This is a genomic window from Bacillus ectoiniformans (genome assembly GCF_016908875.1).
Lineage (GTDB): Bacteria > Bacillota > Bacilli > Bacillales > Domibacillaceae > Bacillus_BX > Bacillus_BX ectoiniformans.
Genome location: NZ_JAFBES010000019.1, coordinates 1 through 45,963, shown reverse-complemented (window position 1 = coordinate 45,963; position 45,963 = coordinate 1). Strand labels below are relative to the sequence as shown.

The following is a 45,963-nucleotide window of genomic DNA, read 5'->3' as shown; positions in this document are numbered from 1 at the left end:
GGAAACCCTTTCAGCGGGCCTTTAAGGCCGAGGCCGGTAAGAGAGGCTTTCAGCCGCAGAGCAAACCACCAGTTCACACTGGTGGTTTTGATTGTGCGTATTTTTCAGTTTCTGCAGAGCATGATTGAAACATTAAAACACAAATGGATTTATTAAATGTGTATACTGACATTCCACTACTATAAGGCCCGCCGACAAATAAATTTGTGCTCCTATTTAGTGTTTTTAATGCTGGCATAGTAAGACCTGAAAAGGAAGAATCTTATTTGACTTGAATATAAACGTCTTTTCGTTAAAATGACTCACTCCCCCAAAACAAACACTCCCTCTATTTAGTATCCTGCACAATAACTTTGTAAGAGGAAGAACTTAAATCCGCCATGCAGGCATATTATAAATAGAGTGTTAGATATATTTCCCGTAGATTTCTTATAAAATAAAGAGTTCTAAGTACTTTAAATAACTGGAGGATATGTTTTAAATTTCATTCTAGTGGAATATAACTGTTACTCCCTATTTTAATTTCAGAAAAAAGGGTTATTTTCCCGAAGAAACGTCAAGAGTAGAGACATACATATCTTAGAAATTGCCATCCATGAATAGAATAAGGTATAATTAACGTCAAATATAGTCAAAGTCAGAAATGGAGGAGGAATGGTGCGTAATATATCCGATATTATAGAGGATTATTTGAAAAGGGTATTGGAAATGAGCGATAGCGAAATAGTGGAAATCAAACGAAACGAGATCGCGAATAAGTTTCAGTGTGTACCCTCTCAAATTAATTATGTGATTAATACTCGATTTACTATTGAACGGGGCTATATTGTCGAAAGCAAAAGGGGTGGAGGCGGATACATCCGTATTATTAAAGTCAAAATCCATGATCAGTATGATTTGATTGATCAGCTAACTTCTTTAGTTGGAAGCAGGATTACTCAATCGAATGCAGAAATCTTAATTAGCCGGTTAGTTGAGGAAGATGTCATTTCTGAACGTGAAGCTAGAATTATGATTAGTGCCATGGATCGCTCTGTTTTGCACATAGATCTACCTCATCGAGACGAATTAAGAGCAAGAATGATAAAGGCTATGCTATTATCTTTAAAATATAAATAAGCAGGAGGTGGCGTATTTGATTTGTGAAGAGTGTAAAAAAAGACCCGCCACTTTGCATTTTATGAAAACGATTAATGGAGAAAAGACAGAAATTAAGCTTTGCGAAAAATGTGCACATGAAAAGGGAGAGCAGCATTTTTTTAATCAGCACTCCGGGTTCTCGATAAGTAATTTGCTGGGAGGGTTATTAAATATCGATCCTGTGTTTTCCTCCAAGCAGCCGCAATACCCGCAACAGCCGCCATTACAATGTGAAAACTGTCACATGACATTTCAGCAGTTTGTTAATAGAGGTAAATTCGGCTGTTCAGATTGTTATGAGACCTTTAATGAGCAGCTGAAACCAATCCTAAAAAGACTTCACAGCGGAAATTATATACATCAAGGAAAAATACCTGCGAGAATAGGTGGAACGCTTCATCTGAAAAAAGAAATTAACCATCTTAAAAGCGAACTTCAAACATTGATATTAGAAGAAAATTTTGAAGATGCTGCTGGAGTGCGTGACCAAATTCGTTTTCTTGAAAACAAGCTGCTTTCTGAAGGAGGGGAGTCCTGATGTCTTTAGAACATTTTATTAATCAGGCTGTAAGCTCCTGGATGAATGAAGAAGGCCCTGAAATGGAAATTGTGTTAAGTTCACGGGTAAGGTTAGCTCGAAATTTAACCAACTTTAAATTTCCTTCTCTTTTTCAATCAGAGGAAGCAAGGGGCGTCGTAGATGAAATCAGCACGGCGGTAGAAAGCGAGTTTTCTCTAGAGTTACTGAAGATGGAGACTTTAACTCCATTGGAGAAGAGAGTCTTAGTTGAAAAACATTTAATTAGTCCGCTATTGGCGGATGCTTCTCCATATGGTGCGGTTCTGCTTAGTGAGAATGAAGATATCAGTGTGATGGTGAATGAAGAGGATCATATACGTATTCAATGTTTGTCACCCGGGCTGCAGTTAAAGGAGACCCTTGAGAAAGCCAATAAGCTTGATGATGCGATTGAAGCTCATGTAGAGTATGCATTTAACGAACAGTATGGGTACTTGACCAGCTGTCCGACAAATGTTGGAACTGGGTTGCGTGCTTCCGTCATGATGCACCTTCCAGGATTAGTATACACGCAGCAAATTAACCGAATTGTGCCGGCAATTAACCAATTAGGCTTAGTTGTTAGAGGAATTTACGGTGAGGGCAGCGAAGCTTTAGGTAATGTCTTTCAAATTTCAAATCAATTAACACTTGGAAAATCAGAATCCGATATTGTTGAAGACTTGCTGAGTGTGGTCCTGCAAATTATTACACAAGAAAAAGCAGCAAGAGAAACGTTAATAAAAGCTTCAAACATTCAACTAGAGGATCGTATCTTCCGTTCATATGGTGTATTAACAAACAGCCGAATTATTGAATCGAAAGAAGCCGCTCAATGTCTATCTGATGTTCGATTAGGCATAGACATAGGATATATTAAGGGTATTTCTAAAAATATATTAAATGAGCTAATGATTCTGACTCAGCCGGGATTCTTACAGCAATATGCTGGCGGACCGCTTCAAGCAGAGGAACGAGATATACGCAGAGCTGCATTTATTCGCGAAAGATTGAAGATGGAAGAAAATTGTTGATGTAAAGGAGAGAGATGGATATGATGTTTGGTCGTTTTACTGAAAGAGCGCAGAAGGTACTGGCATTGGCACAAGAAGAAGCACTTCGATTAGGTCACGGGAATATTGGAACAGAACATATTTTGTTAGGTTTGGTTCGTGAAGGAGAAGGAATCGCTGCTAAAGCATTGTATGGCCTCGGTTTAGGTTCGGAAAAGATCCAAGAAGAAGTAGAAAGCCTCATTGGCAAAGGGGAAGGCACTTCACAAACTGTCCATTACACTCCTCGTGCGAAAAAGGTCATTGAATTATCCATGGATGAAGCAAGAAAGCTTGGCCACTCGTACGTTGGCACAGAACATATTCTGCTTGGTCTGATTCGTGAAGGAGAAGGTGTAGCTGCCCGTGTTCTTAATAATCTGGGTGTAAGCCTTAATAAGGCCCGCCAGCAAGTTCTTCAGCTTCTTGGCAGCAATGATTCCAATGGCCACCAGGGAAGTAATGCGTCTAACGTGAATACACCTACATTAGACAGCTTGGCTCGCGATTTAACAGTGATTGCCCGTGAAGGAAGCTTAGACCCGGTGATCGGCCGCAGCAAGGAAATTCAGCGTGTCATTGAGGTATTAAGCAGAAGAACGAAGAACAATCCAGTTTTGATCGGTGAACCTGGTGTTGGTAAAACAGCAATTGCGGAAGGGCTAGCCCAGCAAATTATTAATAATGAAGTGCCAGAAACATTGAGAAATAAGCGTGTGATGACACTTGATATGGGAACGGTCGTTGCAGGGACGAAATACCGAGGCGAGTTTGAGGATCGTTTGAAAAAGGTAATGGACGAAATTCGCCAAGCGGGCAACATCATTCTATTCATTGATGAGCTTCACACGCTGATTGGTGCAGGGGGAGCAGAAGGAGCAATTGACGCTTCTAACATTCTGAAACCGTCATTAGCGCGCGGGGAGCTTCAATGTATTGGAGCCACAACTCTTGATGAGTACCGTAAATATATTGAGAAAGATGCAGCTCTTGAGCGCCGTTTCCAGCCAATTCAAGTCGATGAACCAACGATTGATGAATCCATTCAGATTTTAAAAGGTCTTAGAGATCGATATGAAGCTCATCACCGCGTGTCGATAGTAGATGAAGCAATTGAAGCGGCAGTTAAAATGTCCGACCGATATATTTCTGATCGTTTCCTGCCGGATAAAGCCATTGACTTAATTGACGAAGCCGGATCTAAAGTACGTTTAAGATCCTTCACTACACCGCCTAACCTAAAGGAATTGGAAGTGAAGCTTGAAGGGATTCGGAATGAAAAAGATGCCGCTGTTCAAAGCCAGGAATTTGAAAAAGCAGCTTCGCTTCGAGACACAGAACAAAAGCTGCGTGAACAGTTAGAAGAAACAAAGAATGTGTGGAAAGAAAAACAAGGCAAAGAAAATAGCGAAGTGACAGTGGAAGATATTGCAATTGTCGTATCGAGCTGGACCGGTATTCCGGTATCGAAGCTTCAACAAACGGAAACAGACCGCTTATTGAATATGGAGGAGATCCTTCATTCTCGTCTAATCGGTCAAGAAGAGGCTGTTATTGCCGTATCAAAAGCCGTCAGACGTGCAAGAGCAGGGCTGAAAGATCCTAAACGTCCAATCGGTTCTTTCATCTTCTTAGGTCCGACTGGGGTAGGTAAAACAGAATTGGCAAAAGCTCTAGCGGAAACGATGTTTGGCGATGACGATGCCATGATTCGTATTGATATGTCCGAGTACATGGAGAAGCATTCAACTTCTCGTCTAGTAGGTTCACCTCCAGGGTATGTAGGATATGAAGAAGGCGGCCAGTTAACGGAAAAAGTCCGCCGCAAGCCATACTCCGTTATCTTATTGGATGAGATTGAAAAAGCCCATCCGGATGTATTTAATATTTTACTTCAAGTGCTTGAAGATGGCCGTCTAACAGATTCAAAAGGCCGGACAGTTGATTTTAGAAATACCGTCCTTATTATGACATCAAACGTTGGAGCAGAAGCGCTTAAACGTAATAAATATGTAGGATTTAATATTCAAGACGGTGAACAAGACTTTAAAGACATGAAAACAAAAGTGCTTGGAGAGCTGAAGAAAGCCTTCCGCCCGGAATTTATTAACCGAATTGATGAACTGATTGTTTTCCACGCTTTAGAGAAAAAGCACTTGAAAGAAATTGTAACGTTAATGTCTGATCAGCTGACAAAGCGCTTGAAAGAACAAGATATTATTGTTGAGCTGACAGATCAAGCGAAAGAAAAAATTGCTGACGAAGGGTACGATCCGGAATACGGTGCGCGTCCGCTTCGCCGAGCACTTCAAAAACAAGTGGAAGACCGTTTGTCTGAAGAGTTGTTAAAAGGAACAGTATTAACTGGACAGCAAGTTGTAGTAGATGTGGAAGATGGAGAATTCGTTGTAAAAGCGAAAGAACCGACAACTACTGCCTAATTCTTATGAAGGGTACACGAATGAAAGCAGGCGTGTACCCTTTTACTTATTTATAGGATGTAAGAAAACACTTATAATAGGTAAACAAAATCGTTAGTTAGTGAGGGAAATGAATGGCAAAGAAGAAAACGAAATTTATCTGTCAGTCTTGCGGATATGAATCGCCCAAATGGATGGGAAGATGTCCGGGATGTAATGAATGGAATCAGATGGTTGAAGAAGTGGCTATTACCGGAACACCAAAGAGAACGTTTATGCATTCAGATACAACAACTGTATCCAAACCATCCAAGTTAACTGCTGTTGAAACCATTCAGGAGCCGCGTGTCGAAACAAAACTGCAAGAATTTAACCGTGTACTGGGTGGAGGAGTAGTTCCTGGATCACTCGTGTTAATCGGCGGTGACCCCGGGATTGGAAAATCTACGCTATTGCTTCAAGTATCTTCGCAACTTTCCTCGAATGGAAGCAAAGTATTATATATTTCAGGAGAAGAATCCATTAAGCAAACAAAATTGCGTGCGGATCGATTAAATATTAATGAGGATAGTTTATTTATTTATGCAGAAACAAACCTCCAATTCATTCATTCTGCTATTGAAGAAATGTCACCATCTTTTGTGATTATTGATTCCATTCAAACCGTGTATCACCCAGAAGTGACTTCTGCACCGGGCAGCGTTTCACAAGTGCGGGAATGTACAGCAGAATTAATGAGAATAGCTAAAATGAATGGAATAGCTATATTCATTGTCGGACATGTTACAAAGGAAGGATCTATCGCTGGTCCTCGTCTGTTAGAGCATATGGTAGATACGGTGCTTTATTTTGAGGGAGAGCGACATCATACGTATCGAATTTTGCGAGCGGTCAAAAACCGGTTTGGATCCACAAATGAAATGGGTATTTTTGAAATGAAAGAGATGGGATTAGAAGAAGTGGCGAATCCTTCTGAAATCTTTCTAGAAGAGAGGTCTCAAGGCTCTTCGGGATCTACGGTAGTCGCTTCAATGGAAGGAACGAGGCCAGTTTTAGTAGAAATTCAAGCGCTCATTTCACCTACAGTCTTTGGAAACCCGCGCCGTATGGCTACAGGAATAGACCATAACAGAGTCACTCTTTTAATGGCGGTTCTTGAAAAGCGAGTAGGGCTGCTTCTGCAAAATCAAGATGCGTATTTAAAAGTAGCTGGCGGGGTTAAGCTAGATGAACCGGCCATTGATTTAGCGGTCGCAGTCAGTATTGCATCGAGCTTTCGAGATGAACCGACAAGTCCGACAGATTGTATTATCGGAGAGGTAGGGTTAACAGGTGAAGTGCGCAGGGTGTCCAGAATTGAACAGCGTGTGACAGAAGCGGCGAAGCTTGGATTTACCCGTATTATCATACCGGAGAACAACATTGGAGGCTGGAAGGCGCCTGCCGGAGTAAATATTACAGGAGTTTCCACTGTGAATGAAGCCCTAAAAATTGTTTTTAATTCGTAAATAGATTATTTTAAACTTAAGCCTATTTCATAGAGGTCAAGAAATTGTTTTTTGGAAGTTTTTAAAAAAGCGATTGTAAGTAAACAAAACTGTTTATAATGAAAATAAGGAGGTGAAGATGGAATGTTAAAACGTCTTGTGCAGGCAAGTTTTATTATTCTAGGGGGGACGCTCGGCAGTTTTCTTATCCCGGACTTATTGCAATTAATTAATTTAGATCACCTTACGCTTATTAATAACCCTTATGTTACAGCAATTTTAGGAGCTATTCTCTTTTATGTATTAACGTTTTGGGCAGTCGATTATATTATTGAATTTGTGAAGTGGCTGGAAGATCGAATTGTTAATGCCCCTTTGACGGACATTCTGTCTGGAAGCTTAGGTTTAGTTTTAGGATTGATCGTCGCCTTTTTAATGGGGATTCCACTTAATTCCATCGAAATACCAATTATCAATACAGTGGCGCCAATTTTCTTGACGATCTTGCTTGGCTACTTAGGATTCCAAGTAGGATTTAAAAAACGTGATGAGCTTACTGGTTTGTTTATGTTAAATAAAAATAAGAAAAAAGATACGGAAATAGAAGAAACGGGGATAAAAAGGCAATCGTATAAAATTCTCGATACAAGCGTCATCATTGACGGGAGAATTGCGGACATATGCCAAACAGGCTTTTTAGATGGAGTCATTATCATTCCGCATTTTGTTCTAGAAGAATTGCAGCATATCGCTGATTCATCAGACACGTTGAAGCGAACGAAGGGACGCCGCGGTCTTGATATTTTGAACCGTATCCAAAAGGACATCCCAGTGGATGTAGAGATCACCGAAAGAGATTTTGAAGATATTCAAGAAGTGGACAGCAAGCTAGTGAAGCTGGCAAAAGAAATGAACGGCATTGTTGTTACGAACGATTTCAATTTAAATAAAGTCTGTGAGTTCCAGAATGTGCGTGTACTAAATATCAATGATCTGGCAAATGCGGTGAAGCCAGTTGTCATTCCTGGAGAAGAAATGCAAGTGCTTGTCATTAAAGATGGCAAGGAACAGAAACAAGGGATTGCGTATTTAGATGATGGAACAATGATTGTCGTAGAAGAAGGCCGGGATTATATCGGCAAACAGATTGAAGTCATTGTCACAAGTGTTCTTCAAACGTCAGCTGGCCGAATGATTTTTGCCAAGCCAAAGATGATTGAAAAAGCGTTATAAAGGGGAAGTTTTCATGGAGTACCAAGTAGTCATTCCCGCAGCCGGACGGGGTAAGAGAATGAAAGCAGATAGAAACAAATTACTGCTGCCTCTATGCAGCCGGCCGGTGATTGTACACACGCTAGAAGTGTTTCAAAAAGACCCGAACTGCCAAGGGATCATATTAGTCATTCAGCCTGAAGAAGAAGACATATTTTCTGCTTTGCTCCATGAATATCAGCTGACAAAGGTCACAGGATTCGCTCTAGGCGGTGAAGAGAGACAGTATAGTGTATATAATGGGGTAAAGAAGCTCTATCAGGCTGACATCGTGTTAGTTCATGACGGGGCTCGCCCTTTTATTACGGATACGATTATTCATCAGCTGGCTGATACAGCAAATGACAAGGGAGCGGCCATTGCGGCTGTCCGCGTCAAAGATACCATTAAACGTGATGTGGATGGATTAGTAGCTGAAACCGTAGAACGCTCAAGCTTGTGGTCTGTACAAACGCCACAGGCTTTTCGCGTATCTGTTTTAGCAGAGGCTTTTCAAAAAGCGGAAGCTGACGGATTTTTAGGAACGGACGAGTCTTCATTGGTCGAGCGGCTGAACTGGCCTATTCAAATTGTGGAAGGCAGCTATGATAATATTAAATTAACCACGCCGGAAGACCTTTATTTTGCAGAAGCGATTATTAATAAGAGAAAAATGAAAGATAATTAAAGGAGAAGAGAGAATGTTTCGTATTGGACAAGGGTTTGATGTTCATCAATTGACAGAAGGGCGGCCGCTGATTATTGGAGGAATTAATATTCCATATGAAAAAGGCTTGCTTGGACATTCCGATGCCGATGTATTGCTGCACACTGTGGCAGATGCTTGTCTTGGTGCAATTGGCGCAGGGGATATCGGAAAGCATTTTCCAGATACAGATGCGGAATTTAAAGATGCCGATTCAGCAGTGCTGCTTCAGCATGTTTGGCAGCTGGTGAAAGAAAAAGGTTATGAATTAGGAAATATCGATTGTACGATCATTGCTCAAATGCCAAAAATGGCTCCTCATATTGAGAGTATGAGAGCAAGAATTGCGGAATTGTTAGAAGCTGACGTTTCTCAAGTGAATGTGAAGGCGACAACGACTGAAAAGCTTGGTTTTACAGGTAGAGGAGAAGGCATTGCTTCACAAGCCACCGTCCTTTTAATGAAGAAGAACGCGTAATCATCTTCCTTCCGCCTGATAACGGTGGTAAAATGAAAAGATATGACACAAAATGAGTCCAAGCAGCGAAGGAGGAAATGAAAGATGACTACTGATGTTCGCGTGCGTTATGCGCCAAGTCCTACAGGTCACTTACATATTGGAAATGCGCGTACTGCGTTATTTAATTACTTGTTTGCCCGTAATTTAGGCGGGAAATTCATTATACGAATTGAAGATACCGATCAAAAGCGTAATATTGAAGGCGGAGAAGAAAGCCAGCTGAAATATTTAAGATGGCTCGGAATAGATTGGGATGAAAGTGTGGATATGGGCGGAGAGTACGGGCCTTATCGCCAATCAGAGCGTAACGACATTTATCAGACTTACTATAATCAGCTTGTGGAAAATGGAAAGGCCTACAAATGCTATTGCACAGAAGAAGAAATCGCAGCAGAACGCGAAGCACAGCAGGAATGCGGAGAGCTTCCGAAGTATTCAGGTAAATGCCGTCATTTATCTGATGATGAAAAAGCGAAGCTAGAAGCGGAAGGCCGTAAGCCAAGCATTCGCTTTATGGTGCCGGCAGGGGAAGTCATTACATTTAAAGATATGGTTAAAGATGATGTGTCATTTGAATCTGACGGCATCGGCGATTTTGTTATCGTCAAGAAAGACGGCACACCTACTTATAACTTTGCCGTAGCCGTGGACGATTATTTAATGAAAATGTCTCATGTATTGCGCGGAGACGATCATATTTCTAATACACCAAAACAGCTGTTGATTTATCAGGCGTTTGGCTGGGAGCCGCCAGTGTTTGGACATATGACATTAATTGTGAATGAGAGCCGCAGAAAGCTGAGTAAGCGTGATGAGTCCATCATTCAGTTTATCGAACAATATAAAGAGTTAGGATATTTGCCTGAAGCATTATTTAACTTTATTACATTGCTTGGATGGTCTCCAACCGGTGAAGAAGAAATCTTTTCAAAAGAAGAATTCATTAATATTTTCGATGCCAGCCGTCTATCGAAGTCACCAGCCTTATTTGATCAACAAAAACTGCTTTGGATGAATAATCAGTACATGAAGCAGTTAGAATCAGATCGAGCTGTTGAGGTGGCGCTGCCTCATTTAGTTAAAGCAGGTCTTGTGGAAGAGAATTTATCAGATGAACAGAAATCTTGGGTTGAAAACCTAGTGGTCCTTTTGCAAGAAAAAATGAGCTTTGGAGCAGAAATTGTCGGTTTATCGGAAGTCTTCTTTAAAGAAGATGTCGAATTTGAAGAAGATGCGAAAGAGGTGCTTGCAGAAGAACAAGTACCTGAAGTGATGCAGTCTTTCTTAGCTAAGGTGGATCAAATGGATGTCTTAGAAGCGGATGCCGTGAAAAAGGCGATGAAAGAAGTTCAAAAAGAAACAGGTCACAAAGGAAAGAAATTATTTATGCCGATTCGAGCGGCAGTCACTGGACAGACACATGGTCCAGACCTTCCTAAAGCGATTGAATTACTAGGCAAAGAAAAGATTAAAAAACGCATAAGTGCTTTTAGTAGTTAACATTTTATATAAAATGTAATATATTATGTGTATAAGTTTTGAACGAAGACATAAATAAAAGCGATGATGAGGAAAAGTAAACAATTGAAGCTTACCAGAGAGAACCGTCACCGGCTGCAAGCGGTTCAAGCCTCTCAATTGTTGAAGTGCCCCTCTGAGTCTGTCTCTGAAAGGAAACGATTACGAGACAGCGGGAGCTCCCGTTAACAGCTCTAAGTTGGGGAAACAGATGTATTCGTTTCTCAAACAGAGTGGAACCGCGTGAAAAAAACGTCTCTGTCTATGTAGAGGCGTTTTTTATTTTGTCTAAAATTTGAGATAGAGAGGAGAAATCATCTTATGTTCCGTGTGTTAAAAGAAGATATCGATACCATCTTTGAGCAAGATCCAGCTGCCCGCAGCTATCTAGAAGTTATCTTAACTTATTCTGGTCTTCATGCTATATGGGGACACCGTTTGGCTCACGGATTTTACAAAAGAAAATTCTTTTTTCTGGCCCGTCTCATTTCCCAGATTAGCCGCTTCTTTACCGGGATTGAAATCCATCCAGGCGCCCAAATTGGCCGTCGTCTATTCATTGATCACGGAATGGGCGTGGTGATCGGAGAAACCTGTGAAATTGGGGATAATGTTACGTTGTATCAAGGAGTCACACTTGGCGGAACCGGCAAAGAAAAGGGGAAGAGACATCCGACCGTAAAAGACAATGCGCTGATTGCGACGGGAGCGAAAGTACTAGGGTCCATCACTGTAGGGGAAGGCTCCAAGATCGGGGCAGGTTCTGTCGTGCTGAAGGATGTTCCGGCAGACTCTACGGTTGTCGGCATTCCTGGCCGGATTGTGATTCAAGCAGGGAAAAAGGTGCAAAAGGATTTAAACCATTGCGATTTGCCAGATCCAGTTGCTGACCGATTGCTTGGCATGGAAAAAGAAATTCAAAAGTTAAAAAAAGAGCTGGAAGAGACGAAAAAAGGAGAATATCGACATGACCATTCGACTTTATAATACTTTAACAAGAAAAAAAGAGGAGTTCATTCCTCTCGAAGCGGGAAAAGTAAAAATGTATGTGTGCGGTCCAACCGTCTACAATTATATCCACATTGGAAATGCTCGTCCGGCCATTGTCTTTGATACGGTTCGCCGCTATCTGCAGTACAGAGGGTTTGACGTTCAGTACGTATCTAACTTTACGGATGTGGACGATAAATTGATTCGTGCGGCAAATGAGCTGGGTGAAGATGTTCCAACCATTGCGGAACGGTTTATCGAGGCTTATTTTGAAGATACTAGCGCTTTAGGATGCCAAAAAGCAGATGTCCATCCTCGCGTGACAGAAAGCATTGACTTAATTATTGAATTTATTCAAGCACTTATTGATAAAGGAAGCGCCTATGAGTCCAATGGAGATGTCTACTACCGGACGAGAAGCTTCGAAGGGTACGGAAAACTTTCTCATCAATCGATCGATGAATTGAAAGTAGGGGCGCGAATTGATGTAGGGGAAAAGAAAGAAGATGCCCTGGATTTTGTTTTATGGAAAGCGGCTAAAGAAGGAGAGATTTCCTGGAATAGCCCTTGGGGAGAAGGACGTCCAGGCTGGCACATTGAGTGCTCGGCTATGGCGCGCAAATACTTAGGTGACACCATTGATATTCATGCAGGCGGACAGGATTTGGCCTTCCCTCACCACGAAAATGAGATTGCCCAGTCGGAAGCAATGACAGGAAAAACGTTTGCCCGTTACTGGATGCATAATGGATATATCAATATAGATAATGAGAAAATGTCGAAATCACTCGGAAACTTTGTCCTTGTTCACGACATAATTAAACAAATCGATCCGCAAGTTTTGCGCTTTTTCATGCTGTCCGTTCACTATCGCCACCCAATTAATTATAACGATGAATTGCTTGGCAATGCCGAGACAGCATTAGAACGGTTAACGACTTCGTACGACAACCTAAAGCACCGTAAACAATCTAGTACGAACTTAACGGATAGTGACCAAGAGTGGCTGGATAAAGTAAGAGGTCTTCATCAAGCATTCCTTGAAGCGATGGATGATGACTTTAATACAGCCAATGCGATTTCAGTCCTGTTCGATCTTTCAAGACAAGCGAATTACTACCTCATGGAGAAGCATACTTCCGATCAAGTGATTGACGCTTTCTTGAAGGAGTATGAGGATCTATTCTATGTGCTAGGTCTTAGCTTTAAAGCAGAAGGCTTGCTGGATGAAGAAATCGAAGCGTTGATTGCTGAACGTACGCAAGCAAGAAAAGACAGAAACTTTCAATTGGCAGATGAGATCCGTGATAAGCTGAAAGAAATGAATATTATCGTGGAGGACACTCCACAGGGGATACGCTGGAAAAGAGGGTAAGGCAATGATGCAGAATTTTGAACCGCTTAAAGAAGCGAAACAAGTGAATAGCCTGGCTCTTGCTTATATGGGGGATGCTGTATATGAAGTTCATATTCGGCATTTCCTCCTGCAGCTCGGCAAGGTCAAGCCTAACCGTCTTCACCGAGAGGCAACGAAATATGTTTCGGCTAAAGCGCAAGCGAGAATATTGAAGAAATTGACAGATGATGAACTGTTATCTGAAGAGGAACTTGCTGTAGTCCGAAGAGGCCGGAATGCTAAATCAGGCACCATTCCTAAAAACACAGATATGCAAACATACCGCCATAGTACAGCATTTGAAGCGCTGATTGGCTACTTGTTCCTAACTGGTGAGATCGAGCGGATGAATGAAATCATTACGTATTGTCTTGACCAGAAAATTGATGAGAAAGGAGGACAATAAACATGTCGAAAGAATTTATTGCGGGCAGAAATCCAGTGCTAGAAGCCTTGCGATCCGACAGAGAAATTAATAAAGTCTGGATAGCAGAAGGTGCTCAAAAAGGGCCGGTGCAGCAAATTGTTAAATTAGCGAAAGAACAAAACGTGCTTGTGCAATTCGTGCCAAAGCAAAAAATTGATCAAATGAGCTCAGAAAATCATCAGGGGGTTGTGGCATCTGTCGCAGCTTATGAGTACGCCGAGCTAGATGATCTATATGCGATAGCGGAGAAAAGCGGCGAAGCACCGTTCTTCTTGCTATTGGATGAAATAGAAGATCCGCATAACCTTGGTTCTATTATGCGAACGGCTGATGCTGTTGGTGCCCATGGGATCATTATTCCTAAGCGCCGAGCAGTTGGGTTGACAGCGGCAGTGGCGAAAGCATCCACAGGAGCGATTGAATATATCCCGGTTGTACGTGTCACAAACTTGGCTCGGACAATCGATGAGCTAAAAGAGCGGGGTGTATGGATTGCCGGAACGGATGCGAAAGGGGCAGATGATTACCGTCAGTTAGACGGAACAATGCCGCTTGGTCTAGTGATCGGCAGTGAAGGAAAAGGCATTGGGCGTTTAATTAAAGAGAAATGTGATTTTCTCATTAAGCTGCCAATGGCTGGACGGGTCACTTCCCTAAATGCATCTGTTGCTGCAGGACTACTCATGTACGAGGTTTATCGAAGACGTCATCCTGTAGGAGAATAGGCATGAATATTCTGCTCGTGGACGGCTATAACATCATTGGGGCCTGGCCAGAACTTCGTGAACTGAAAAAGCACGATCTGGCGGCTGCCCGTGATCGGCTAGTTGAACTGATGGCTGAATATCAAGGGTTCACAGGCTCTAAAGTCATTATCGTCTTTGATGCCCACTTTGTAAAAGGGACAGAAAAGAAGTTCAGGCATTCGAAGGTCGAAGTTATTTTCACCCGGGAAAATGAATCGGCTGATGAGCGGATAGAAAAATTGGCGATTGAACTAAATCACATAAAAAATCAAATATCCGTCGCAACATCCGACTTTACCGAGCAATGGGTAATCTTTGGACAAGGAGCTTTGAGAGTCTCAGCAAGAGAACTTCTGCAAGAATTAAATGTAACCGAAAAAAGAATTGGCAAGAACCTTAAACACATTCAAGAAAAAAAGCCAAATTCAAAAATAAAATTAAGTGATGAAGTGGCAGAAATTTTCGACAAATGGCGGCGTGGCCAAAAATGAGGCATTGACGTCAAAAAAATTCGTACTGTATAATATTTCTATCTATGTTTTTCGCAGGCGGAGGGGAAGTGTGTGAGCTTGAACCGTTCAAATAGTTTATTGCTAGATACGCTGAATGATGAGCAACTGATAGAACACGTTCATAAGGGGAATAGTGACGCTTTAGATTACTTGATTCATAAGTACAAGAACTTTGTCAGGGCGAAGGCCCGCTCTTATTTTTTAATTGGAGCGGATCGAGAGGATATTGTGCAAGAAGGTATGATTGGTCTGTATAAAGCCATTCGTGATTTTAAAGGGGACAAGCTGGCCTCTTTTAAAGCTTTTGCAGAACTGTGCATTACAAGACAGATTATTACCGCAATTAAAACGGCAACTAGACAAAAACATATTCCTTTGAATTCGTATGTATCGCTGGATAAGCCGATTTATGACGAGGAATCAGACCGGACTTTGATGGATGTTATTACTGGTGCAAAGGTGATGAATCCTGAAGAACTGATCATTAATCGAGAGCAGTTTAGCAATATTGAAGGCAAAATGAATGAATTATTAAGTGATTTAGAACGAAAAGTTCTTGCTCTATATTTGGATGGACAGTCCTATCAGGAAATATCAGAAGAGCTCAACCGCCACGTGAAATCAATTGATAATGCCCTTCAGAGGGTGAAGAGAAAGTTAGAGCGATATTTAGAGTTTAGAGAAATCACCATGTAGGGAATGACTTGACTAGTCCTCTAGACAATGATATTTTTGTAGAATTGACACAAGGTGGGTTTTTGATGACGAAAAAGGTAGTCTTGGCCTGCTCATTTTGCGGATCAAGAAATTATTCTACGCATAAGAATAATGACGGCGGAGAACGCCTGGAAATAAAAAAGTTCTGCAGCACATGCAATAAACACACAGTCCATAAAGAGACCAAGTAAAACCATGTGTTACAGTTGATCTTTGGAGGTTTCATACATGTCGAGCATAACGCAATTTTTCCGTAACGTAGGAACGGAAATGAGAAAAGTCAGCTGGCCAAAGAGAAAAGAGCTGACGAGCTATACTGTAACAGTTATTACAACTGTTGTTCTTCTAGCGATCTTTTTCTTGATCGTGGATGAAGGAATTTCTGCTTTAATTCGCTGGGTAACAGCTAGCTAAAAATGCTGTTTTGTAATTTCTGCTTGAATATACTATGTTTTGACATGGTATAATGAAAAATCATAGAGACATTTCATAAAAGCCCGGTTAACGGGTTTTTTAATTTGGTTTTAAAATGCAAAGGAGGGAAGGACGCTTAAGTCCCTTTCTATGGAAAAAAATTGGTATGTTGTTCACACCTATTCAGGATACGAAAACAAGGTGAAAGCAAACCTTGAGAAACGCGTTGAATCAATGGGTATGTCAGATAAAATCTTCCGAGTCATCGTACCGGAGGAAGAAGAAACAGATATTAAAAACGGCAAGAAAAAAGTGACAAAGCGCAAAGTGTTCCCTGGATACGTGCTAGTAGAAATCGTCATGACCGATGACTCTTGGTATGTAGTAAGAAACACACCAGGTGTTACGGGATTCGTTGGATCTTCAGGACATGGTTCCAAACCAACTCCGTTATTGCCGCATGAAGTGAAGAATATCCTTAAACAAATGGGCATGGATGAAAAACGCAAAGATATCGACTTCGACATGGGTGAGACAGTAACAGTGAACGAAGGGCCATTTGCTAACTTCGAAGGAACAGTAGAAGAAGTGGATTACGATAAAGCGAAATTAAAAGTGCTGGTGAATATGTTTGGCCGAGAAACGCCAGTTGAACTTGATTTTAACCAGGTAGATAAAATATAATGGAAAATGTCTTGAAATATTAAACGAAAAGTGGTAATATTTCTAAGTCAGTACGTCTCGCGAATGAGACTAATTTTAATTGATCATCTTTATTTATGATAATAAAGATATTATTTGAGTGGGAGGGGGAAATCCCCAAATACCACATCACGGACTTAAGGAGGTGTGTCTCGTGGCTAAAAAAGTTACTAAGGTAGTTAAATTGCAAATTCCTGCAGGTAAAGCAAACCCTGCGCCGCCAGTAGGTCCAGCACTTGGACAAGCAGGTGTTAACATCATGGGATTCTGTAAAGAGTTCAATGCGCGTACAGCGGAACAAGCTGGTTTAATCATTCCAGTTGAAATCTCGGTTTTTGAAGACCGTTCATTTACATTTATCACTAAAACTCCACCTGCTGCTGTACTTCTTAAGAAAGCAGCTGGCATCGAGTCTGGTTCTGGTGAACCAAACCGCAACAAAGTTGCTACAGTGAAACGCGATAAAGTTCGCGAAATCGCTGAAACAAAAATGCCTGACCTAAACGCAGCAAGCGTTGAAGCAGCTATGCTTATGGTTGAAGGTACTGCCCGCAGCATGGGTATTGTGATCGAAGACTAATTTTTATTAGTTGATGAAGTTGTTGTTCAAGGGTTGCGAGGTGAACGTATGTCTATTACTTCACTCGCAACCTTTATTCGTGGGAGGTTATTCCGCTAAAACCACATAAGGAGGAAATTTATAATGGCTAAAAAAGGCAAAAAATTCGAAGAAGCTGCAAAGCTGATTGACCGTACAACTGCTTATTCTTTAGAAGAAGCAATTGAATTAGTTAAAAAAACAAACTTCGCTAAATTTGATGCAACTGTAGAAGTTGCTTTTCGTTTAGGTGTAGATCCTAAGAAAGCTGACCAGCAAATCCGTGGCGCAGTAGTGCTTCCAAACGGAACTGGTAAAACTCAAAAAGTTTTAGTTTTCGCTAAAGGTGAAAAAGCTAAAGAAGCTGAAGCAGCTGGCGCTGACTATGTTGGCGATAGCGAATACATCAACAAAATTCAACAAGGTTGGTTCGAGTTTGATGTTATCGTTGCTACTCCAGACATGATGGGTGAAGTTGGTAAACTTGGACGCGTATTAGGCCCTAAAGGTTTAATGCCAAACCCTAAAACTGGAACAGTTACTTTCGATGTAACGAAAGCAGTTGAAGAAATCAAAGCAGGTAAAGTTGAATACCGCGTAGACAAAGCTGGAAACATTCACGTTCCGATTGGTAAAGTTTCTTTCGAAAACAACAAGTTGGCTGAAAACTTTAACACAATCTTCGAAACAATGGTAAAAGCTAAGCCTGCAGCAGCTAAAGGAACATACATGAAGAACGTAACAGTTACTTCTACTATGGGCCCTGGCGTGAAGGTTGATCCTTCTTCCGTAGCTGTTAAAAATTAAGTTGACAAACAGATAAGTAACTGGTAAAGTGAAATCTGTTGTTAAAATAAATTAAACATTTGTACCGTAGACAGCAGGTGCTGAATAAGCATAATTCCTGCCGAGGTGAACGATAGATAATATAGCCGTATGCTATGCTTTCGTCCTCCATGTCTACTAGGCATGGAGGTTTTTGCTTGGTATAAATGTTTGCTAGACCAGGAAAGCATTCGCGTTTTTCTGTATAAAGCTACAGGAGGTGTAAAGATGAGCAGTGTAATTGAACAAAAGAAACAAGCGGTTGAAGAGATCGCTAGTAAATTTAAAAACAGTGCGTCTACAGTAGTGGTTGACTACCGCGGATTAACAGTTGGTCAAGTAACTGAACTGCGTAAGCAACTACGTGAGGCTGGCATCGAGTTTAAAGTATTCAAGAATACATTAACTCGCCGTGCGGCTGAAACAGCTGAAATTTCTGGATTAAACGACTTCCTTACTGGACCAAATGCGATTGCATTCAGTAATGAAGATGTTGTAGCTCCAGCTAAGATTCTTAATGATTTCGCTAAAAAACACGAAGCATTAGAAATCAAAGCAGGTGTATTAGAAGGAAACGTTGTAACGGTAGAAGAAGTGAAAGCTCTTGCTGAACTTCCATCCCGCGATGGCCTACTTTCTATGCTACTCAGCGTACTTCAAGCTCCAATGCGCAACTTCGCTCTTGCTACAAAAGCGGTTGCGGAACAAAAAGAAGAACAAGGCGCGTAAGCTGATCGAATTAGCAGCCGTCTAACACAATAAAACAAAACCATAATATTAGGAGGAACATTAAAATGACTAAAGAACAAATCATTGATGCGATTAAAGAAATGTCCGTTCTTGACTTGAACGATCTAGTAAAAGCAATTGAAGAAGAATTCGGTGTAACTGCTGCTGCTCCTGTAGCTGTAGCTGGTGCTGCTGGTGGCGAAGCTGCTGCTGAGCAAACTGAATTTGAAGTAGTTCTAGCTTCTGCTGGTTCTCAAAAAATCAAAGTTATCAAAGTTGTTCGCGAAATCACAGGCCTTGGTCTTAAAGAAGCGAAAGAACTTGTTGATAACACTCCAAAAGCAGTTAAAGAAGGCGTTTCTAAAGAAGAAGCTGAAGAGCTTAAAGCTAAACTTGAAGAAGTTGGCGCTGGCGTAGAAGTTAAGTAATTTAGCTATAGATTAAAACAACAAAAGCTCGCTGTATCAGCGAGCTTTTGTTTTGTCTGCTAAACTTCCATAGAGGGAGGAATAACTGTGACAAATCATTATTTTTCACACACTCCTGAGAGTGAAAGTGATCCGGTATACTGGGAATACGAATTGAAGTCGAGAACATTTCGATTTAAAACAGATACGGGTGTCTTTTCGAAAAAAGAAGTGGATTTTGGTTCTAAATTATTAATTGAAAGTTTTCAGCCTCCAGAAGTAAATGGCCCCATTTTAGATGCTGGCTGTGGATATGGTCCGATCGGTTTATCCATCGCGACAGTTTGTCCTGAGCGAATGATTCATATGATTGATGTGAATCAGCGCGCTTTATCTCTGGCGAAAGAAAACGCAGTTTTAAACAAAGTTGAAAACGTCAATATTTATGAGAGTGACCGGCTTTTAAGTGTAACCGAGGATTCATTTGCTGCTATATTAACAAACCCGCCGATCCGTGCAGGTAAACAAGTAGTATTTGATTTCTTGCATCAAAGTTATGAGAAGCTGGCTGAAGGCGGAGAACTTTGGGTAGTGATTCAAAAAAAGCAAGGGGCACCTTCCGCTATTAAAGAATTAGACAAACTTTTTGGAGATACAGAAGTTGTATTGAAGAAAAAAGGTTATTATATTCTGAAAGCGCAAAAATGATTGACTGGCTATAGTCTCTATGATAGTATTGGAAAATGCCAATATAATATTTGTGCCCATTTTTCCTAAAAACCTTATAAATGTATATATTTTGGTTAAAATGGAAACAACTATAAAATAATAGTTCATCATGTGAAAAATGAGGTTTTCTTTGAAAAACCCTTTTTCTTTTTGTCTTATAGATTAGACTGGCTGTCTGCTATAGACATAATATACGCAATTAATACGCTTGATTTGAGGGGTGAATCAGTTGACAGGTCAACTAGTTCAGTATGGACGACACCGCCAACGCAGAAGTTATGCACGCATTAGCGAAGTTTTAGAATTACCAAATCTTATTGAAATCCAAACATCCTCCTACCAATGGTTTCTTGATGAGGGCTTAAGAGAGATGTTCCAAGACATTTCTCCAATTGAAGATTTCACTGGTAATCTTGCATTGGAATTTATCGATTATAGTCTTGGAGAACCGAAATATCCGGTCGACGAGTCTAAGGAGCGCGATGTAACCTATTCAGCTCCGCTTCGAGTGAAAGTCCGTCTTTTAAACAAAGAGACTGGTGAAGTAAAAGACCAAGAAGTGTTTATGGGCGATTTTCCGCTTATGACAGAAACAGGAACATTCATTATCAATGGGGCAGAACGTGTTATCGTTTCTCAGCTTGTCCGTTCACCAAGTGTGTATTATAGCGGAAAGCTTGATAAAAACGGTAAGAAGGGCTTTACTGCTACTGTTATTCCAAACCGTGGAGCATGGCTTGAATACGAAACAGATGCAAAAGATATTGTATATGTTCGTATTGACCGCACACGTAAAATGCCAATCTCGGTTCTTTTACGAGCTCTTGGGTTTGGCTCTGATCAAGAAATCATCGATCTAATCGGCGATAATGAATACATTCGCAACACACTTGAAAAAGACAACACAGAGAGCACAGAAAAAGCATTAATCGAAATTTATGAGCGTCTTCGCCCAGGCGAGCCGCCTACAGTTGAGAATGCTAAAAGTCTCTTGATCTCACGTTTCTTCGATCCAAAACGCTATGATTTAGCGAGTGTTGGACGCTACAAAATGAATAAAAAGCTTCATACGAAGAATCGTTTATTCGGTCAGCGTTTAGCTGAAACATTAGCCGATCCTGAAACAGGCGAAATTATCGCTGAAGAAGGTACGCTATTGGACCGCCGTGCTTTAGATAAGATTATTCCTAATCTTGAAAGTGGCGTAGGCTTTAAAACGTACCGTCAAACGGGCGGTGTAGTCGAAGAAGATATCGTAGTTCAATCTATTAAAATTTATGCGCCAAACAGCGAAGAAGAACGAGTAATCAGTGTTATCGGAAACGGATTCCCGGATGTAGATGTAAAGCATATTACACCGGCTGATATTATTTCCTCCATTGGCTACTTCTTTAACCTTCTTTATGGTGTAGGAGATACAGATGATATTGACCACTTAGGAAACAGACGTCTTCGTTCTGTAGGCGAGCTGCTTCAAAACCAATTCCGTATCGGTTTATCCCGTATGGAACGGGTTGTTCGTGAAAGAATGTCTATTCAAGACACTAACACGATCACACCTCAGCAATTGATCAATATTCGTCCTGTTATTGCATCCATTAAAGAGTTCTTCGGAAGTTCTCAGTTATCTCAGTTCATGGATCAAACAAATCCGCTGGCTGAGCTTACACATAAACGACGTTTATCAGCACTAGGTCCGGGTGGTTTAACGCGTGAGCGCGCTGGTTTTGAAGTGCGTGACGTTCACTACTCTCACTATGGGCGTATGTGTCCGATTGAAACACCTGAGGGACCAAACATCGGATTGATCAACTCATTGTCTTCTTTTGCAAAAGTAAACCGTTTTGGTTTTATCGAAACACCTTACCGCCGCGTTGACCCTGATACGGGGAAAGTAACAGAGCGTATTGATTACTTAACTGCAGACGAAGAAGATAACTATGTAGTTGCCCAAGCGAACGTTCCTTTAGATGAAACAGGTGCCTTCCTTGAAGAGGAAGTCGTCGCTCGTTTCCGTGGTGAAAACACCGTTGTCAAACGCGAACGTGCGGATTACATGGACGTATCACCGAAACAAGTAGTATCAGCCGCAACGGCTTGTATTCCTTTCCTTGAAAACGATGACTCCAACCGTGCGTTAATGGGAGCGAACATGCAACGTCAGGCTGTGCCGTTGATGCAGCCTGAGTCTCCGATTGTTGGAACAGGTATGGAGTATGTATCAGGTAAAGACTCTGGTGCTGCTGTGATCTGTAAGCATGAAGGAATTGTTGAGCATGTAGAAGCTCGTGAAATCTTGGTTCGCCGCATTCAAGAAGTTGATGGTCAAGAAGTGAAAGGTGATCTTGATCGGTACCGCTTGCAGAAGTTTATTCGTTCAAACCAAGGTACATGTTATAATCAGCGTCCAATCGTTGCTGTAGGAAACCGCGTAACGAAGGGCGAAATTCTAGCTGATGGACCTTCAATGGAACTAGGCGAATTGGCTCTTGGACGCAACGTAATGGTTGCCTTTATGACGTGGGATGGCTACAACTATGAGGATGCCATCATCATGAGCGAACGTCTTGTAAAAGATGATGTGTACACTTCTATTCATATCGAAGAATACGAATCAGAATCACGTGACACTAAATTAGGGCCAGAGGAAATCACTCGCGATATCCCTAATGTCGGTGATGATGCATTAAGAAACTTAGATGACCGCGGAATTATCCGTGTCGGTGCAGAAGTGAAAGACGGAGACCTGCTAGTGGGTAAAGTAACGCCTAAGGGTGTAACAGAATTGACAGCAGAAGAACGCCTTTTACACGCGATCTTTGGAGAGAAAGCTCGTGAAGTTCGTGATACATCACTTCGCGTACCTCACGGCGGAGGCGGAATCGTTCTTGATGTTAAAGTGTTTAATCGTGAAGATGGAGATGAACTTCCTCCAGGTGTGAACCAGCTGGTACGTGTTTATATTGTTCAGAAGCGTAAAATCTCTGAAGGGGATAAGATGGCCGGACGACATGGTAATAAGGGTGTAATTTCTCGTATTCTTCCGGAAGAAGATATGCCTTACCTGCCAGATGGAACGCCAGTTGATATCATGTTAAACCCTCTAGGTGTACCTTCTCGTATGAACATCGGTCAGGTGCTTGAATTACATTTAGGTATGGCCGCTCGCTACCTAGGCATGCATGTAGCAACACCTGTATTTGATGGTGCTACAGAGGATGACGTTTGGGAAACAATCGAGGAAGCTGGTATGTCCAGAGACGCGAAAACTGTACTTTATGATGGACGCAGCGGAGAGCCATTCGATAATCGTGTGTCTGTAGGGATCATGTATATGATCAAACTTGCTCACATGGTTGATGATAAACTTCATGCTCGTTCAACTGGACCTTACTCATTAGTTACGCAGCAGCCACTTGGCGGTAAAGCTCAATTTGGCGGTCAGCGTTTCGGTGAGATGGAGGTTTGGGCTCTTGAAGCATATGGTGCAGCTTATACACTTCAAGAAATCCTTACTGTTAAATCCGATGATATTGTTGGTCGTGTGAAAACATATGAAGCGATTGTCAAAGGCGAGAATGTTCCTGAACCTGGCGTTCCTGAATCATTCAAAGTATTGATTAAAGAGCTTCAAAGTTTAGGTCTAGACGTGAAGATCATGTCTGATGACGACCAAGAAATTGAAATGCGCGATTTAGAAGATGAGGAAGATGCTCAGCAGGCTGATACATTAAATATCGCACCTGAGTCTAATGGTTCTGAAAAAGTCAGCTCAATGGAATAAACAAATAAGGCTAGTGCAACCGTGCAGGTTGCACTAGCTCTGATTAAATATAGTAAGCAAAATGGGTAAAACCTGTAGACTAAAAGGGAGGTAGGCCCCTTGCTAGATGTTAATAACTTCGAATATATGAAAATTGGTCTGGCATCACCAGATAAAATTCGGTCTTGGTCTTATGGGGAAGTAAAAAAACCAGAAACGATCAACTATCGTACATTAAAACCTGAAAAAGACGGTTTGTTCTGTGAACGTATTTTTGGCCCGACAAAAGACTGGGAATGTCATTGTGGGAAATACAAACGTGTACGCTACAAAGGTGTTGTGTGTGATCGCTGTGGTGTAGAAGTAACGAAGGCCAAAGTACGCCGTGAGCGTATGGGGCATATCGAATTAGCTGCGCCTGTTTCACATATCTGGTATTTCAAAGGCATTCCAAGCCGTATGGGACTTGTTCTAGATATGTCTCCTCGTGCGCTGGAAGAAGTCATTTACTTCGCTTCTTATGTAGTAACAGAAGCTGGTGAGACGGCACTTGAGAAAAAGCAGCTTTTATCAGAAAAAGAATATCGTGCATATTACGATAAATACGGCAATAAATTCCAAGCATCTATGGGTGCAGAAGCGATCAAAAAACTTCTTCAAGATATCGACTTAGAAAAAGAAGTAGAAGTCTTAAAAGAAGAATTAAAATCTGCTCAAGGACAGCGCCGTACAAGAGCGATTAAACGTCTTGAAGTAATTGAAGCATTCCGTCACTCTGGCAATGATCCTGATTGGATGATCCTAGATGTACTTCCGGTTATTCCTCCAGAATTGCGTCCGATGGTTCAGCTAGACGGCGGCCGCTTTGCCACGTCTGACTTAAATGATCTGTACCGTCGTGTGATTAACCGTAACAACCGCTTAAAGCGTTTGTTAGACCTTGGAGCACCTAGTATCATCGTTCAGAATGAGAAACGTATGCTTCAAGAAGCGGTTGATGCACTTATAGATAATGGCCGTCGCGGCCGTCCGGTAACAGGACCAGGTAACCGTCCGTTAAAATCACTTTCACATATGTTGAAAGGTAAACAAGGCCGCTTCCGTCAAAACTTACTTGGTAAGCGTGTTGACTACTCTGGCCGTTCAGTAATTGTTGTTGGACCTAACTTAAAAATGTATCAATGTGGTCTTCCTAAAGAAATGGCGCTTGAGTTATTCAAGCCATTTGTTATGAAGGAGCTAGTTGAAAAAGGTTTAGCTCATAATATTAAGAGCGCTAAACGTAAAATTGAGCGAGTTCAATCCGATGTTTGGGATGTACTTGAAGAAGTCATCAGAGAGCATCCGGTATTATTGAACCGTGCACCGACACTTCACCGTTTGGGTATCCAAGCCTTCGAACCTACATTAGTAGAAGGGCGAGCTATTCGTCTTCATCCGCTAGTATGTACGGCTTACAATGCCGACTTTGATGGTGACCAAATGGCGGTTCACGTACCGTTATCGGCAGAAGCTCAAGCAGAAGCACGTATGCTGATGCTAGCTGCTCAGAACATCCTTAACCCTAAGGATGGAAAACCAGTTGTAACTCCTTCTCAAGATATGGTACTAGGTAACTATTACTTAACACTTGAGCGTGAAGGGGCAATCGGAGAAGGAATGATTTTTAAAGATACAAATGAAGCTCTCTTGGCTTACCAAAATGGCTATGTGCATTTGCATACACGTGTAGCTATTGCCGCTTCTTCTTTAAGTAATCAAACTTTCACTGATGAACAGCGCAAGAAACTTTTAGTCACAACAGTAGGAAAGTTAATCTTTAATGAAATCTTACCGGATTCTTTCCCTTATATTAATGAGCCGACAGGTACTAATCTTGAGGTTGAGACACCAGCAAGATACTTCATTGAGCCTACTGCTGATGTAAAAGAGCATATTAAAAATCAAGAAATCGTATCTCCATTTAAGAAGAAAATTCTTGGAAATATCATTGCTGAAGTCTTTAAACGCTTCAAAATTACTGAGACATCTAAAATGCTTGACCGTATGAAAGATTTAGGATTTAAATATTCTACTAAAGCCGGTATCACAGTAGGTGTTGCAGACATCGTGGTATTAGGAGAGAAAGAACAGATCCTAAAAGAAGCTCAAGTGAAAGTAGATAATGTCCTTAAGCAATTTAGACGTGGTTTAATCACTGAAGAAGAACGATATGACCGTGTTATTTCGATCTGGAGTGCAGCTAAAGATATTATCCAAGGCAAATTGATGGCATCCCTTGATAAGCATAACCCGATCTTCATGATGAGTGACTCTGGAGCGCGTGGTAACGCATCTAACTTTACTCAGCTTGCGGGTATGCGAGGACTAATGGCCAACCCGGCTGGACGAATCATTGAGTTGCCGATCAAATCAAGTTTCCGTGAAGGATTAACCGTATTGGAATACTTTATCTCTACGCATGGTGCTCGTAAAGGTCTTGCCGATACAGCCCTGAAAACGGCCGATTCAGGTTATCTGACTCGTCGTCTAGTAGATGTTGCACAAGATGTGATCGTCCGTGAAGATGATTGTGGAACAGATAGAGGTCTATTAATCGGTTCAATCAAGGATGGAACTGAAATAATCGAAGCGCTGGAAGAACGACTTATCGGCCGTTATTCTAGAAAAACAATTAAACACCCTGAAACTGGTGAAGTGCTAGCAGTTGAAAACGACTTGATTGATGAAGATTTAGCGAAAGTTATTGCTGATTCTGGTGTTGAACAAGTTTGGATTCGCTCAGCGTTCACTTGTAACACTCGCCACGGCGTATGTAAAAAATGTTATGGCCGCAACCTTGCTACAGGTCAGCAAGTGGAAGTCGGAGAAGCTGTTGGTATCATCGCAGCTCAATCGATCGGTGAGCCAGGTACACAGCTTACAATGCGTACGTTCCATACAGGCGGGGTAGCAGGAGACGATATTACACAAGGTTTGCCTCGTATCCAAGAGCTGTTTGAAGCCCGTAACCCTAAAGGTCAGGCTGTCATCTCTGAAATCAACGGTACAGTGACTGCAATAAACGAAGGGCGCGACCGTCAGCAAGAGATTGTCTTGCAAGGCGAAGTGGAAACTCGTACTTATACAGTACCTTACACTGCTCGTTTGAAAGTTGCGGTCAGCGATACAGTTGAACGAGGACAAGTGCTAACTGAAGGTTCTATCGATCCGAAAGAGTACTTGAAAATCAAAGATGTAAACTCTGTACAGGAGTACTTATTGAGAGAAGTTCAAAAAGTATACCGTATGCAAGGGGTAGAAATCGGAGATAAGCATATTGAAGTTATGGTACGCCAAATGCTTCGCAAAGTGCGTGTAATGGATGCAGGGGAAACGGATGTATTGCCAGGAAGCCTGCTTGAAATTCACCAATTTAGAGATGCGAATGAAAAAGCATTGCTAGAAGGACGTACGCCTGCGACAGGCCGCCCGGTACTTCTTGGTATTACAAAAGCTTCACTTGAAACAGATTCATTCCTATCTGCGGCATCGTTCCAAGAAACAACACGTGTTCTTACAGATGCAGCGATCAAAGGAAAGCGTGACGAGTTACTAGGTCTGAAAGAAAATGTTATCATCGGTAAACTTGTTCCAGCAGGAACAGGAATGCAGAGATACCGCAAATCAGAACCAGTATTAGCTGTTTCTGAGTCAACAGTAACTGTAGAGTAAATGATCATTTTATCGGTGCCGGAGTAACTTCCGGTTCCGATAAATTTTTTATGAATGTTGGTTGACATTAAAATATGAAAATGATACTATAATCAAGGTGCTCCTATGAACTTTGTTACTTTGGAGGATATAGCAATGTCTTATGATAAAGTAGCACAGGCTAGAAGTTTAAAAGTAGGAACAAAACAAACAGTGAAAGCTATTGAAGCAAATAAAGCAAAAGAAGTAATTGTTGCCGCGGATGCCAGTCCGTTAATTGTTCAAAAGACAATTGATCTAGCTGAGCAAAATGCAGTGCCAATCACTTATGTGGATTCTATGCGAAAGCTGGGAGAAGCATGCGGAATTGATGTCAAAGCAGCCGCTGTTGCTATCATTTATGAATAATGTTTTTGCAGGCATCTGCAAAGACTTTGTTTTTAACCTAAAATGACCCACCTGGATGTGTGGTCTTAAAGAAAAAAGGAAGGGAGGACATTTACATGCCTACTATTAACCAGTTAGTGCGTAAACCTCGTAAATCAAAAACAACAAAATCTAAATCACCAGCACTTAACAAAGGGTACAACAGTTTCAAGAAATCTCAAACTGATGCTTCGTCTCCACAAAAGCGTGGCGTTTGTACTCGTGTTGGTACTATGACACCGAAAAAACCGAACTCAGCATTACGTAAATATGCCCGTGTTCGTTTAAGTAACGGTATCGAAGTAACTGCTTATATTCCTGGTATTGGCCACAACCTTCAAGAGCACAGTGTTGTCTTGATCCGCGGCGGCCGAGTAAAAGATTTACCAGGGGTACGTTATCACATCGTACGTGGAGCGCTTGATACTGCGGGTGTTGAAACTCGTAGACAAGGTCGTTCTAAATATGGAACTAAGCGTCCTAAAGAAGCAAAAAAATAATTCAAAAATAAATTTTACAACAATTGAAAGGAGGAAATCATATGCCACGTAAAGGTCCTGTAGCGAAAAGAGACGTACTTCCAGATCCAATGTACAACTCTAAGCTAGTTACTCGTCTAATCAACAAAATGATGGTTGACGGTAAAAGAGGTAAATCACAAGCCATTCTTTACGCATCATTTGATATTATCCGCGAACGTACGGGTAATGATCCTATGGAAGTATTTGATCAAGCACTAAAAAACATCATGCCAGTATTAGAGGTAAAAGCACGCCGTGTAGGTGGAGCTAACTACCAAGTACCAGTTGAGGTTCGTCCTGAGCGCCGTACTACTCTTGGTCTTCGCTGGTTAGTAAACTATTCTCGTCTTCGTGGTGAGAAAACAATGGAAGAGCGTCTTGCTGCTGAAATCCTTGATGCTGCTAACAACACTGGCGCATCTGTCAAGAAGCGTGAAGACACTCACAAAATGGCGGAAGCTAACAAAGCATTTGCTCATTATCGTTGGTAAGATTTAAAAAAATAAACTAACTTTCAATAAGGAAGGAGAAATACATTCATGGCAAGAGAGTTCTCCTTGAATAATACTCGTAATATCGGGATCATGGCTCACATTGATGCTGGTAAAACGACAACGACTGAACGTATTCTTTACTATACTGGTCGTATTCATAAAATTGGTGAGACTCACGAAGGTGCGTCTCAAATGGACTGGATGGAGCAAGAGCAAGAGCGTGGTATCACAATCACTTCTGCTGCAACAACTGCTTCATGGAAAGGTCACCGAGTAAACATCATCGATACACCTGGACACGTAGACTTCACAGTTGAAGTTGAACGTTCTTTGCGTGTACTTGATGGAGCAGTTGCTGTACTTGATGCTCAATCTGGTGTTGAGCCTCAAACTGAAACTGTTTGGCGTCAAGCTACTACTTATGGAGTTCCACGTATCGTATTCGTTAATAAAATGGATAAAATCGGTGCGGACTTCTTATATTCAGTAGGAACAATTAACGATCGTTTGATGGCTAATGCTCATCCGATTCAGCTTCCAATCGGTGCTGAAGATGAATTTAGCGGAATCATCGACTTAATTGAAATGAAAGCTACTTTCTACGGCAACGATCTTGGTACAGAAATCGAGCAAGGTGAAATCCCTGCTGATTACAAGGACCAAGCTGAAGAGTACCGTGAAAAGCTAATTGAAGCAGTAGCAGAATTAGATGAAGATTTAATGGAGAAATACCTTGGTGGAGAAGAGCTGACGAACGAAGAAATCAAAGCTGCGATCCGTAAAGGTACAATCAACGTTGAATTCTTCCCTGTATTATGTGGAACTGCTTTCAAAAACAAAGGTGTACAATTAATGCTTGATGCAGTAATTGAGTATCTTCCTGCTCCAACAGATGTACCAGCAATCAAAGGTACTCTTCCAGACAGTGAAGAAGAAGTAACTCGTCCTTCAAGTGACGATGCTCCATTCTCAGCACTAGCATTTAAAGTAATGACTGACCCTTATGTTGGTAAGTTAACATTCTTCCGTGTGTACTCAGGTGTTCTTAACTCTGGTTCATACGTTCAAAACTCTACAAAAGGCAAGCGTGAGCGTGTAGGACGTATCCTGCAAATGCATGCAAACTCTCGTGAAGAGATTGCACAAGTATATGCTGGTGATATCGCTGCTGCTGTAGGTTTGAAGGATACAACTACAGGAGATACACTTTGTGACGAGAAGAGCCTAGTTATTCTTGAATCAATGGAATTCCCTGAGCCGGTTATCTCTTTATCTGTTGAGCCTAAATCTAAGGCTGACCAAGATAAGATGACAACTGCCCTTCAAAAACTTCAAGAAGAGGATCCAACTTTCCGTGCAGAGACAAACCAGGAAACTGGCCAAATCATCATCTCTGGTATGGGTGAGCTTCACCTTGATATCATCGTTGACCGTATGCGTCGCGAATTCAAAGTAGAAGCAAATGTTGGTGCACCTCAAGTTGCTTACCGTGAAACGTTCCGCGCATCTGCGTCAGTTGAAGGTAAGTTTGCCCGTCAATCTGGTGGACGCGGACAATTCGGACATGTATGGATCGAATTCTCGCCAAACGAAGAAGGCGCTGGCTTTGAATTTGAAAACGGTATTGTCGGTGGGGTAGTTCCTCGTGAATATATTCCTGCTGTACAAGCTGGTCTTGAAGATGCATTGCAAAACGGTGTAATTGCTGGCTATCCGGTAATTGACGTTAAAGCAAGACTATTTGATGGTTCATACCATGATGTAGACTCCAGTGAGATGGCATTTAAAATTGCTGCCTCAATGGCGCTTAAAAATGCCGTTTCCAAATGTTCTCCAGTTCTACTTGAGCCAATGATGAAAGTAGAAGTAGTAATTCCTGATGAGTATCTTGGCGATATCATGGGTGACATTACTTCTCGTCGTGGACGTGTAGAAGGTATGGAAGCACGCGGTAACGCACAAGTAGTTCGTGCATTCGTTCCACTTTCAGAAATGTTTGGTTATGCTACTTCACTTCGTTCTAACACTCAAGGTCGTGGAACTTATTCTATGCACTTTGATCATTACGAAGAAGTACCAAAATCAGTTTCTGAAGAAATTATCAAAAAAAATAAAGGTGAATAATTGATTTATACTACTTAATCAAGTATAAATACTATTGTAAGCCTTGGAAGTTTGAAGGAAGGTGCAAATCTTTCTTCAAACTTCATATAAAAATACTTAACTTTTTATAAATCAAAGGAGGATTTCCTAATGGGTAAGGAAAAATTCGATCGTTCCAAAACACATGCGAATATTGGTACAATTGGTCACGTTGACCATGGTAAAACAACTTTAACAGCTGCAATCACTACAGTTCTTGCTAAGGCAGGCGGCGGTGAAGCACGCGCGTACGACCAAATCGACGCAGCTCCAGAAGAGCGTGAGCGTGGTATCACAATCTCAACTGCACACGTTGAGTATGAAACTGCTACTCGTCACTATGCACACGTTGATTGCCCAGGACATGCTGACTATGTTAAAAACATGATCACTGGTGCAGCACAAATGGACGGCGGTATCTTAGTAGTATCTGCTGCTGATGGTCCAATGCCACAAACTCGTGAGCACATCCTTCTTTCTCGTCAAGTAGGTGTTCCATACCTAGTAGTATTCTTAAACAAATGCGACATGGTTGATGACGAAGAACTACTTGAATTAGTTGAAATGGAAGTTCGTGACCTTCTTTCTGAGTACGATTTCCCTGGAGATGACATTCCTGTAATCAAAGGTTCTGCTCTTAAAGCTCTTGAAGGCGAAGCAGAATGGGAAGAAAAAATCGTTGAACTAATGAACGCAGTTGACGAGTACATCCCAACTCCAGAACGTGACACTGAAAAACCATTCATGATGCCTGTTGAGGATGTATTCTCAATCACAGGTCGTGGTACAGTTGCTACTGGACGTGTTGAGCGTGGACAAGTTAAAGTTGGTGACACAATCGAAATCATCGGTTTAACTGAAGAGCCTAAATCTACTACTGTAACTGGAGTAGAAATGTTCCGTAAGCTTCTTGATTACGCTGAAGCTGGTGACAACATCGGTGCCCTTCTTCGTGGTGTATCTCGTGAAGAAGTACAACGTGGACAAGTACTTGCTAAACCAGGTACAATCACTCCACACACTGCTTTCAAAGCAGAGGTTTATGTTCTTTCTAAAGAAGAGGGTGGACGTCACACTCCATTCTTCACAAACTACCGTCCTCAGTTCTACTTCCGTACAACTGATGTAACTGGTATTTGTAACCTACCTGAAGGCGTAGAAATGGTTATGCCTGGTGACAACGTTGAAATGACAGTTGAACTTATCTCTCCAATCGCGATTGAAGAAGGTACTAAGTTCTCTATCCGTGAAGGCGGCCGTACTGTAGGCGCTGGCGTTGTAGCTTCAATCCAAAAATAATAACATTTTCAAAACCGGTAAATGAGAAATCATTTGCCGGTTTTTTTATTGCTTTAAAAATCTAAAGTAAATAATCAAACGAGAGGATCATTTGAAATCAACTTCCTAGAAAACTTGAATTAATCATAAAAAGTATGTATAATAGTAAAAGTGTGCTGGAGAAATAAAATTTATTTAAAACAGTTGCATTCGTTTTAAAAACCATGTATAATTAACAATGTTGGTTTTTGACAGCGATGATGTGGAAGGTTGCTGACACACCCGGCCGCTTTGCCATGGCGAGTGTCGTTAGGATATTTCCGCGGAGAATGTCTATTATCAAATAGGCGATAAAGGAGGGAAAATAATGGCAAAACAAAAAATTCGCATTCGTTTAAAAGCATATGATCACCGTATTCTTGATCAATCTGCTGAGAAAATCGTAGAAACGGCTAAACGTTCTGGAGCTGCTGTATCTGGTCCAATTCCGTTGCCGACTGAAAAATCTATTTACACAATCTTACGTGCGGTTCATAAGTACAAAGATTCTCGTGAGCAGTTTGAAATGCGCACGCATAAGCGTCTAATCGACATTGTGAACCCAACACCTCAAACTGTTGATTCATTAATGCGTTTAGATTTACCGTCAGGCGTTGACATTGAAATTAAACTATAATTAATATAATAAAAATTTAGGAGGTGTAACTCATGACAAAAGGAATCTTAGGAAGAAAAGTTGGTATGACTCAAGTGTTTGCTGAGAATGGCGATCTAATCCCTGTAACTTTAATCGAAGCAGCACCAAACGTTGTACTTCAAAAGAAGACCATCGAAAGTGACGGCTACGAATCAATTCAGCTAGGCTTTGATGACAAGCGTGAAAAGCTTGCTAACAAACCTGCTAAAGGTCACGTTGCGAAGGCTAACACAGCACCTAAGCGCTTCATTCGTGAGTTCCGCAACTTCGGTACAGATTTAGAAGTTGGACAAGAAGTTAAAGTTGATATCTTCGCTGAAGGCGATGTTATCGATGTAACAGGTATTTCAAAAGGTAAAGGATTCCAAGGTGCCATTAAACGCCACAACCAAAGTCGCGGTCCTATGTCCCATGGTTCTCGTTACCACCGTCGTCCAGGATCAATGGGTCCTGTAGCGCCGAACCGTGTATTCAAAAATAAACTTCTTCCAGGTCGTATGGGTGGAGAGCAAATCACTATCCAAAACCTTCAAGTAGTTAAAGTTGATGCAGAACGCAATGTTATTCTAGTTAAAGGTAACGTACCTGGACCTAAGAAAACATTAGTAAAAATTCAAACGGCTACTAAGTCAAACTAATAGAATTTTTTAAGAAAGGAGGAAACAAGAATGCCAAAAGTTACATTATTAAACCAAGGCGGATCTCAAGTTGGTGAATTAGAACTTAACGATTCTATCTTTGGGATTGAACCTAATGAAAGTGTTGTATTTGAAGCTGTAATGATGCAAAGAGCATCTATGCGTCAAGGTACACACAAAGTAAAAACTCGCTCGGAAGTACGCGGCGGCGGTCGTAAGCCATGGCGTCAAAAAGGAACTGGACGTGCTCGTCAAGGGTCTATCCGTTCTCCACAATGGCGTGGCGGTGGTACTGTATTCGGTCCTACACCTCGCAGCTACAGCTATAAATTACCTAAGAAGGTGCGTCGTTTAGCTATTAAATCTGCTCTTTCTTCTAAAGTTGCAGACCAAAACATTCTAGTGTTAGAAGCGTTATCTTTAGATGCGCCGAAAACAAAAGAATTCGCTAACGTACTTAAAAACCTTTCAGTAAACAGCAAAGCTTTGATTGTTACTGACAGCGTGAATGAAAATGTTGCTTTATCAGCTCGTAACATCCCTGGTGTAACAGTTGTTCAAGCAAACGGCATTAGTGTTTTAGATTTGCTTGGTCATGAGAAATTAATTATGACTAAAGCTGCTGTTGAAAAAGTAGAGGAGGTGCTTGCATAATGGATGCACGCGATATCATTAAGCGCCCCGTAATTACTGAACAGTCAACTGAAATCATGGCTGATAAAAAATATACGTTCGAAGTTGATGTTAAAGCGAACAAAACTCAAGTTAAAGATGCTCTTGAAGAAATCTTTGGCGTAAAAGTTTCTAAAGTTAACATCATGAACTATAAAGGTAAGTTCAAACGTATGGGTCGTTATGGCGGTTACACAAACAAACGTCGTAAAGCCGTTATTACATTAACTCAAGACAGCAAAGAAATCGAAATTTTTGAAGCTTAATTAACTTATAAGAAGAGGAGGGAAAAGACATGGCGATCAAAAAGTATAAACCAACCAGTAATGGTCGTCGCGGCATGACGACATCCGATTTTGCTGAGATTACTACTAGCACACCGGAAAAGTCGTTGCTTGCGCCTATCAAACGTAAAGGCGGCCGTAACAACCAAGGTAAAATTACCGTTCGTCATCATGGTGGCGGCCACAAGCGTCAATATCGTATTATCGACTTCAAACGCGATAAAGATGGTATACCAGGACGCGTTGCCACAATTGAGTATGATCCAAACCGTTCTGCTAACATTGCGTTAATCAATTATGCAGATGGTGAAAAACGCTACATCTTAGCACCTAAAACCCTAAAAGTTGGAATGGAAGTAATGTCAGGCCCTGAGGCTGATATTAAAACTGGGAACGCTCTTCCTTTAGCTAACATTCCTGTAGGTACTGTTATTCACAACATCGAGCTTAAACCTGGTAAAGGTGGACAGCTAGTACGTTCTGCTGGAACTTCTGCACAAGTGTTAGGTAAAGAAGGAAAATACGTTCTTGTACGTTTAACATCAGGCGAAGTCCGTATGATTCTTGCTACTTGCCGTGCTTCAATCGGTCAAGTTGGTAACGAGCAGCATGAACTAATCAACATTGGTAAAGCAGGTCGTTCTCGCTGGTTAGGTAAAAAACCTACAGTACGTGGATCTGTAATGAACCCTAATGATCACCCACACGGTGGTGGTGAAGGTCGTTCTCCAATCGGACGTAAATCACCTGTTACTCCTTGGGGTAAACCAACTCTTGGTTACAAAACACGTAAGAAAAACAATAAATCCGACAAGTTCATTGTACGTCGTCGTAAAAAATAACGTAATTGCCCTACGGTTCCCTAGACGAACCGTAGACCGATTACGAAGGGAGGTACCAGAATGGGCCGCAGCTTGAAAAAAGGACCTTTTGTTGATGATCATTTATTCAATAAGATCGAGAAGTTAAACGAAACTGAGAAGAAGCAAGTTGTTAAAACTTGGTCTCGCCGTTCAACGATCTTCCCAGCATTCATCGGACACACTATCGCTGTCTATGATGGTCGTAAACATGTACCTGTTTACGTTACTGAAGATATGGTCGGACACAAACTTGGTGAGTTTGCTCCAACCCGTACGTATAAAGGTCACGGTAGTGACGATAAGAAAACAAGACGCTAATGAGAGGAGGGTATCCTAATGGAAGCAAAAGCTGTTCTTAAAACAGTTCGTATTGCTCCTCGTAAAGCACGCTTAGTAGTTGACTTGATTCGAGGTAAGCAAGTGGGTGAAGCTGTAGCTATTTTGCAACATACGCCAAAAGTTGCATCTCCAGTCATCGAGAAATTATTGAAGTCTGCTGTAGCGAACGCTGAGCACAATTATGATATGGACATCAACAACCTTGTTGTTAAACAAGTATTCGTTGACGAAGGTCCTACTTTAAAACGTTTCCGTCCACGTGCAATGGGACGCGCAAGCGCAATTAACAAACGCACTAGCCACATCACAATCGTGGTATCAGAAAAGAAGGAGGGATAATCCGTGGGTCAAAAAGTACATCCTCATGGTTTACGTGTTGGTATTATTCGCGACTGGGATTCAAAATGGTTTGCTGAAAAAGATTACGCAACCCTTTTACACGAAGATCTTAAAGTTCGTGGATATATCGAAGATCGTTTGAAAGATGCTTCTGTATCTCGTGTTGAAATTGAACGTGCTGCTAACCGCATTAACATTACTGTGCACACTGCAAAGCCAGGTATGGTTATCGGTAAAGGTGGTTCTGAGGTAGAAGCACTTCGTAAATCTTTAAATGAATTAACTGGTAAACGAGTTCACATTAATATCGTAGAAATCAAAAGAGCTGATTTGGATGCTAAATTAGTAGCTGAAAACATCGCTCGCCAATTAGAAAACCGTGTATCTTTCCGTCGTGCGCAAAAGCAAGCGATCCAACGCACAATGCGTGCTGGAGCGAAAGGTATTAAAACACAGGTTTCTGGACGCCTTGGCGGCGCTGATATCGCTCGTGCTGAACACTACAGTGAAGGAACAGTTCCACTTCATACACTTCGCGCAGACATTGACTACGCTCATGTTGAAGCAGATACTACTTATGGTAAGCTTGGTGTGAAAGTATGGATTTATCGTGGAGAGGTCCTTCCTACAAAGAAGAAGTCTGAGGAAGGAGGAAAATAATCATGTTGTTACCTAAACGCGTAAAATATCGTCGTGTACACCGCGGAAAAATGCGTGGTCAAGCAAAAGGCGGTACTGAAGTAACATTCGGTGAATTCGGTCTGCAAGCTACTGAAGCTTCTTGGATCACTAACCGTCAAATTGAATCTGCACGTATTGCGATGACTCGTTACATGAAACGTGGCGGTAAAGTTTGGATTAAAATTTTCCCACACAAACCTTACACAGCTAAACCTCTAGAAGTTCGAATGGGTTCTGGTAAAGGTGCTCCTGAAGGCTGGGTAGCTGTTGTTAAGCCTGGTAAAGTAATGTTTGAAATCGCAGGTGTTTCTGAAGAAGTAGCTCGTGAAGCACTTCGTCTAGCATCTCACAAACTTCCTGTTAAATGTAAGTTTGTAAAACGAGAAGAAATTGGTGGTGAATCAAATGAAGGCTAATGAAATTATTGAACTAACCACTGCCGAAATTGAACAAAAAGTTAAGTCTTTAAAAGAAGAGCTATTCAACCTTCGCTTCCAATTAGCGACTGGACAACTTGAAAACACTGCTCGTATTCGTCAAGTACGCAAAGCGATCGCTCGTATGAAGACAGTTATTCGTCAAAGAGAGATCGATGTTAACAATCGATAATGAGAGGAGGTTTGCAAAATGAGTGAACGTAACCAACGTAAAGTTTATACAGGACGTGTTGTGTCTGACAAAATGGATAAGACTGTCACGGTTCTTGTAGAAACTTACAAAAAGCACTCACTTTACGGCAAACGCGTTAAGTACTCTAAAAAGTTCAAAGCTCATGATGAGTTGAATGAAGCAAAAACAGGCGATGTAGTACGCATCATGGAAACTCGCCCACTATCTGCTACTAAACGCTTCCGTCTTGTTGAAGTTGTAGAAAAAGCAGTTATTATCTAATTAACTATGTTCGGATAGATGCTCAATCCGAAGGGAGGTAACTTAAATGATCCAACAAGAATCTCGTTTGAAAGTAGCTGACAACTCAGGTGCACGTGAGGTTTTAACGATTAAAGTTCTTGGTGGCTCTGGCCGTAAAACAGCGAACATTGGCGATATTATCGTCTGCACAGTAAAACAAGCAACACCAGGTGGCGTTGTCAAAAAAGGTGAAGTTGTTAAAGCTGTAATCGTTCGTACGAAAAGTGGAATGCGTCGTAAAGACGGATCATACATCCGTTTCGATGAAAATGCTTGCGTGATCATTAAAGATGACAAGAGCCCACGTGGAACTCGTATCTTCGGACCAGTTGCCCGCGAATTGCGTGACAGCAATTTTATGAAAATCGTTTCTCTTGCTCCAGAAGTAATCTAATGAATGATATATATTTTATCAACTTGGCCATTCAAGGAGGTGCGATAAAATGAATGTAAAAAAAGGCGATAAAGTAATGGTTATCACGGGAAAAGACAAAGGAAAAACAGGCGTTGTGCTTGCAGCATTTCCTAAAAAAGACCGTGTTCTTGTAGAAGGCGTGAACATCGTAAAGAAACACTCCAAGCCTTCACAAGTGAATCCGCAAGGCGGAATCATTAGCCAAGAGGCACCTATTCACGTTTCTAACGTAATGCTTTTAGACCCTAAATCTAACGAACCTACTCGCGTAGGATCTAAGATGGTTGACGGCAAGAAAGTACGTGTAGCAGTTAAATCTGGTGAAACTTTAGATAAATAATCAGTGAGACATAGAAGGGAGGTATTCTATATGAACCGCCTTAAAGCAAAGTATAACGAGGAAATTACTCCTGCTTTAATGAATAAATTCAATTACGAATCAGTAATGCAAGTACCATCTATCAATAAAATCGTAGTTAACATGGGAATCGGAGAAGCAGTTTCAAATGCGAAAGCACTAGATACTGCTGTCGAAGAACTAGCTCTAATCACTGGTCAAAAACCATTGGTGACTCGTGCTAAGAACTCTATCGCTGGATTCCGTCTTCGTGAGGGTATGCCTATCGGAGCGAAAGTTACATTACGCGGCGAGCGTATGTACGAATTCCTAGATAAATTAGTTTCTGTGTCACTTCCACGTGTACGTGACTTCCGTGGTGTTTCTAAGAAAGCATTCGACGGTCGCGGTAACTATACACTTGGTGTGAAAGAGCAATTGATCTTCCCTGAAATTGATTATGATAAAGTAAGCAAAGTACGCGGTATGGATATCGTAATTGTTACAACTGCGAACAGCGATGAAGAAGCTCGCGAATTGTTAACTCAAATTGGAATGCCGTTCCAAAAGTAATCGCTATAAAAGGGAGGCGAAAACGTGGCTAAAAAATCAATGATTGCGAAACAAAAGCGCACGCCAAAGTTTCAGGTACAAGAGTACACACGTTGCGAACGTTGTGGACGTCCACACTCTGTTTACCGTAAATTTAAACTTTGCCGTATTTGTTTCCGTGAACTTGCATATAAAGGACAAATTCCTGGTGTTAAAAAAGCCAGCTGGTAATACCCTGACTTGGGAAGGAGGTAAATAATATGGTTATGACAGATCCAATTGCAGATTTGCTAACTCGTATCCGTAATGCGAACATGGTTCGTCACGAGAAATTAGAAGTACCTGCTTCTAAAATTAAAAAAGAAATCGCTGAGATTCTTAAGCGTGAAGGTTTCATCCGTGACGTAGAATTTATCGAAGACAACAAACAAGGCATGATCCGTATCTTCTTAAAATATGGTGCAGATAACGTACGCGTTATCACTGGCCTAAAACGTATCAGTAAACCTGGTTTACGTGTATACGCTAAAGCTGATGAAGTACCTAAAGTTCTTAATGGATTAGGAATTGCTCTTGTTTCAACATCTAACGGTGTTTTAACTGACAAAGAAGCTCGCGCTAAACAAGTTGGCGGCGAAGTATTAGCATACGTTTGGTAATATTTTTGTAACGAATGGAGGTGCAATAGAATGTCTCGTGTAGGTAAAAAGCCAATTGAACTGCCAGAAGGTGTTACAATTACTAACAACAACAATGAAGTAACTGTAAAAGGCCCTAAAGGGGAACTTTCTCGTGCATTCAACAAAGATTTAACAATCGAAATCGAAGGTAATGTGATCAACGTGATCCGTCCTTCTGACTCTAAAGAACACCGCACGATCCATGGTACAACTCGTGCTTTACTTGCGAACATGGTTGAAGGTGTATCAAAAGGATTCGAAAAATCATTGGAACTAATCGGGGTAGGTTACCGTGCTCAAAAACAAGGTACTAAACTTGTATTGAACGTTGGTTACTCTCATCCGGTTGAAATGGAACCTGAAGCAGGTATCGAAATTGAAGTTCCTTCAAATACGAAAGTAATCGTTAAAGGTACGAACAAAGAGCGTGTTGGAGCAGTTGCTGCTAACATCCGTGACGTTCGTCCGCCAGAGCCTTATAAAGGCAAAGGTATCCGCTATGAAGGCGAATATGTACGTCGTAAAGAAGGTAAGACAGGTAAATAATGTCGCTTAGCTAAAAGAAAGGAGTGACCAATATGATTACTAAGCCAGATAAAAATAAAACACGTAAAAAGAGACATGCTCGTGTACGTTCAAAAATCAACGGTACAGAGTCTCGTCCTCGTTTAAATATCTTCCGTTCTAACAAACATCTATACGCTCAATTGATCGATGATGTGAACGGTGTTACACTTGCAAGTGCTTCAACTATCGAAAAAGATTTCGGTTTAGAAGCAACTGGCAATACTGAAGCAGCAGCTAAAGTTGGAGAACTTGTTGCTCAACGCGCGGTAGAAAAAGGCGTTAAATCTGTTGTATTCGACCGCGGAGGTTACCTATACCATGGCCGTGTGAAAGCTCTTGCAGATGCTGCACGCGAAAATGGCTTAGAATTCTAATTAAAAAGGAGGGACATATACATGCGTAGCATTGATCCAAATAAACTTGAACTTGAAGAACGCGTAGTGACGATCAATCGTGTTGCTAAAGTTGTTAAAGGTGGACGTCGTTTCCGCTTCACAGCTCTAGTAGTAGTGGGCGATAAGAATGGTCACGTTGGTTTTGGTACTGGTAAAGCTCAAGAGGTGCCAGATGCAATCCGTAAGGCAATTGAAGACGCGAAGAAAAACCTTGTAACAATTCCTATGGTAGGAACAACATTACCACACGAAGTTATCGGACGTTTCGGAGCTGGTCAAATCCTACTTAAACCTGCATCAGAAGGTACAGGAGTTATTGCGGGTGGTCCCGTTCGTGCCGTATTAGAACTTGGTGGTGTTGGTGATATCCTATCTAAATCTCTAGGATCTAACACTCCAATTAATATGGTTCGTGCCACTATTAATGGTTTAACACAACTTAAAAGCGCTGAAGACGTTGCTAAGTTACGCGGAAAATCAGTAGAAGAACTGTTAGGATAAGGAGGGATTTATAATGGCTGAAAAATTGACAATTACCCTCACTCGCAGCTTGATTGGTCGTCCGAAAGATCAACGTGAAACAGTAAAAGCACTTGGTCTACGTAAAATGCATCAAACAGTTGAACATAAAGATAACGCAGCAATCAGAGGCATGATCAAGAAAGTTGATCACTTATTGACTGTTAACGAACAATAATCAAAAATTAGCGAATAAGGAGGTGCACGAAGATGAAACTTCATGAATTAAAACCTGCTGCAGGTTCTCGTAAAGAGCGTAATCGTGTAGGTCGCGGTACTGGTTCTGGTAACGGTAAAACGGCTGGTAAAGGTCATAAAGGTCAAAACGCCCGCTCTGGCGGCGGTGTACGTTTAGGCTTTGAAGGTGGTCAAACACCACTATTCAGACGTTTGCCAAAACGCGGTTTCACTAACATCAACCGTAAAGAGTACGCGATCGTTAACCTTGATGCTTTAAATCGCTTTGAAGAAGGTACTGAAGTTACTCCAGAACTTCTTATCGAAACTGGCGTAGTAAGCAACGAAAAAGCAGGAATTAAAATTCTTGCAAAAGGTAACGTAGAGAAGAAGTTGACTGTTAAAGCTCATAAATTCTCTTCTGCTGCTAAAGAAGCAATTGAATCGGCCGGCGGTAAGACTGAGGTGATTTAATGTTTCGCACAATCTCCAATTTTATGCGTGTGGGTGATATAAGAAGAAAAATTATATTCACCCTTCTTATGTTAATTGTTTTCCGTATCGGCACGTTTATTCCTGTTCCAAACGTGGATGCCAACGTTTTGAAAATGCAGGAACAAGCAGGGTTAATTGGTTTCCTTAATACATTTGGCGGAGGAGCGCTTCAGAACTTCTCTATCCTTGCTATGGGGATTATGCCGTATATCACGGCATCTATCATCGTTCAGTTGCTTCAAATGGACGTTGTTCCAAAGTTTACTGAATGGTCTAAGCAAGGTGAAGTTGGTCGACGCAAACTCGCTCAATTTACTAGATATTTCACGATCGTACTTGGATTTATCCAAGCGCTCGGAATGTCATATGGATTTAATCAGTTGTATGGTGGAATGCTTGTTCAAAACAACAGCATTACATCTTACCTGTTAATTGCGCTTGTTTTGACAGCTGGTACTGCATTTTTAATGTGGCTAGGTGAACAAATTACAGCTAAAGGTGTCGGAAACGGAATTTCAATTATCATTTTTGCCGGAATCGTTGCGGCTATCCCGAATGCAACTAATCAGATATACGCACAGCAAATTGAAGGAGCAGGCGATCAGTTATTCTTACGAATCGTCGTCTTGTTACTGATCTTGCTAGCGATCTTGGCAATCATTGTTGGAGTTATTTTTGTGCAGCAAGCATTGCGCAAAATTCCTATTCAATATGCGAAACGAGTAGCTGGAAATAACGGAATGAATCCAACAGGAGCTCAATCTACTCATTTACCGTTGAAAGTAAATGCAGCAGGCGTTATCCCAGTGATCTTTGCCATATCATTTTTGATTACACCACAAACGATTTCTTCGTTTTTTGGTTCAAATGATATTACAACAACAGTGCAAAATATATTTGATTACACCAAGCCGATTGGGATGATCATCTATGTGGCGTTAATTGTTGCGTTTACGTATTTTTACGCTTTCATTCAAGTGAATCCTGAGCAATTAGCAGATAACTTGAAGAAACAAGGCGGTTATATTCCAGGCATCCGTCCTGGGAAAAACACACAAGATTATCTTACGAGTGTCTTATACCGTTTGACGTTTATCGGCGCAATTTTCTTGTCGTTAATCTCAGTACTTCCTATATTCTTTATAAAGTTTGCAGGTCTTCCGCCAGCTGCGCAAATTGGCGGCACTAGCTTGCTGATCGTTGTTGGTGTAGCATTGGAAACAATGAAACAATTGGAAGCACAACTTGTAAAAAGACATTATAAAGGCTTTATTAAATAAAAGGGTAAGGCTAGGGCTTAGCTCGAATCAGACTGAGGGGGAAAATAAATGAATCTAGTATTAATGGGGCTTCCTGGTGCCGGAAAAGGTACGCAGGCCGAAAGAATCGTAGAAAAATATGATGTACCTCATATTTCTACAGGAGATATGTTTCGTGCAGCTATGAAAGAAGGCACTGAACTAGGTCTTAAAGCGAAATCTTTCATGGACCAAGGTGAGCTTGTTCCTGATGAAGTAACAATCGGAATTGTTCGCGAAAGACTAAGCAAGGCAGATTGCGAAACTGGTTTTCTTTTAGACGGTTTCCCAAGAACTGTTGCACAGGCTGATGCACTTGAGTCTATGCTTGCGGATCTTGGAAAGAAAATCGACTATGTTATCAATGTTGATGTTGATAAAGACATTCTCATGGCACGTTTAACTGGACGACGCATTTGCAAAAGCTGTGGAGCTACTTACCACTTGGTATATAATCCGCCAGCTGCAGAAGGCACTTGCGATCGTTGCGGCGGCGAACTTTATCAGCGCGCAGACGATAACGAAGAAACAGTTCAAAATCGCTTGGACGTCAATCTAAAACAAACCGAGCCTTTACTAGATTTTTATCGTGAAAAAGGATATCTAAAAGATATCGATGGCCAGCAAGAAATTCATCAAGTCTTTGAAGACATCGATGGACTGCTTCAGGGCCTTAAAAAATGATCATTTGTAAAACCCCTCGAGAGATTGAGATTATGAGAGAGGCAGGGCGCATTGTCGCTTTGACTCACCAAGAATTGAAGCAGCATATATCTCCCGGTATAAGTACGAAAGAGTTAGATAACCTAGCAGAAAAATTTATCAGACAGCATGATGCAATTCCTTCTTTTAAAGGGTATAATGGTTTTCGTGGCAGCATATGTGCTTCTGTTAATGAAGAACTTGTTCACGGTATTCCTAGTGACCGGGTGTTAAAAGAAGGAGACATCATCAGTATTGATATCGGAGCTAATTATCGAGGTTACCATGGTGATTCAGCTTGGACTTATCCTGTCGGAGTGATCTCTGATGAAACCAAAAAGCTTTTGGAAGTGACAGAAGAATCGCTGTATGCGGGATTAGAAGAAGCGAAGCCAGGTGAACGTCTTTCAAACATCTCCCATTCGATTCAAACGCTTGTAGAATCTTATGGCTTCTCAATAGTTCGAGAGTATGTTGGACACGGCATTGGTCAAAACTTACATGAGGATCCTCAAATTCCTCACTATGGTCCGCCCAATAAAGGTCCGCTCCTCAAACCTGGAATGGTGCTTGCAATCGAACCGATGGTTAATGCTGGAAGTCGTTACGTAAAAACACTTGAGGATAACTGGACGGTTGTTACTCAGGATGGTAAAATGTGCGCTCATTTTGAGCATACTATTGCGATTACCGATACGGGCTTTGACATATTAACGAAAGCCTAAAGGGTATGCGTTTCTCCGGAAGTTGATGAATGGCCTATAAACTAGGCTCGCTATCAATAGGTAAGCGGTCATTGCTGTCTATTGTCTGTGAGGATCTGAATGAAAAGAGAAGGGAGACTAGATTTAATGGCGAAAGACGATGTAATTGAAATCGAAGGTAAAGTTATCGAAACTTTGCCAAATGCTATGTTTAAGGTAGAATTAGAAAATGGTCATACAATCCTTGCCCATGTATCTGGAAAGATTCGTATGCACTTTATTCGCATTTTACCTGGAGACAAAGTAACTGTTGAACTATCACCGTACGACTTAACACGCGGCAGAATTACTTACCGTTATAAATAACACTATGCACTCCGGACTACTAAGGAGGTTGGAAAAATGAAGGTAAGACCATCAGTGAAGCCAATCTGCGAAAAATGTAAAGTTATTCGCAGAAAAGGAAAAGTAATGGTTATTTGTGAAAACCCTAAACATAAACAAAAACAAGGATAATATAAAGGGAGGTGCACATTAATATGGCACGTGTAGCAGGTGTTGATATTCCACGCGACAAGCGTGTAGTTATCTCATTAACTTACATCTTCGGTATTGGCAGACCAACTGCTGAACAAATCTTAACGGATGCAGGTGTTTCTCAAGACACTCGTGTACGTGATTTGACGGAAGATGAACTAAACAAAATTCGTGAAATCGTTGATAAATTGAAAGTTGAGGGTGACCTTCGCCGTGAAGTATCTCTTAACATTAAACGTTTGATGGAAATCGGATCATTCCGTGGTATCCGTCACCGTCGTGGTTTACCAGTTCGCGGACAAAACACGAAGAACAATGCTCGTACTCGTAAAGGTCCTCGTAAAACTGTAGCTAACAAGAAAAAATAATCGGTAAAGGAGGTCAATTTAAGACATGGCTCGTAAACAACAAACTCGTAAGCGTCGTGTGAAAAAGAATATCGAATTAGGTATTGCTCACATTCGCTCAACATTTAACAATACTATCGTAACTATTACAGACGTTCATGGTAATGCTTTATCATGGTCTAGTGCTGGTGCGCTTGGATTCAGAGGTTCTCGTAAATCTACTCCATTCGCTGCACAAATGGCTGCTGAAACAGCTGCGAAGGCTTCTATGGAACACGGTATGAAATCTCTAGAAGTAACTGTTAAAGGTCCTGGTTCAGGTCGTGAAGCTGCAATCCGTGCACTTCAAGCTGCGGGATTAGAAGTTACTGCAATCAGAGACGTAACTCCAGTTCCTCACAACGGTTGCCGCCCTCCAAAACGTCGCCGTGTTTAATTTACCTGTATAAAATTTATATTCCGGTCAATAATGGGATATAATTGAATGTTACGTTCGGTACAGGAAAGTAAACCAGTTGTTGTGCACACAATAGGGAACGTAAACATGGGGGAATTTCGGTTGTCCTTTTAAACCGAGGTTTCGACGTATTTAAGGAGGTATAGTTGAATGATCGAAATTGAAAAACCAAAAATTGAAACGGTTTAGATCAG

General features: G+C 41.3%; 58 protein-coding genes and 2 other annotated features. All 58 genes read left to right on the top strand.

Going from position 1 to position 45,963, the window contains the following annotated elements; all coding sequences use genetic code 11:
• The first annotated feature begins 654 nt into the window (after positions 1 to 654).
• The 58 genes from JOC78_RS16455 (at position 655) to rpsK (ending at position 45,748) form a co-directional block, all read left to right on the top strand.
• Positions 655 to 1,119 (top strand): CtsR family transcriptional regulator, encoded by a 465-nt coding sequence (locus tag JOC78_RS16455; RefSeq protein WP_204558222.1) that lies wholly within the window; start codon positions 655 to 657, stop codon positions 1,117 to 1,119.
• 16 nt (positions 1,120 to 1,135) lie between these two features.
• On the top strand, positions 1,136 to 1,678 hold the full coding sequence (locus JOC78_RS16450) for a protein-arginine kinase activator protein McsA (RefSeq protein ID WP_204558218.1): 543 nt from the start codon (positions 1,136 to 1,138) through the stop codon (positions 1,676 to 1,678).
• Complete coding sequence (locus tag JOC78_RS16445) at positions 1,678 to 2,733, top strand: protein-arginine kinase McsB (protein WP_204558215.1); 1,056 nt, start codon at positions 1,678 to 1,680, stop codon at positions 2,731 to 2,733. The genes JOC78_RS16450 and JOC78_RS16445 overlap by 1 nt, the downstream gene beginning before the upstream one ends.
• Positions 2,734 to 2,753: 20 nt before the next feature.
• Positions 2,754 to 5,192, top strand: a complete 2,439-nt coding sequence (clpC, locus tag JOC78_RS16440; RefSeq protein ID WP_204558212.1) for an ATP-dependent protease ATP-binding subunit ClpC — start codon at positions 2,754 to 2,756, stop codon at positions 5,190 to 5,192.
• Between the two features lie 113 nt (positions 5,193 to 5,305).
• Entirely contained in the window at positions 5,306 to 6,679 is a 1,374-nt protein-coding gene (gene radA, locus JOC78_RS16435) for a DNA repair protein RadA (protein ID WP_204558202.1), read from the top strand.
• Between the two features lie 123 nt (positions 6,680 to 6,802).
• The gene (locus JOC78_RS16430; RefSeq protein ID WP_204558187.1) at positions 6,803 to 7,891 is read left to right on the top strand and encodes a PIN/TRAM domain-containing protein; all 1,089 of its coding nucleotides are present in this window, start codon (positions 6,803 to 6,805) and stop codon (positions 7,889 to 7,891) included.
• A gap of 13 nt (positions 7,892 to 7,904) precedes the next feature.
• Complete coding sequence (ispD, locus tag JOC78_RS16425; RefSeq protein WP_204558184.1) at positions 7,905 to 8,597, top strand: 2-C-methyl-D-erythritol 4-phosphate cytidylyltransferase; 693 nt, start codon at positions 7,905 to 7,907, stop codon at positions 8,595 to 8,597.
• A gap of 13 nt (positions 8,598 to 8,610) precedes the next feature.
• Positions 8,611 to 9,093: a 2-C-methyl-D-erythritol 2,4-cyclodiphosphate synthase gene (gene ispF, locus JOC78_RS16420; protein WP_204558181.1), complete on the top strand. Its 483-nt coding sequence runs from the start codon at positions 8,611 to 8,613 to the stop codon at positions 9,091 to 9,093.
• An 84-nt stretch (positions 9,094 to 9,177) separates the two neighbouring features.
• Entirely contained in the window at positions 9,178 to 10,635 is a 1,458-nt protein-coding gene (gene gltX, locus JOC78_RS16415) for a glutamate--tRNA ligase (protein WP_204558178.1), read from the top strand.
• A gap of 54 nt (positions 10,636 to 10,689) precedes the next feature.
• Positions 10,690 to 10,916, top strand: a binding site (T-box leader).
• A 58-nt stretch (positions 10,917 to 10,974) separates the two neighbouring features.
• Positions 10,975 to 11,640, top strand: coding sequence for a serine O-acetyltransferase (gene cysE, locus JOC78_RS16410; RefSeq protein ID WP_204558175.1), 666 nt, complete (start codon positions 10,975 to 10,977; stop codon positions 11,638 to 11,640).
• Positions 11,621 to 13,018, top strand: coding sequence for a cysteine--tRNA ligase (gene cysS, locus JOC78_RS16405; RefSeq protein ID WP_204558172.1), 1,398 nt, complete (start codon positions 11,621 to 11,623; stop codon positions 13,016 to 13,018). The genes cysE and cysS overlap by 20 nt, the downstream gene beginning before the upstream one ends.
• A gap of 7 nt (positions 13,019 to 13,025) precedes the next feature.
• Positions 13,026 to 13,445 carry a Mini-ribonuclease 3 gene (locus tag JOC78_RS16400; RefSeq protein WP_204558225.1) on the top strand — a complete coding sequence of 140 codons (420 nt, stop codon included), beginning with the start codon at positions 13,026 to 13,028 and terminating at the stop codon, positions 13,443 to 13,445.
• A gap of 2 nt (positions 13,446 to 13,447) precedes the next feature.
• Positions 13,448 to 14,191, top strand: coding sequence for a 23S rRNA (guanosine(2251)-2'-O)-methyltransferase RlmB (gene rlmB, locus JOC78_RS16395; protein ID WP_204558169.1), 744 nt, complete (start codon positions 13,448 to 13,450; stop codon positions 14,189 to 14,191).
• Positions 14,192 to 14,193: 2 nt separating this feature from the next.
• On the top strand, positions 14,194 to 14,703 hold the full coding sequence (locus JOC78_RS16390; protein ID WP_204558166.1) for an NYN domain-containing protein: 510 nt from the start codon (positions 14,194 to 14,196) through the stop codon (positions 14,701 to 14,703).
• Between the two features lie 78 nt (positions 14,704 to 14,781).
• Entirely contained in the window at positions 14,782 to 15,420 is a 639-nt protein-coding gene (gene sigH / locus JOC78_RS16385) for an RNA polymerase sporulation sigma factor SigH (protein ID WP_239587241.1), read from the top strand.
• A 65-nt stretch (positions 15,421 to 15,485) separates the two neighbouring features.
• A complete protein-coding gene (rpmG, locus tag JOC78_RS16380) occupies positions 15,486 to 15,632 on the top strand; it encodes a 50S ribosomal protein L33 (RefSeq protein WP_204558160.1) in 147 nt (48 codons plus the stop codon).
• A gap of 37 nt (positions 15,633 to 15,669) precedes the next feature.
• Positions 15,670 to 15,855, top strand: a complete 186-nt coding sequence (secE, locus tag JOC78_RS16375; RefSeq protein WP_204558157.1) for a preprotein translocase subunit SecE — start codon at positions 15,670 to 15,672, stop codon at positions 15,853 to 15,855.
• Between the two features lie 150 nt (positions 15,856 to 16,005).
• Positions 16,006 to 16,539 carry a transcription termination/antitermination protein NusG gene (gene nusG, locus JOC78_RS16370; RefSeq protein ID WP_204558154.1) on the top strand — a complete coding sequence of 178 codons (534 nt, stop codon included), beginning with the start codon at positions 16,006 to 16,008 and terminating at the stop codon, positions 16,537 to 16,539.
• A gap of 172 nt (positions 16,540 to 16,711) precedes the next feature.
• Positions 16,712 to 17,137 (top strand): 50S ribosomal protein L11, encoded by a 426-nt coding sequence (gene rplK, locus JOC78_RS16365; protein WP_204558151.1) that lies wholly within the window; start codon positions 16,712 to 16,714, stop codon positions 17,135 to 17,137.
• Positions 17,138 to 17,260: 123 nt separating this feature from the next.
• Positions 17,261 to 17,962, top strand: coding sequence for a 50S ribosomal protein L1 (gene rplA, locus JOC78_RS16360; RefSeq protein ID WP_204558148.1), 702 nt, complete (start codon positions 17,261 to 17,263; stop codon positions 17,960 to 17,962).
• A gap of 46 nt (positions 17,963 to 18,008) precedes the next feature.
• Positions 18,009 to 18,146, top strand: a sequence feature (ribosomal protein L10 leader region).
• Between the two features lie 62 nt (positions 18,147 to 18,208).
• Entirely contained in the window at positions 18,209 to 18,709 is a 501-nt protein-coding gene (gene rplJ / locus JOC78_RS16355) for a 50S ribosomal protein L10 (protein WP_204558145.1), read from the top strand.
• 65 nt (positions 18,710 to 18,774) lie between these two features.
• Positions 18,775 to 19,137 (top strand): 50S ribosomal protein L7/L12, encoded by a 363-nt coding sequence (rplL, locus tag JOC78_RS16350; protein WP_204558142.1) that lies wholly within the window; start codon positions 18,775 to 18,777, stop codon positions 19,135 to 19,137.
• A gap of 87 nt (positions 19,138 to 19,224) precedes the next feature.
• Entirely contained in the window at positions 19,225 to 19,824 is a 600-nt protein-coding gene (locus JOC78_RS16345) for a methyltransferase (RefSeq protein WP_204558139.1), read from the top strand.
• Positions 19,825 to 20,074: 250 nt separating this feature from the next.
• The gene (gene rpoB, locus JOC78_RS16340; protein WP_204558136.1) at positions 20,075 to 23,629 is read left to right on the top strand and encodes a DNA-directed RNA polymerase subunit beta; all 3,555 of its coding nucleotides are present in this window, start codon (positions 20,075 to 20,077) and stop codon (positions 23,627 to 23,629) included.
• Between the two features lie 99 nt (positions 23,630 to 23,728).
• Positions 23,729 to 27,322, top strand: a complete 3,594-nt coding sequence (gene rpoC, locus JOC78_RS16335) for a DNA-directed RNA polymerase subunit beta' (RefSeq protein ID WP_204558134.1) — start codon at positions 23,729 to 23,731, stop codon at positions 27,320 to 27,322.
• A 135-nt stretch (positions 27,323 to 27,457) separates the two neighbouring features.
• Entirely contained in the window at positions 27,458 to 27,709 is a 252-nt protein-coding gene (locus JOC78_RS16330) for a 50S ribosomal protein L7ae-like protein (protein ID WP_204558132.1), read from the top strand.
• Positions 27,710 to 27,804: 95 nt separating this feature from the next.
• Entirely contained in the window at positions 27,805 to 28,227 is a 423-nt protein-coding gene (rpsL, locus tag JOC78_RS16325; RefSeq protein ID WP_204558130.1) for a 30S ribosomal protein S12, read from the top strand.
• Positions 28,228 to 28,268: 41 nt separating this feature from the next.
• Entirely contained in the window at positions 28,269 to 28,739 is a 471-nt protein-coding gene (gene rpsG, locus JOC78_RS16320) for a 30S ribosomal protein S7 (protein ID WP_204558128.1), read from the top strand.
• A gap of 48 nt (positions 28,740 to 28,787) precedes the next feature.
• Positions 28,788 to 30,866 (top strand): elongation factor G, encoded by a 2,079-nt coding sequence (gene fusA / locus JOC78_RS16315; RefSeq protein ID WP_204558117.1) that lies wholly within the window; start codon positions 28,788 to 28,790, stop codon positions 30,864 to 30,866.
• Between the two features lie 129 nt (positions 30,867 to 30,995).
• Positions 30,996 to 32,183, top strand: coding sequence for an elongation factor Tu (gene tuf / locus JOC78_RS16310; RefSeq protein ID WP_204558115.1), 1,188 nt, complete (start codon positions 30,996 to 30,998; stop codon positions 32,181 to 32,183).
• Between the two features lie 346 nt (positions 32,184 to 32,529).
• On the top strand, positions 32,530 to 32,838 hold the full coding sequence (rpsJ, locus tag JOC78_RS16305; RefSeq protein WP_009336571.1) for a 30S ribosomal protein S10: 309 nt from the start codon (positions 32,530 to 32,532) through the stop codon (positions 32,836 to 32,838).
• Positions 32,839 to 32,870: 32 nt separating this feature from the next.
• Positions 32,871 to 33,497, top strand: a complete 627-nt coding sequence (gene rplC, locus JOC78_RS16300; protein WP_204558113.1) for a 50S ribosomal protein L3 — start codon at positions 32,871 to 32,873, stop codon at positions 33,495 to 33,497.
• Between the two features lie 30 nt (positions 33,498 to 33,527).
• A complete protein-coding gene (gene rplD / locus JOC78_RS16295) occupies positions 33,528 to 34,151 on the top strand; it encodes a 50S ribosomal protein L4 (RefSeq protein WP_204558111.1) in 624 nt (207 codons plus the stop codon).
• Positions 34,151 to 34,435 carry a 50S ribosomal protein L23 gene (gene rplW, locus JOC78_RS16290; RefSeq protein WP_204558109.1) on the top strand — a complete coding sequence of 95 codons (285 nt, stop codon included), beginning with the start codon at positions 34,151 to 34,153 and terminating at the stop codon, positions 34,433 to 34,435. Before rplD ends, rplW begins: the two co-directional genes overlap by 1 nt.
• A gap of 29 nt (positions 34,436 to 34,464) precedes the next feature.
• The gene (rplB, locus tag JOC78_RS16285; RefSeq protein ID WP_204558107.1) at positions 34,465 to 35,295 is read left to right on the top strand and encodes a 50S ribosomal protein L2; all 831 of its coding nucleotides are present in this window, start codon (positions 34,465 to 34,467) and stop codon (positions 35,293 to 35,295) included.
• Positions 35,296 to 35,355: 60 nt separating this feature from the next.
• The gene (rpsS, locus tag JOC78_RS16280; protein WP_065409917.1) at positions 35,356 to 35,634 is read left to right on the top strand and encodes a 30S ribosomal protein S19; all 279 of its coding nucleotides are present in this window, start codon (positions 35,356 to 35,358) and stop codon (positions 35,632 to 35,634) included.
• 18 nt (positions 35,635 to 35,652) lie between these two features.
• Complete coding sequence (gene rplV / locus JOC78_RS16275; RefSeq protein ID WP_204558104.1) at positions 35,653 to 35,994, top strand: 50S ribosomal protein L22; 342 nt, start codon at positions 35,653 to 35,655, stop codon at positions 35,992 to 35,994.
• A gap of 3 nt (positions 35,995 to 35,997) precedes the next feature.
• On the top strand, positions 35,998 to 36,654 hold the full coding sequence (gene rpsC, locus JOC78_RS16270; protein ID WP_204558101.1) for a 30S ribosomal protein S3: 657 nt from the start codon (positions 35,998 to 36,000) through the stop codon (positions 36,652 to 36,654).
• A 2-nt stretch (positions 36,655 to 36,656) separates the two neighbouring features.
• Positions 36,657 to 37,091, top strand: coding sequence for a 50S ribosomal protein L16 (rplP, locus tag JOC78_RS16265; protein ID WP_204558099.1), 435 nt, complete (start codon positions 36,657 to 36,659; stop codon positions 37,089 to 37,091).
• The gene (rpmC, locus tag JOC78_RS16260; RefSeq protein ID WP_204558085.1) at positions 37,081 to 37,284 is read left to right on the top strand and encodes a 50S ribosomal protein L29; all 204 of its coding nucleotides are present in this window, start codon (positions 37,081 to 37,083) and stop codon (positions 37,282 to 37,284) included. The genes rplP and rpmC overlap by 11 nt, the downstream gene beginning before the upstream one ends.
• 18 nt (positions 37,285 to 37,302) lie before the next feature.
• Positions 37,303 to 37,566, top strand: coding sequence for a 30S ribosomal protein S17 (rpsQ, locus tag JOC78_RS16255; protein ID WP_049659371.1), 264 nt, complete (start codon positions 37,303 to 37,305; stop codon positions 37,564 to 37,566).
• A gap of 46 nt (positions 37,567 to 37,612) precedes the next feature.
• Positions 37,613 to 37,981, top strand: coding sequence for a 50S ribosomal protein L14 (gene rplN, locus JOC78_RS16250; protein ID WP_204558082.1), 369 nt, complete (start codon positions 37,613 to 37,615; stop codon positions 37,979 to 37,981).
• A gap of 49 nt (positions 37,982 to 38,030) precedes the next feature.
• The gene (rplX, locus tag JOC78_RS16245; protein WP_204558079.1) at positions 38,031 to 38,342 is read left to right on the top strand and encodes a 50S ribosomal protein L24; all 312 of its coding nucleotides are present in this window, start codon (positions 38,031 to 38,033) and stop codon (positions 38,340 to 38,342) included.
• A gap of 30 nt (positions 38,343 to 38,372) precedes the next feature.
• The gene (rplE, locus tag JOC78_RS16240; RefSeq protein ID WP_204558076.1) at positions 38,373 to 38,912 is read left to right on the top strand and encodes a 50S ribosomal protein L5; all 540 of its coding nucleotides are present in this window, start codon (positions 38,373 to 38,375) and stop codon (positions 38,910 to 38,912) included.
• A 24-nt stretch (positions 38,913 to 38,936) separates the two neighbouring features.
• Positions 38,937 to 39,122 carry a 30S ribosomal protein S14 gene (rpsN, locus tag JOC78_RS16235; protein WP_025783851.1) on the top strand — a complete coding sequence of 62 codons (186 nt, stop codon included), beginning with the start codon at positions 38,937 to 38,939 and terminating at the stop codon, positions 39,120 to 39,122.
• Between the two features lie 29 nt (positions 39,123 to 39,151).
• Positions 39,152 to 39,550, top strand: a complete 399-nt coding sequence (rpsH, locus tag JOC78_RS16230) for a 30S ribosomal protein S8 (protein WP_204558074.1) — start codon at positions 39,152 to 39,154, stop codon at positions 39,548 to 39,550.
• 30 nt (positions 39,551 to 39,580) lie between these two features.
• Positions 39,581 to 40,117 carry a 50S ribosomal protein L6 gene (gene rplF, locus JOC78_RS16225; RefSeq protein ID WP_204558073.1) on the top strand — a complete coding sequence of 179 codons (537 nt, stop codon included), beginning with the start codon at positions 39,581 to 39,583 and terminating at the stop codon, positions 40,115 to 40,117.
• Between the two features lie 32 nt (positions 40,118 to 40,149).
• Complete coding sequence (rplR, locus tag JOC78_RS16220) at positions 40,150 to 40,512, top strand: 50S ribosomal protein L18 (RefSeq protein ID WP_204558072.1); 363 nt, start codon at positions 40,150 to 40,152, stop codon at positions 40,510 to 40,512.
• A gap of 21 nt (positions 40,513 to 40,533) precedes the next feature.
• On the top strand, positions 40,534 to 41,034 hold the full coding sequence (gene rpsE / locus JOC78_RS16215; RefSeq protein WP_204558071.1) for a 30S ribosomal protein S5: 501 nt from the start codon (positions 40,534 to 40,536) through the stop codon (positions 41,032 to 41,034).
• A 13-nt stretch (positions 41,035 to 41,047) separates the two neighbouring features.
• Entirely contained in the window at positions 41,048 to 41,230 is a 183-nt protein-coding gene (rpmD, locus tag JOC78_RS16210; RefSeq protein WP_204558070.1) for a 50S ribosomal protein L30, read from the top strand.
• Between the two features lie 32 nt (positions 41,231 to 41,262).
• Positions 41,263 to 41,703 (top strand): 50S ribosomal protein L15, encoded by a 441-nt coding sequence (gene rplO / locus JOC78_RS16205; protein ID WP_204558069.1) that lies wholly within the window; start codon positions 41,263 to 41,265, stop codon positions 41,701 to 41,703.
• Positions 41,703 to 43,004 (top strand): preprotein translocase subunit SecY, encoded by a 1,302-nt coding sequence (gene secY, locus JOC78_RS16200; protein WP_204558066.1) that lies wholly within the window; start codon positions 41,703 to 41,705, stop codon positions 43,002 to 43,004. The genes rplO and secY overlap by 1 nt, the downstream gene beginning before the upstream one ends.
• A 48-nt stretch (positions 43,005 to 43,052) precedes the next feature.
• Positions 43,053 to 43,706: an adenylate kinase gene (locus tag JOC78_RS16195; protein ID WP_204558064.1), complete on the top strand. Its 654-nt coding sequence runs from the start codon at positions 43,053 to 43,055 to the stop codon at positions 43,704 to 43,706.
• Positions 43,703 to 44,449, top strand: coding sequence for a type I methionyl aminopeptidase (gene map / locus JOC78_RS16190; RefSeq protein ID WP_204558062.1), 747 nt, complete (start codon positions 43,703 to 43,705; stop codon positions 44,447 to 44,449). Before JOC78_RS16195 ends, map begins: the two co-directional genes overlap by 4 nt.
• Before the next feature lie 126 nt (positions 44,450 to 44,575).
• Positions 44,576 to 44,794: a translation initiation factor IF-1 gene (gene infA / locus JOC78_RS16185; RefSeq protein ID WP_204558060.1), complete on the top strand. Its 219-nt coding sequence runs from the start codon at positions 44,576 to 44,578 to the stop codon at positions 44,792 to 44,794.
• 36 nt (positions 44,795 to 44,830) lie between these two features.
• On the top strand, positions 44,831 to 44,944 hold the full coding sequence (gene rpmJ / locus JOC78_RS16180) for a 50S ribosomal protein L36 (RefSeq protein ID WP_003156543.1): 114 nt from the start codon (positions 44,831 to 44,833) through the stop codon (positions 44,942 to 44,944).
• 23 nt (positions 44,945 to 44,967) lie between these two features.
• Complete coding sequence (gene rpsM / locus JOC78_RS16175) at positions 44,968 to 45,333, top strand: 30S ribosomal protein S13 (protein WP_204558058.1); 366 nt, start codon at positions 44,968 to 44,970, stop codon at positions 45,331 to 45,333.
• A 25-nt stretch (positions 45,334 to 45,358) separates the two neighbouring features.
• Positions 45,359 to 45,748, top strand: coding sequence for a 30S ribosomal protein S11 (rpsK, locus tag JOC78_RS16170; protein WP_204558052.1), 390 nt, complete (start codon positions 45,359 to 45,361; stop codon positions 45,746 to 45,748).
• Positions 45,749 to 45,963: the final 215 nt, after the last annotated feature.

Bases quoted from the DNA above. Each gene is read 5' to 3' on its own strand.
- rpmG (WP_204558160.1), top strand. From the start codon at position 15,486: ATGACGAAAAAGGTAGTCTTGGCCTGCTCATTTTGCGGATCAAGAAAT.
- clpC (WP_204558212.1), top strand. From the start codon at position 2,754: ATGATGTTTGGTCGTTTTACTGAAAGAGCGCAGAAGGTACTGGCATTG.
- rpsL (WP_204558130.1), top strand. From the start codon at position 27,805: ATGCCTACTATTAACCAGTTAGTGCGTAAACCTCGTAAATCAAAAACA.
- radA (WP_204558202.1), top strand. From the start codon at position 5,306: ATGGCAAAGAAGAAAACGAAATTTATCTGTCAGTCTTGCGGATATGAA.
- JOC78_RS16445 (WP_204558215.1), top strand. From the start codon at position 1,678: ATGTCTTTAGAACATTTTATTAATCAGGCTGTAAGCTCCTGGATGAAT.
- rplX (WP_204558079.1), top strand. From the start codon at position 38,031: ATGAATGTAAAAAAAGGCGATAAAGTAATGGTTATCACGGGAAAAGAC.
- secY (WP_204558066.1), top strand. From the start codon at position 41,703: ATGTTTCGCACAATCTCCAATTTTATGCGTGTGGGTGATATAAGAAGA.
- rpmD (WP_204558070.1), top strand. From the start codon at position 41,048: ATGGCTGAAAAATTGACAATTACCCTCACTCGCAGCTTGATTGGTCGT.
- rpsS (WP_065409917.1), top strand. From the start codon at position 35,356: ATGGGCCGCAGCTTGAAAAAAGGACCTTTTGTTGATGATCATTTATTC.
- rpsH (WP_204558074.1), top strand. From the start codon at position 39,152: ATGGTTATGACAGATCCAATTGCAGATTTGCTAACTCGTATCCGTAAT.
- rplL (WP_204558142.1), top strand. From the start codon at position 18,775: ATGACTAAAGAACAAATCATTGATGCGATTAAAGAAATGTCCGTTCTT.
- rplC (WP_204558113.1), top strand. From the start codon at position 32,871: ATGACAAAAGGAATCTTAGGAAGAAAAGTTGGTATGACTCAAGTGTTT.
- ispF (WP_204558181.1), top strand. From the start codon at position 8,611: ATGTTTCGTATTGGACAAGGGTTTGATGTTCATCAATTGACAGAAGGG.
- rplF (WP_204558073.1), top strand. From the start codon at position 39,581: ATGTCTCGTGTAGGTAAAAAGCCAATTGAACTGCCAGAAGGTGTTACA.
- rplA (WP_204558148.1), top strand. From the start codon at position 17,261: ATGGCTAAAAAAGGCAAAAAATTCGAAGAAGCTGCAAAGCTGATTGAC.
- rpsE (WP_204558071.1), top strand. From the start codon at position 40,534: ATGCGTAGCATTGATCCAAATAAACTTGAACTTGAAGAACGCGTAGTG.
- rplJ (WP_204558145.1), top strand. From the start codon at position 18,209: ATGAGCAGTGTAATTGAACAAAAGAAACAAGCGGTTGAAGAGATCGCT.
- rplN (WP_204558082.1), top strand. From the start codon at position 37,613: ATGATCCAACAAGAATCTCGTTTGAAAGTAGCTGACAACTCAGGTGCA.
- rpsJ (WP_009336571.1), top strand. From the start codon at position 32,530: ATGGCAAAACAAAAAATTCGCATTCGTTTAAAAGCATATGATCACCGT.
- rpsG (WP_204558128.1), top strand. From the start codon at position 28,269: ATGCCACGTAAAGGTCCTGTAGCGAAAAGAGACGTACTTCCAGATCCA.
- map (WP_204558062.1), top strand. From the start codon at position 43,703: ATGATCATTTGTAAAACCCCTCGAGAGATTGAGATTATGAGAGAGGCA.
- rplR (WP_204558072.1), top strand. From the start codon at position 40,150: ATGATTACTAAGCCAGATAAAAATAAAACACGTAAAAAGAGACATGCT.
- cysS (WP_204558172.1), top strand. From the start codon at position 11,621: ATGACCATTCGACTTTATAATACTTTAACAAGAAAAAAAGAGGAGTTC.
- rpmC (WP_204558085.1), top strand. From the start codon at position 37,081: ATGAAGGCTAATGAAATTATTGAACTAACCACTGCCGAAATTGAACAA.
- rplW (WP_204558109.1), top strand. From the start codon at position 34,151: ATGGATGCACGCGATATCATTAAGCGCCCCGTAATTACTGAACAGTCA.
- rpsQ (WP_049659371.1), top strand. From the start codon at position 37,303: ATGAGTGAACGTAACCAACGTAAAGTTTATACAGGACGTGTTGTGTCT.
- gltX (WP_204558178.1), top strand. From the start codon at position 9,178: ATGACTACTGATGTTCGCGTGCGTTATGCGCCAAGTCCTACAGGTCAC.
- rplV (WP_204558104.1), top strand. From the start codon at position 35,653: ATGGAAGCAAAAGCTGTTCTTAAAACAGTTCGTATTGCTCCTCGTAAA.
- JOC78_RS16430 (WP_204558187.1), top strand. From the start codon at position 6,803: ATGTTAAAACGTCTTGTGCAGGCAAGTTTTATTATTCTAGGGGGGACG.
- rpmJ (WP_003156543.1), top strand. From the start codon at position 44,831: ATGAAGGTAAGACCATCAGTGAAGCCAATCTGCGAAAAATGTAAAGTT.
- JOC78_RS16330 (WP_204558132.1), top strand. From the start codon at position 27,458: ATGTCTTATGATAAAGTAGCACAGGCTAGAAGTTTAAAAGTAGGAACA.
- tuf (WP_204558115.1), top strand. From the start codon at position 30,996: ATGGGTAAGGAAAAATTCGATCGTTCCAAAACACATGCGAATATTGGT.
- JOC78_RS16195 (WP_204558064.1), top strand. From the start codon at position 43,053: ATGAATCTAGTATTAATGGGGCTTCCTGGTGCCGGAAAAGGTACGCAG.
- JOC78_RS16455 (WP_204558222.1), top strand. From the start codon at position 655: ATGGTGCGTAATATATCCGATATTATAGAGGATTATTTGAAAAGGGTA.
- rplO (WP_204558069.1), top strand. From the start codon at position 41,263: ATGAAACTTCATGAATTAAAACCTGCTGCAGGTTCTCGTAAAGAGCGT.
- rpsK (WP_204558052.1), top strand. From the start codon at position 45,359: ATGGCTCGTAAACAACAAACTCGTAAGCGTCGTGTGAAAAAGAATATC.
- JOC78_RS16400 (WP_204558225.1), top strand. From the start codon at position 13,026: ATGCAGAATTTTGAACCGCTTAAAGAAGCGAAACAAGTGAATAGCCTG.
- secE (WP_204558157.1), top strand. From the start codon at position 15,670: ATGTCGAGCATAACGCAATTTTTCCGTAACGTAGGAACGGAAATGAGA.
- ispD (WP_204558184.1), top strand. From the start codon at position 7,905: ATGGAGTACCAAGTAGTCATTCCCGCAGCCGGACGGGGTAAGAGAATG.
- infA (WP_204558060.1), top strand. From the start codon at position 44,576: ATGGCGAAAGACGATGTAATTGAAATCGAAGGTAAAGTTATCGAAACT.
- rplP (WP_204558099.1), top strand. From the start codon at position 36,657: ATGTTGTTACCTAAACGCGTAAAATATCGTCGTGTACACCGCGGAAAA.
- rplD (WP_204558111.1), top strand. From the start codon at position 33,528: ATGCCAAAAGTTACATTATTAAACCAAGGCGGATCTCAAGTTGGTGAA.
- rpsM (WP_204558058.1), top strand. From the start codon at position 44,968: ATGGCACGTGTAGCAGGTGTTGATATTCCACGCGACAAGCGTGTAGTT.
- JOC78_RS16390 (WP_204558166.1), top strand. From the start codon at position 14,194: ATGAATATTCTGCTCGTGGACGGCTATAACATCATTGGGGCCTGGCCA.
- rplB (WP_204558107.1), top strand. From the start codon at position 34,465: ATGGCGATCAAAAAGTATAAACCAACCAGTAATGGTCGTCGCGGCATG.
- nusG (WP_204558154.1), top strand. From the start codon at position 16,006: ATGGAAAAAAATTGGTATGTTGTTCACACCTATTCAGGATACGAAAAC.
- rlmB (WP_204558169.1), top strand. From the start codon at position 13,448: ATGTCGAAAGAATTTATTGCGGGCAGAAATCCAGTGCTAGAAGCCTTG.
- rplE (WP_204558076.1), top strand. From the start codon at position 38,373: ATGAACCGCCTTAAAGCAAAGTATAACGAGGAAATTACTCCTGCTTTA.
- fusA (WP_204558117.1), top strand. From the start codon at position 28,788: ATGGCAAGAGAGTTCTCCTTGAATAATACTCGTAATATCGGGATCATG.
- cysE (WP_204558175.1), top strand. From the start codon at position 10,975: ATGTTCCGTGTGTTAAAAGAAGATATCGATACCATCTTTGAGCAAGAT.